General features: G+C 52.4%; 50 protein-coding genes and 14 pseudogenes (1 of these 64 only partly in view). 32 read left to right on the top strand and 32 right to left on the bottom strand.

Annotated features, from left to right (window positions below; all coding sequences use genetic code 11):
- From LJU29_RS28335 to LJU29_RS28350, 4 genes are all read left to right on the top strand, one after another.
- The gene (locus LJU29_RS28335; protein WP_257113077.1) at positions 1–1,314 is read left to right on the top strand and encodes a replication initiation protein; all 1,314 of its coding nucleotides are present in this window, start codon (positions 1–3) and stop codon (positions 1,312–1,314) included.
- Positions 1,315–1,452: 138 nt separating this feature from the next.
- Positions 1,453–1,878 carry a LexA family protein gene (locus LJU29_RS28340; protein ID WP_057411958.1) on the top strand — a complete coding sequence of 142 codons (426 nt, stop codon included), beginning with the start codon at positions 1,453–1,455 and terminating at the stop codon, positions 1,876–1,878.
- Complete coding sequence (locus LJU29_RS28345; protein ID WP_183147118.1) at positions 1,856–3,151, top strand: Y-family DNA polymerase; 1,296 nt, start codon at positions 1,856–1,858, stop codon at positions 3,149–3,151. The genes LJU29_RS28340 and LJU29_RS28345 overlap by 23 nt, the downstream gene beginning before the upstream one ends.
- Before the next feature lie 165 nt (positions 3,152–3,316).
- A complete protein-coding gene (locus LJU29_RS28350) occupies positions 3,317–3,640 on the top strand; it encodes a GrlR family regulatory protein (protein WP_183147080.1) in 324 nt (107 codons plus the stop codon).
- A gap of 218 nt (positions 3,641–3,858) precedes the next feature.
- Here the strand turns inward: LJU29_RS28350 and LJU29_RS28355 are convergent, their stop codons facing one another.
- From LJU29_RS28355 to LJU29_RS28365, 3 genes are all read right to left on the bottom strand, one after another.
- Positions 3,859–4,740 (bottom strand): FitA-like ribbon-helix-helix domain-containing protein, encoded by an 882-nt coding sequence (locus LJU29_RS28355; RefSeq protein WP_054070433.1) that lies wholly within the window; start codon positions 4,738–4,740, stop codon positions 3,859–3,861.
- Between the two features lie 431 nt (positions 4,741–5,171).
- Positions 5,172–5,744, bottom strand: a complete 573-nt coding sequence (locus tag LJU29_RS28360; protein ID WP_054070432.1) for a hypothetical protein — start codon at positions 5,742–5,744, stop codon at positions 5,172–5,174.
- 367 nt (positions 5,745–6,111) lie between these two features.
- On the bottom strand, positions 6,112–7,146 hold the full coding sequence (locus tag LJU29_RS28365) for an IS110-like element ISPsy16 family transposase (RefSeq protein WP_057432805.1): 1,035 nt from the start codon (positions 7,144–7,146) through the stop codon (positions 6,112–6,114).
- Between the two features lie 306 nt (positions 7,147–7,452).
- On the opposite strand from LJU29_RS28365, the pseudogene LJU29_RS28370 reads away from it, so the two are divergent.
- Positions 7,453–7,908, top strand: a pseudogene (locus LJU29_RS28370) (DUF4113 domain-containing protein); the annotation flags it as partial.
- Between the two features lie 442 nt (positions 7,909–8,350).
- Here LJU29_RS28370 and LJU29_RS28375 read toward each other — a convergent pair.
- Together LJU29_RS28375 and LJU29_RS28380 are read right to left on the bottom strand one after the other, a co-directional pair.
- The gene (locus LJU29_RS28375; RefSeq protein ID WP_053486304.1) at positions 8,351–8,602 is read right to left on the bottom strand and encodes a ribbon-helix-helix protein, CopG family; all 252 of its coding nucleotides are present in this window, start codon (positions 8,600–8,602) and stop codon (positions 8,351–8,353) included.
- Between the two features lie 85 nt (positions 8,603–8,687).
- Positions 8,688–9,344, bottom strand: a complete 657-nt coding sequence (locus tag LJU29_RS28380) for an AAA family ATPase (RefSeq protein ID WP_038819590.1) — start codon at positions 9,342–9,344, stop codon at positions 8,688–8,690.
- Between the two features lie 778 nt (positions 9,345–10,122).
- Between LJU29_RS28380 and LJU29_RS28385 the strand changes: the two genes are divergently transcribed.
- A complete protein-coding gene (locus tag LJU29_RS28385) occupies positions 10,123–10,944 on the top strand; it encodes a C58 family peptidase (protein ID WP_005760351.1) in 822 nt (273 codons plus the stop codon).
- Positions 10,945–11,168: 224 nt separating this feature from the next.
- On the opposite strand, the gene LJU29_RS28390 is transcribed toward LJU29_RS28385, so the two are convergent.
- A complete protein-coding gene (locus tag LJU29_RS28390) occupies positions 11,169–12,401 on the bottom strand; it encodes an IS91 family transposase (RefSeq protein ID WP_257113105.1) in 1,233 nt (410 codons plus the stop codon).
- A gap of 342 nt (positions 12,402–12,743) precedes the next feature.
- Between LJU29_RS28390 and xopAF (LJU29_RS28395) the strand changes: the two genes are divergently transcribed.
- Entirely contained in the window at positions 12,744–13,586 is an 843-nt protein-coding gene (gene xopAF, locus LJU29_RS28395; RefSeq protein WP_080562937.1) for a XopAF/AvrXv3 family type III secretion system effector, read from the top strand.
- A 377-nt stretch (positions 13,587–13,963) separates the two neighbouring features.
- On the opposite strand, the gene LJU29_RS28400 is transcribed toward xopAF (LJU29_RS28395), so the two are convergent.
- The 5 genes and pseudogenes from LJU29_RS28400 to LJU29_RS28420 form a co-directional block, all read right to left on the bottom strand.
- The gene (locus LJU29_RS28400) at positions 13,964–14,257 is read right to left on the bottom strand and encodes a hypothetical protein (RefSeq protein ID WP_147479678.1); all 294 of its coding nucleotides are present in this window, start codon (positions 14,255–14,257) and stop codon (positions 13,964–13,966) included.
- 186 nt (positions 14,258–14,443) lie between these two features.
- Positions 14,444–15,388 carry a FitA-like ribbon-helix-helix domain-containing protein gene (locus tag LJU29_RS28405; protein ID WP_019332192.1) on the bottom strand — a complete coding sequence of 315 codons (945 nt, stop codon included), beginning with the start codon at positions 15,386–15,388 and terminating at the stop codon, positions 14,444–14,446.
- Between the two features lie 230 nt (positions 15,389–15,618).
- Positions 15,619–16,188, bottom strand: coding sequence for a recombinase family protein (locus tag LJU29_RS28410; protein WP_371321930.1), 570 nt, complete (start codon positions 16,186–16,188; stop codon positions 15,619–15,621).
- A 40-nt stretch (positions 16,189–16,228) separates the two neighbouring features.
- Positions 16,229–17,071: a DUF3800 domain-containing protein gene (locus LJU29_RS28415; protein ID WP_122322538.1), complete on the bottom strand. Its 843-nt coding sequence runs from the start codon at positions 17,069–17,071 to the stop codon at positions 16,229–16,231.
- Positions 17,072–17,418: 347 nt separating this feature from the next.
- Positions 17,419–17,670, bottom strand: a pseudogene (locus tag LJU29_RS28420) (transposase); the annotation flags it as partial.
- A 172-nt stretch (positions 17,671–17,842) separates the two neighbouring features.
- Here LJU29_RS28420 and LJU29_RS29445 point away from each other — a divergent pair.
- Complete coding sequence (locus LJU29_RS29445; protein WP_306459411.1) at positions 17,843–18,139, top strand: hypothetical protein; 297 nt, start codon at positions 17,843–17,845, stop codon at positions 18,137–18,139.
- Positions 18,140–18,163: 24 nt separating this feature from the next.
- Here the strand turns inward: LJU29_RS29445 and LJU29_RS28425 are convergent.
- The 4 genes and pseudogenes from LJU29_RS28425 to LJU29_RS28440 form a co-directional block, all read right to left on the bottom strand.
- Positions 18,164–18,277, bottom strand: a pseudogene (locus LJU29_RS28425) (recombinase family protein); the annotation flags it as partial.
- 19 nt (positions 18,278–18,296) lie between these two features.
- Entirely contained in the window at positions 18,297–18,584 is a 288-nt protein-coding gene (locus tag LJU29_RS28430) for a hypothetical protein (protein ID WP_122322189.1), read from the bottom strand.
- Positions 18,581–19,105 carry a DUF2778 domain-containing protein gene (locus LJU29_RS28435; protein WP_080719055.1) on the bottom strand — a complete coding sequence of 175 codons (525 nt, stop codon included), beginning with the start codon at positions 19,103–19,105 and terminating at the stop codon, positions 18,581–18,583. Before LJU29_RS28435 ends, LJU29_RS28430 begins: the two co-directional genes overlap by 4 nt.
- Before the next feature lie 23 nt (positions 19,106–19,128).
- The gene (locus LJU29_RS28440; RefSeq protein ID WP_257113086.1) at positions 19,129–19,629 is read right to left on the bottom strand and encodes an Hcp family type VI secretion system effector; all 501 of its coding nucleotides are present in this window, start codon (positions 19,627–19,629) and stop codon (positions 19,129–19,131) included.
- A gap of 423 nt (positions 19,630–20,052) precedes the next feature.
- On the opposite strand from LJU29_RS28440, the pseudogene LJU29_RS29450 reads away from it, so the two are divergent.
- Positions 20,053–20,289: pseudogene (locus LJU29_RS29450) on the top strand (hypothetical protein); the annotation flags it as partial.
- On the opposite strand, the pseudogene LJU29_RS28445 reads toward LJU29_RS29450, so the two are convergent.
- A pseudogene (locus LJU29_RS28445) lies at positions 20,287–20,418 on the bottom strand (recombinase family protein); the annotation flags it as partial. The pseudogenes LJU29_RS29450 and LJU29_RS28445 sit on opposite strands and share 3 nt — an antisense overlap.
- Positions 20,419–20,736: 318 nt before the next feature.
- Between LJU29_RS28445 and LJU29_RS28450 the strand changes: the two are divergent.
- Positions 20,737–21,003, top strand: a pseudogene (locus tag LJU29_RS28450) (transposase); the annotation flags it as partial.
- Between the two features lie 180 nt (positions 21,004–21,183).
- Here the strand turns inward: LJU29_RS28450 and LJU29_RS28455 are convergent.
- Positions 21,184–21,761, bottom strand: a pseudogene (locus LJU29_RS28455) (transposase); the annotation flags it as partial.
- 352 nt (positions 21,762–22,113) lie between these two features.
- Between LJU29_RS28455 and LJU29_RS28460 the strand changes: the two are divergent.
- Complete coding sequence (locus LJU29_RS28460) at positions 22,114–22,587, top strand: hypothetical protein (RefSeq protein ID WP_257113087.1); 474 nt, start codon at positions 22,114–22,116, stop codon at positions 22,585–22,587.
- A 616-nt stretch (positions 22,588–23,203) separates the two neighbouring features.
- On the opposite strand, the gene LJU29_RS28465 is transcribed toward LJU29_RS28460, so the two are convergent.
- Complete coding sequence (locus tag LJU29_RS28465) at positions 23,204–24,412, bottom strand: IS91 family transposase (protein ID WP_257113025.1); 1,209 nt, start codon at positions 24,410–24,412, stop codon at positions 23,204–23,206.
- A gap of 374 nt (positions 24,413–24,786) precedes the next feature.
- Here LJU29_RS28465 and LJU29_RS28470 point away from each other — a divergent pair.
- Positions 24,787–25,170, top strand: a pseudogene (locus LJU29_RS28470) (methyl-accepting chemotaxis protein); the annotation flags it as partial.
- Between the two features lie 280 nt (positions 25,171–25,450).
- On the opposite strand, the pseudogene LJU29_RS28475 reads toward LJU29_RS28470, so the two are convergent.
- Positions 25,451–25,924, bottom strand: a pseudogene (locus LJU29_RS28475) (IS3 family transposase); the annotation flags it as partial.
- A 333-nt stretch (positions 25,925–26,257) separates the two neighbouring features.
- Here LJU29_RS28475 and LJU29_RS28480 point away from each other — a divergent pair.
- Positions 26,258–26,896, top strand: coding sequence for an N-acyl amino acid synthase FeeM domain-containing protein (locus LJU29_RS28480; protein ID WP_257113088.1), 639 nt, complete (start codon positions 26,258–26,260; stop codon positions 26,894–26,896).
- Positions 26,897–27,051: 155 nt separating this feature from the next.
- Here the strand turns inward: LJU29_RS28480 and LJU29_RS28485 are convergent.
- The 3 genes and pseudogenes from LJU29_RS28485 to LJU29_RS28495 all read right to left on the bottom strand — a co-directional run.
- Positions 27,052–27,768 (bottom strand): annotated as a pseudogene (locus tag LJU29_RS28485) (IS630 family transposase); the annotation flags it as partial.
- Between the two features lie 320 nt (positions 27,769–28,088).
- Positions 28,089–28,352 (bottom strand): bacteriocin immunity protein, encoded by a 264-nt coding sequence (locus tag LJU29_RS28490; protein ID WP_005759799.1) that lies wholly within the window; start codon positions 28,350–28,352, stop codon positions 28,089–28,091.
- Positions 28,352–30,352, bottom strand: coding sequence for a pyocin-S2/colicin E7-DNase domain-containing protein (locus LJU29_RS28495; protein WP_257113090.1), 2,001 nt, complete (start codon positions 30,350–30,352; stop codon positions 28,352–28,354). The genes LJU29_RS28490 and LJU29_RS28495 overlap by 1 nt, the downstream gene beginning before the upstream one ends.
- A gap of 215 nt (positions 30,353–30,567) precedes the next feature.
- On the opposite strand from LJU29_RS28495, the pseudogene LJU29_RS29975 reads away from it, so the two are divergent.
- The 4 genes and pseudogenes from LJU29_RS29975 to LJU29_RS28510 all read left to right on the top strand — a co-directional run.
- Positions 30,568–30,678, top strand: a pseudogene (locus tag LJU29_RS29975) (TrfB-related DNA-binding protein); the annotation flags it as partial.
- 459 nt (positions 30,679–31,137) lie between these two features.
- Positions 31,138–31,515 carry a hypothetical protein gene (locus LJU29_RS28500; protein ID WP_007247501.1) on the top strand — a complete coding sequence of 126 codons (378 nt, stop codon included), beginning with the start codon at positions 31,138–31,140 and terminating at the stop codon, positions 31,513–31,515.
- 46 nt (positions 31,516–31,561) lie between these two features.
- On the top strand, positions 31,562–32,398 hold the full coding sequence (locus tag LJU29_RS28505; protein WP_257113092.1) for a DUF932 domain-containing protein: 837 nt from the start codon (positions 31,562–31,564) through the stop codon (positions 32,396–32,398).
- A gap of 57 nt (positions 32,399–32,455) precedes the next feature.
- On the top strand, positions 32,456–32,644 hold the full coding sequence (locus LJU29_RS28510) for a hypothetical protein (RefSeq protein ID WP_007247499.1): 189 nt from the start codon (positions 32,456–32,458) through the stop codon (positions 32,642–32,644).
- 73 nt (positions 32,645–32,717) lie between these two features.
- Here the strand turns inward: LJU29_RS28510 and LJU29_RS28515 are convergent, their stop codons facing one another.
- A complete protein-coding gene (locus LJU29_RS28515; RefSeq protein WP_122320676.1) occupies positions 32,718–32,996 on the bottom strand; it encodes a mobilization protein in 279 nt (92 codons plus the stop codon).
- Between the two features lie 452 nt (positions 32,997–33,448).
- Here LJU29_RS28515 and mobA point away from each other — a divergent pair, with 452 nt between their 5' ends.
- On the top strand, positions 33,449–33,778 hold the full coding sequence (mobA, locus tag LJU29_RS28520) for a plasmid mobilization protein MobA (RefSeq protein WP_003344297.1): 330 nt from the start codon (positions 33,449–33,451) through the stop codon (positions 33,776–33,778).
- A gap of 10 nt (positions 33,779–33,788) precedes the next feature.
- On the top strand, positions 33,789–35,744 hold the full coding sequence (gene traI / locus LJU29_RS28525) for a TraI/MobA(P) family conjugative relaxase (RefSeq protein WP_257113096.1): 1,956 nt from the start codon (positions 33,789–33,791) through the stop codon (positions 35,742–35,744).
- 571 nt (positions 35,745–36,315) lie between these two features.
- On the opposite strand, the gene LJU29_RS28530 is transcribed toward traI, so the two are convergent.
- Positions 36,316–36,558: a hypothetical protein gene (locus tag LJU29_RS28530; protein ID WP_005748331.1), complete on the bottom strand. Its 243-nt coding sequence runs from the start codon at positions 36,556–36,558 to the stop codon at positions 36,316–36,318.
- A gap of 480 nt (positions 36,559–37,038) precedes the next feature.
- Here LJU29_RS28530 and xopAF (LJU29_RS28535) point away from each other — a divergent pair, with 480 nt between their 5' ends.
- Together xopAF (LJU29_RS28535) and LJU29_RS28540 are read left to right on the top strand one after the other, a co-directional pair.
- Positions 37,039–37,590 carry a XopAF/AvrXv3 family type III secretion system effector gene (gene xopAF, locus LJU29_RS28535; RefSeq protein WP_306459412.1) on the top strand — a complete coding sequence of 184 codons (552 nt, stop codon included), beginning with the start codon at positions 37,039–37,041 and terminating at the stop codon, positions 37,588–37,590.
- Positions 37,591–38,460: 870 nt separating this feature from the next.
- A protein-coding gene (locus tag LJU29_RS28540) for an IS3 family transposase (RefSeq protein ID WP_122320854.1) occupies positions 38,461–39,623 on the top strand; the annotation gives its coding sequence in 2 pieces (ribosomal slippage) (positions 38,461–38,716 and positions 38,716–39,623; 1,164 coding nt in all).
- A gap of 8 nt (positions 39,624–39,631) precedes the next feature.
- Here LJU29_RS28540 and LJU29_RS28545 read toward each other — a convergent pair.
- A pseudogene (locus LJU29_RS28545) lies at positions 39,632–40,288 on the bottom strand (CBASS cGAMP-activated phospholipase); the annotation flags it as partial.
- Positions 40,289–40,436: 148 nt separating this feature from the next.
- Between LJU29_RS28545 and LJU29_RS28550 the strand changes: the two are divergent.
- Positions 40,437–40,610 (top strand): annotated as a pseudogene (locus LJU29_RS28550) (tyrosine-type recombinase/integrase); the annotation flags it as partial.
- A gap of 220 nt (positions 40,611–40,830) precedes the next feature.
- On the opposite strand, the gene LJU29_RS28555 reads toward LJU29_RS28550, so the two are convergent.
- The 6 genes from LJU29_RS28555 to LJU29_RS28580 all read right to left on the bottom strand — a co-directional run bounded on the left by LJU29_RS28555 (position 40,831) and on the right by LJU29_RS28580 (position 48,649).
- Entirely contained in the window at positions 40,831–41,454 is a 624-nt protein-coding gene (locus tag LJU29_RS28555; protein WP_257113098.1) for a glycoside hydrolase family 25 protein, read from the bottom strand.
- 800 nt (positions 41,455–42,254) lie between these two features.
- Complete coding sequence (locus tag LJU29_RS28560) at positions 42,255–43,436, bottom strand: glycoside hydrolase family 10-like protein (protein WP_257113100.1); 1,182 nt, start codon at positions 43,434–43,436, stop codon at positions 42,255–42,257.
- 79 nt (positions 43,437–43,515) lie between these two features.
- The gene (locus tag LJU29_RS28565; RefSeq protein WP_257113102.1) at positions 43,516–44,811 is read right to left on the bottom strand and encodes a glycoside hydrolase family 68 protein; all 1,296 of its coding nucleotides are present in this window, start codon (positions 44,809–44,811) and stop codon (positions 43,516–43,518) included.
- Positions 44,812–44,822: 11 nt separating this feature from the next.
- Entirely contained in the window at positions 44,823–45,008 is a 186-nt protein-coding gene (locus LJU29_RS28570) for a Com family DNA-binding transcriptional regulator (protein ID WP_053486578.1), read from the bottom strand.
- Between the two features lie 643 nt (positions 45,009–45,651).
- Positions 45,652–46,569, bottom strand: coding sequence for an IS5 family transposase (locus LJU29_RS28575; protein ID WP_257113103.1), 918 nt, complete (start codon positions 46,567–46,569; stop codon positions 45,652–45,654).
- 130 nt (positions 46,570–46,699) lie between these two features.
- Entirely contained in the window at positions 46,700–48,649 is a 1,950-nt protein-coding gene (locus LJU29_RS28580; protein ID WP_122320628.1) for a putative bifunctional diguanylate cyclase/phosphodiesterase, read from the bottom strand.
- A 616-nt stretch (positions 48,650–49,265) separates the two neighbouring features.
- On the opposite strand from LJU29_RS28580, the gene LJU29_RS28585 reads away from it, so the two are divergent.
- From LJU29_RS28585 to LJU29_RS28600, 4 genes are all read left to right on the top strand, one after another.
- A complete protein-coding gene (locus LJU29_RS28585; RefSeq protein ID WP_122320626.1) occupies positions 49,266–49,967 on the top strand; it encodes a FadR/GntR family transcriptional regulator in 702 nt (233 codons plus the stop codon).
- Between the two features lie 67 nt (positions 49,968–50,034).
- Complete coding sequence (gene lhgD / locus LJU29_RS28590; RefSeq protein ID WP_122320630.1) at positions 50,035–51,231, top strand: L-2-hydroxyglutarate dehydrogenase; 1,197 nt, start codon at positions 50,035–50,037, stop codon at positions 51,229–51,231.
- Positions 51,232–51,271: 40 nt separating this feature from the next.
- A complete protein-coding gene (locus LJU29_RS28595; protein ID WP_257113047.1) occupies positions 51,272–52,618 on the top strand; it encodes an MFS transporter in 1,347 nt (448 codons plus the stop codon).
- A 57-nt stretch (positions 52,619–52,675) separates the two neighbouring features.
- A complete protein-coding gene (locus LJU29_RS28600) occupies positions 52,676–53,083 on the top strand; it encodes a hypothetical protein (RefSeq protein ID WP_005759111.1) in 408 nt (135 codons plus the stop codon).
- Positions 53,084–53,085: 2 nt separating this feature from the next.
- On the opposite strand, the gene LJU29_RS28605 is transcribed toward LJU29_RS28600, so the two are convergent.
- Positions 53,086–53,415: a helix-turn-helix domain-containing protein gene (locus LJU29_RS28605; RefSeq protein ID WP_005759113.1), complete on the bottom strand. Its 330-nt coding sequence runs from the start codon at positions 53,413–53,415 to the stop codon at positions 53,086–53,088.
- 253 nt (positions 53,416–53,668) lie between these two features.
- On the opposite strand from LJU29_RS28605, the gene LJU29_RS28610 reads away from it, so the two are divergent.
- The 6 genes and pseudogenes from LJU29_RS28610 to traJ all read left to right on the top strand — a co-directional run.
- Positions 53,669–54,181 carry a transcription termination/antitermination NusG family protein gene (locus tag LJU29_RS28610; RefSeq protein ID WP_005759115.1) on the top strand — a complete coding sequence of 171 codons (513 nt, stop codon included), beginning with the start codon at positions 53,669–53,671 and terminating at the stop codon, positions 54,179–54,181.
- A gap of 88 nt (positions 54,182–54,269) precedes the next feature.
- On the top strand, positions 54,270–54,479 hold the full coding sequence (locus LJU29_RS28615) for a hypothetical protein (RefSeq protein ID WP_005759117.1): 210 nt from the start codon (positions 54,270–54,272) through the stop codon (positions 54,477–54,479).
- A gap of 292 nt (positions 54,480–54,771) precedes the next feature.
- Entirely contained in the window at positions 54,772–55,263 is a 492-nt protein-coding gene (locus LJU29_RS28620; RefSeq protein WP_005759121.1) for a lytic transglycosylase domain-containing protein, read from the top strand.
- A 36-nt stretch (positions 55,264–55,299) separates the two neighbouring features.
- Positions 55,300–55,773, top strand: coding sequence for a DotD/TraH family lipoprotein (locus LJU29_RS28625; RefSeq protein ID WP_005759124.1), 474 nt, complete (start codon positions 55,300–55,302; stop codon positions 55,771–55,773).
- Entirely contained in the window at positions 55,770–56,570 is an 801-nt protein-coding gene (locus LJU29_RS28630; protein ID WP_054071642.1) for a type IV secretion system DotC family protein, read from the top strand. The genes LJU29_RS28625 and LJU29_RS28630 overlap by 4 nt, the downstream gene beginning before the upstream one ends.
- Positions 56,567–56,577 (top strand): annotated as a pseudogene (gene traJ / locus LJU29_RS28635) (plasmid transfer ATPase TraJ); its annotated part runs 958 nt beyond the window's last position; the annotation flags it as partial. The gene LJU29_RS28630 and the pseudogene traJ, both read left to right, overlap by 4 nt.

A 56,577-nucleotide genomic window follows, 5' to 3' on the forward strand; every position in this document is an offset into this window, starting at 1 on the left:
ATGAGCCACGACACCGCGATCAGTCTTGCCCTCGCGACCTCATCCACGGCCAACACCGATCCGCTGGCCAGCAGCACCCACCTGCCGCCTGCCCGTTTCTTCGAAGACGGCACTGCGCTCAACCGGTTATTGCTGGAAGCGCCGTACATGGCGCGGTGCAGTGACGACAAAACCGCGACTCGCGTCCGTCCTCGTGAATACGCCCTGCGTTATCCCTATATGCAGGTCAATCGCCCCGGCATGGTGTCGTGGCTGGTGTTCGACCTGGACCATGCCAACGCCTTGGCCTGGGACGATGCCGGGTTGCCTGCGCCGAACCTGATGGTGCGCAACCGCAAGAGCGGCCATTCCCAGTTGTTCTATGCCGTCCCGTCCGTGTGCACCACCGAGAACGCACGGGCCAAGCCGATTCAGTACATGAAGGCGGTCTATGCCGCGTTTGCCGCTCGTCTCGACGCGGACGTGGACTACCACGGTGGCCCCGTGGCCAAAACACCCGGCCACCCCTGGTGGGAGACCACCGAATTCCACAGCCACGTATACGAACTGGGCGAACTGGCGAGCGCGGTGGAGTTGACGGTCAAACCGTGGGCCACCGGCCCCAAGTTTGACCAGGTCAGCCATTCGCGCCACTGCATCCTGTTTGAGCAGTTGCGTTATTTTGCGTACAGCATCGTCAATCGCGAGCGCGAGCTGGGTTCGTTCGAGTCGTTCATGCGCTCGCTCGATGCGTATGCCTACAACCACAACAGCTTTCTAAAGCAGGGGTTTTCGGAAAACCTGCCGCTGTCGTCGATACGCGCCACGGTCAAATCCGTAGGCCGCTGGACGTGGGATCGGTACACCGGTGATCGCCGTTGCCACCGAGGGGCCATGCAGCTCGATGGCAGCTTGTCGCTCACCGAACGGCAGAGCCTGGCTGCCAAGCGCACAAATGAGCTGCGGCACAAAGCCACAGAATCGAAGATCCGTGCTGCGTGCAGGCAGCTTCAAGACCAGGGCAAGGCACTGGTACGTTCTGCCATTGCAACACTTGCCGGCGTTTCGGTGAGAACGGTGGCCAGCTACACGCACATTCTCACTGAAGTCTCTCAACCATCCACTGTGAGTGTTCTCAGGGCCACCCGCCAGCCTGCCAAGGCTGCGACTGGGGCACGTGGCCAAGTCGATTCAACTACCCCACAACCCGCTCCGGGCCAGACTGCAAATCGTCGCGCTCCAGGTGTGCAATCCGGTGTACATCAGATATCTGCGGTGCCGAAGGGGCCGCCAGCTGGAGAGCCGTTAAAAAAGGAACATGACGATTGTTCATGATGGGGAGTGCGCGAATGATTTAAGTGCGGCCAGACAGTGATCTATGTGCTGTTGGTCGGCTTGAGTTGACGGGTCACTGCGCCGCGCCGTTAACTGTACGCCCATACAGTTAACTCTGTTCTCAGTCAGGTTTGCGTCATGAACGTAAAAATACTCGGTCGGTTGTGCAGCTCCGGAAAGGTCATCCCGCTCTACACTTTCAAAATCCCTGCCGGTTTTCCTAATCCTGCTGCGGACCACATCGAACAGGACTTTTCATTCGACCGACTGATGGATTTGCGTGCGCCTCACATCTACGTGGCCAAGATCGATGGCGACAGCATGGAGGGCGCAAAGATTTTTCATGACAGCCTGGTGGTCGTAGATCGTTCGCGAAAGCCGTCCAGTGGCAGCATCGTGATCGCGGCACTGAATAATGAGCCGCTGTGCAAAATCCTCATCCTGCAGGGCGACCATGTGGTGCTGAAGTCAGCCAACCCTGCCTATCCGCCTCGGCATATCCTGGAAGGTGAAGAGTTGTCGATATGGGGCGTTGTGCGACATGGCGTCACAAGCTTTGAGTAACAAGCCAACGCCGGTGTTTGGACTGGCAGATGGGAACGCGTTCTACGCGAGCTGTGAGCGAGTGTTCCGACCCGACCTGGCCAAGGTGCCTATCGTGGTTTTGAGCTCAAATGACGGCTGTGTCATTGCACGCAGCTACGATGCAAAACCCTACGTGAAGATGGGCGCGCCTTATTTTCAGATAAAGGACGTGCTGCGACAGTACGGAATTCAGGCGTTCAGCAGTAATTTTGCGTTGTATGGCGACTTAAGCCTTCGGATGATGACCATCATAGAATCCATGGTCCCTGCCGTTGAGGTTTACATTGACGAAGCGTTTTTAGACCTGACCGGGATGCCTGGCAATATGACCGAACTGGGCAGATCGATACGATCCAAAGTCCATCGCTGCACCGGCATTCCCGTGGGTGTGGGGATTGCACCGACCAAGACACTGGCCAAGCTTGCCAACTACACGGCAAAGCGTCTCCAGGCGCACACCGGCGGTGTTGTGGACATCTGCGACCCTGTCAAACGCGATTGGGTGCTGCGCAATACCTCTGTCGGAGAGGTCTGGGGCATCGGTCGAAAAATGAAAGCGCATCTGGAGGGCATGCGGATCCTGTCGGCCAAGGACCTCGCTATGGCGGATCCCTGGATGCTGCGCAAAACGTTTAGCGTTGTGGTCGAGAAAACTGCACGGGAGCTTGCTGGCACAGTTTGCTTGGAGCTAGACGAAGTCGAACCGCCACGGCAGGAGATTTGTTGCAGCAGAATGTTTGGCAAGCGACTGACCGAGCTGGGGCCGATCAAGGAGGCGGTGGCCACCTACATGATGCGTGCGTCTGAAAAATTACGTGCCCAGGGCTCCGTGTGTAAAAAGATCAGGGTGAGTATCCGCACTGGCATGTTCAATCCTGACGAGGCCAAGTATGCGAATGGCGCACTGGTCCAGCTGCCCTACCCCACCAACGATGTGAGGGTGATGACCCAATACGCGACGGAGGCGGTTTCGCGGATATTTCGCCCAGGCTTTAGGTACAGCAAAGCAGAAGTGCTGCTGATGGATATCTGCCAACCAGGTGAATTTACCGATGACCTTTTCATGACCAATCAGCCGGTGAGTTCAGATCGACTGATGGCCGCTTTGGATTCAATCAACGGCAAGTGGGGACGTGGAACGCTGCGTACAGGCTCAGTACCAGTCACACCTGATTGGGGTATGCGGCGCGAACAGATGAGCCAGAGCTACACGACGCGGCTTGATCAGCTGTGGGTTGTAAAGGCCAAGTGACCTTTGGTCGTCTAAAACTCTATATAAAATAAAGGCTTGCAGTTTTTCCGCTCTGCCTATTTAGCCCTCTCTGTCTCCATAATCAAAACTTTAGGTTTTGTATTGCTACCTGCCATGTATATCCGACATAATGGCCAGTCATCTGATGCCAAAAATGGAGCTTTTATGAAAAACGGTCTTTACGCTGTTAATTTCAAATCATCCAGCCAGGCCTATGGAAGTGGTGTTATCAGCGTTATAAATGGAAGCGTGAATGGTGGCGATGATGGCTACTTTTATCAAGGGCACATAGCTGTAAACGACTCAGAATTGAGCGGTACTATTCAGATCAAGCAGTGGAACCCAGACGTTCCTTCAGTGTTTGGTCCGATTCCTCAATTTGACCTTTCTTTGGCAGGTCAGTTTGAGGGGGATAACTTTGAGCTTCAGGGCTCGGTCGTCGGGCAAAATATCAGAATTGTTGGACTTTACCTTGCAGGGCTAATTTGAGTTATCTCTTGGGGGGACAGATTTAATTTCTGTGGCCCGTGCGACCTCAATTTGGCAAATCGCACGCTAGCGTGCGATTTTTCTACAGTCTCCTTAGCACATCTACCATCTACTCCAACGTCCTGCATGTCGGCGCCGATTGAAAACTGCCCCAGGGCAGATTGCCGATTGGTCATCAGCAATTGTGGATTCTAGTCTGACGGGGGGCCAATGAGCGATCAGACGACGGGTTGAGGTATATAGCCGTACCCCTTCTTCCACTCGATACTGCCTGGGGACCTACCAGCCTGAAGGGGGTACAACCAACTTGCCGCGCTGCAGCGTGTCAGATCCAGATAGAAATTTGGGTGATGATCACCCAATTCAACAGCACCAGTAGGCACGTCAGTGTTGTATTCAGCAAAGTTGACGATCTCAACGCCATTGAGAAACTTTACAAATTGCTTCAGGTTCTCATCACCGCTACCGCCCATTTGATCATTGAGATAAAACCGGCCGCAGTATCCCGCGCTGATATTTTTGCTATCGCCCTTGCACCTAAACATCAGCAAGGTTCCGTCATGCCTTGGGTGGTTGCCTTCGTTATCGTCGGTTGCACATAGGCGCACAAGCTTGATTGTGGACCCGGAATCTTTGAGAGCGTCGTTGAAAAAATCGTGGTAGCTGTTGCCGATTTCAGGGTACGGAAATATGGTACCTGTACCACTGATTAGCCACTCCAAACTGCACCCGTAGAGATCAACGATCCGTATGGCCAAGTCGAAGGAAAGCGGTTCAACACCCTCGACGCAATTGAGTAGTGCTGCCGGTGACGTTTCGCCCAGGGTCAGAGCCAGATGGGGCAGGTCACTGCGTTCATTCCATTTAAACACCTTGTCCTCTCGTAAGCGCTCGAACAATTGGAGCAGACGTTGCCCGGCGGCACGCTGCCATGTTTGGCACCTGGACAGAGGTTCTGGCTTGGAATCTCGCAGAGACTCCAGATACCTCGCCAAGCCATACCGGGTTTCACCCTCAAGCGAGCGTTCGTTTCGATGTGCTGCTTGTAGCAACAACTGGTGCAGATCGTCAGGAAAATCGCGAACACTTAGCCTAGCCATACAATTCTCGCTGTCATTATGTAGTCATTTTGCCTTTTTTATAGATTGGCATATAGCCTTCATAATGTCAGCAACGCAAACAGCAAAATTTGGGGTCCGGGGAGCAATGGAGCAGCCAACCGACTTAAGGTGGTGGCGATCCGTTTTTCTCAGAATTTGCACCGTTATTGCCTGTCCGAAAGAGGTCCCTTCAACGCAATAAATTTAGTACCAGCTAAATGAGACGCCTAATACAGCGTATTTACGGGTCTTGACCGATCGATTGCTTAGCGTCCGTTGAGAGATCCTCTTTCGGACAGACGCTTAGGTTCGGCTCATGGAGAAAGAAGGCCAATAGCTACTATCCTTAAGTCGGTTTGCTGCTCCATTGCTCCCCGGACCCCAATTTTGGCAGAAAAAAGCCGCCCTTGGGCGGCTGCACTGGAGCAATTTCAAAACCGGCTTTTACCGTCGAGCTGATCCACGAGATTCTGAAGGTCACCATGTGCTGCCTGACTATAGGGCTCACCATGATAGGAGAGAACCGCCAGTAGCTGGTTTTCAGAATCTTTCGGCAGGCGCACTAAGCTGCCCTGATCCTTTAGGAAAAAGGTACGCTCAGCCAAGCCACTATGACGTAACGGAAGCAACAGCGTTTTGATCAGCTCGTAGGCTCTTAGCTCTTTGTAACCAGTCCAAATGGCCCGGATTTCGAGTGTTCCTTCCACAAATATCAGTGTGCAGACCAAATTGTTACCTTCGGAGATGTCCTGCCGCAGGCCCAGGCGGGCATAACCAATTTGCTCGTATAGCAGGTGCTGCAACAGGGTTGCAAAGTCGGGCGCCGAGGTACCGTTAGTAAGCGCTACGTGACCATGAACGCTTAGCAGCCGACGCAGCTGTGCTGTGAAGTGGTCACGGCCAACCAGCTGCGCTAGTTGCACTACGGTGTTGAGTGAAAGAATGGCTTCGCTTGTACGGGAGGATATTTCAACCTGTCCAAAAAAATGATCATTCGAGGTCATCGCTGTGTGGTCCTTGATGGATCGGTAGAGAAAACGGAAAAAATCGTACTACAAGGGCTTCCCCATTGAGCACAAGCCCAATAGTTTCTGTTTGACTCCGCTGCATGTGCCGGATCGACTGAAAGAAGGTGAAAAACTGCGGTACTACAAACGGTCATCTTGAGCTGATCGCTCGGACCCTGATGAAAGACGCACGTGAGGGCCTCGTTCGCTAATCGGGACTGAATTTCCCATACGATTTTTCAGGTATCCCTCACGCAGGTCCAACCCGCTTCACATCAACGACGGCAGTGCACATTGATCCTTTTATCCGCTCATGATCCTCGCCCTAACGCCTTACAAGGTGATCAGTCATGACCTCTGGTGTTTACGCGCCCGTTGGTTCTGCCTGTTCAGGCTTGAACGTGTCGCCGTAATGCAGGACGGCCCAGGCCATCCTCGCATTCTTGGCGGCAATCGCCACGGCCGCACGCCAGTAACCCCGTCGCTCCATGAGGTTGCGGATCCAGCGACTGAGAGGATCTTGCTTATTGCCCAGGTTGGCCATGACAGATCGAGCTCCAAGCACCAGTAGACTGCGTAAATAGGCATCCCCGGCTTTGGTGATACTTCCCAGGCGCTGCTTGCCGCCGCTACTGTACTGGCTTGGCGTCAGACCGAGCCAGGCAGCCACTTGGCGACCGTTTCTGAAGTCGTGCCCATCTCCAATACTGGCCACTAAAGCACTTGCTGTGGTCGAGCCAACCCCACGCAATTGCAGCAGCCTACGGCTGCGGTCGTCTTCGCGAGCGATCTGATTGATGGCTCGATCAAGTTCCACCAGCCGATCCTCGATATGGCTGGTGTGCTCCAACAGTTCACTCATGCACCGTCTTGCCCAGCCAGGCAAGGTGTCCAGACAGGGACCAATCTCTTTTCTCAATCGCTCTGGGCTTTGTGGCAGGACCACGCCGAATTCAGAAAGTAATCCGCGCAGTCGGTTGTACGTAGAGGTGCGTTCTTCGATGAATCCCTGGCGGGTTCTATGAAGGCAAAGAGTGGCCTGCTGATGCTCGTCTTTAACAGGGACAAACCGCATGCTGGGTCGGGTCACTGCCTCACAGATCGCGGCCGCATCTGCGGCATCGTTCTTGCCGCGCTTACCCGACATTCTATAAGGCGAAACGAGTTTAGGAGCCATCAACTTGACCGTATGGCCGTGCTCGGCGAACACCCTCGCCCAATGATGAGCGCCTGAGCAAGCCTCCATACCAATCAAGCAAGGGGGCAGCTGGGCGATCAATGGCACCAGTTGATCCCGCGCAACCTTGGGCTTCACCAAGGTTGCATTACCAGCCTCATCAACGCCGTGAACGGCGAATACGGCCTTGGCTAGATCGATTCCCACGGTAATGATTGGCATGGACTTCCCCTCCTGTGGTTTTGATGCAGGTTTGACACTTCATCATGGCACTTAGAGGGGAGCCCGCAGAATTCGGGAAAAATCGTACGTTAAGAACTGCCGACAGGAGGCATGCCTTCGCGCAACCTGGACTGTGTCCGATTGAAGCACACCTCAACCCGGCGTCAGGCTACTCACTGGCACCGCGTCAGACTAGGGCCGTTTTCTGCATTTTCTGACGCCGAGGCGTCTATCTTTATGGTTTCAACTGACAGGTAGAATGCTTAGCGTACGATTTTGTCCGTTTTCTCTATTCCCCCCATGATGCGTGCCTCTGAGAAATTACGCGCCCAGGGATCGGTGTGCAAAAAGATCCGGGTGAGCATTCGCACCGGCATGTTCAATCCTGACGAGGCCAAGTATGCGAACGGTGCGCTGGTCCAGCTGCCCTACCCCACCAACGATGTCAGGCTGATGACCCAGTACGCGACGGAGGCGGTTTCACGGATTTTTCGACCAGGTTTCAGGTACAGCAAAGCAGAGGTGCTGCTGATGGATATTTGCCAGCCAGACGAATTTACCGATGACCTGTTCGCGGTCAATCAGCCGGTGAGTTCAGATAGACTGATGGCTGCTTTGGATTCAATCAACGGCAAATGGGGACGTGGAACGCTGCGTACAGGATCAGTACCGGTTACTCCGGATTGGGGGATGCGGCGCGAACAGATGAGCCAGAGCTACACGACACGGCTTGATCAGCTGTGGGTTGTAAAAGCGAAATAAAGAATGTTGCAGGCCGTACTAAAAAGGTACTTAATGGATATCCTTAAAGTATCCCTGTAGACTCTTTAGAGTATTGCATGAGTGTCCTTATAGCTACAGGGACACTCGCAGAGTTTGGCGCAAAATGTGGTGATCATCTCCCGCTGGCTTTGTCTCCACGACCTTGGCGGTGCTCGCCTTGTTTTAGACTGAGGTGCCTTGCCTGGCTCGAACCTGCTACACATGTTGCTCGGCGCGTCACTGCCACCCTCTAAAGTCGCAGTCAGTCTAGGACCGAATCAATACAGTGAAGGGATATCCTTTGGATATTCTATAAGTATCCAAAGGATGTTTTAAGGGCGTCTTTCTCAAAAGGTTCTACGTCTTGAATTTGATCATTCGAGGGCATCGTATGGAATCAAATCGATGCCCTCCCGGGTGAAAGCGCTTGCAGGGGAGATATCTATACCCCTGCGTCCAATAAGCGACGCACAGCGATTTTGATTAGCGCTGGCCTGGATAACCCAAGCTTGTTACGAGCTGCATCAAACTCAGCAAGCAGATCTGGCTCGAACCCAACAGAAAACATCTCTCGATTACCACGCATGTTTTTCTTCGCTTTGCTGTCTGGAGCTGTTGCTGCCACCTTTGTGGCAGCGGTCGTCGCTGCAGGATCCGCACTTGCTGGTTTTGGAGCTCGTTCTATGACTGCCATGTGATCACCACCTAAAAAGGTACTCTTGGGATATCCTTAAGATACCATAAATGTATCCATAGAAGACTATTTGAATGCCCTTTTGTCAGTCGAACAAGGCTTTGATCAACCCATCAATTTCTTTGCACGCTTTAATGTCCTTCGGCTTCATTTCCGATACGGCCATACCGAGAGTTGAGGCCGCTGCGATAGATTTTCGACGCGTGATCGTAAGGTCAACCAACTGCAGTTCGGGAAAAGCCGCAATCGACTTACGCGTACTGATGTTGTCACTGGAATATTTCTTGGGCTCGGCCATGTTGAGGAAGGCATAGATCGGCAGCGGATTATCTGCGCGGGAGGCTTGTATTTCACGAATTAATGGCACTAGCTCGTCCTCCAGGGCGTCGAGCTCAAAGTTACCTGGTGCTATTGGTACAAGCATCACATCTGCAATCATCATGGCGTGACGAAATGCAGAGCTATCCCGACCACCAGCATCAATGATGATATCGTCGTACTTGTCGAGCTGCCTGAGGACTTGAGTCCGCAGCTGCTCTCCTTCAGGGTAAGCGACCAACGTGAGGCTGGGCGTCAGTCCGGCTGCATCCCTACGATCAATTGCTTTTGACGACGAAGATTGGCGGTCACTGTTGACGACAAGCACATCCTTGCCTTGAAGCGCGCGCCCCATTCCTATTTGAACGGTGAGGGTCGACTTCCCTACACCACCTTTACTATTTCCAACCACAAAAATTGCCATGAGCATGCCCTGCTGTGTTTTAGATACCAAAAGGATATCCTTTTGGTACTAGTTGTCAATCCTTTTGATGTCATAAGGGCACCCTTATGGTGTATTGGGTAGTTGGGTGTGTAGAGGGTGCCTGAATTATCGGGATCTGGAAAACGAGCTAGCTATGGAGGTGCTTCGTATGGATGACCGTAGAAACCACTTTGCAGAAATGGTCGCTTTCGCCGCGGGGATAGCGTTGGTCGGCTGTGCACTTGCGAAGGCGTTCTCTGACCAGATTGGGCTGGATGTTTCAGCGGGAGGACGTCTGCTGTTGAGCAGCGTGCTTTGTGTGGGGCTCATAGGCTACGCAGCGTGGAATGAGTTGACGGATGGATTCCTTGGCATGGGAGCCCTATTGCCCCTCGCGCTATTGACGGTTTGGAGTGGTATGTGGGGTTGTAAGCCGGAATCCCAGAAATTTCCGTCACCCTGTTCCAAGTCCAGCTACGAGTACATCCGGGTGGCGGTCTCGATGCATAGGAATTTCAAAATGCCTATGCATTGCATCAAGGTGGAACTTTTTCTTGCCCGCTACCACCCATTCTTATTTTGCAGGTTCAGTTTCCTGCAAGCCCGTAAGCGGAGAAAATCAGCACATATGGTGGGTATCAACAGAGCAGGGTCATCTGGCGCTTATTTTGGTGGGTACACAGAGTCTGAGCGAGCGAGCGCTCGCGACTCGATCAGCGCGAGACCCTCGAACAGTCCGCAGGTACCGCCTCCTTCGACGGATTCAGCCGGGCGTGAGATGCTTTTGCTACGGTCCGCGGAGTTGTCGCGCCGAACCAGAGAGCGGCTCGAGCAGAGCTTTCCGACAGCGGAGGAAGACAAGCAGCAGGCTGATAGCATCGTTCAACGTGGCAGAACGAGGGTCAGGTCAGGGGCTGGTCTTCATCGGTTAGAAATACTTACTCACCAATCTGTGGAACGCGGCTGTTCATCGTCGAAGGCCTTGAGTAGTTCAGATGACGACGTGTCCTCTGCTGAGTCCTCTGAGGCGGATATCGACGCAGTATTCAACTATAGAATTGCAGCGTTGAATAATGCGAACGCTAGTCAATCTTGTATGGGCTTGGCAATCCAATGGCTGCGATTGCGTGATGAGGGGGAGGCGAGTTACAGAATGGAGGCGCTGGATCTTGACCATGCTTCGGACATCCAGAACCAATACGAAAATGCAGCAGGTTCAGTGAGCGGGTCGCGGGAGCAGCGAGAAGCAGGTCGAATATCGGCGCGCAAAACCCTTTTGCGAAGTCAAGATTTGCAGCCTGTAGGTGAACCCTCGGTATTCCATGCGGATCGGCAATCGACCGCATTGCAAAAAATTGCGCGAGATGGTAGCGCCCATTTGATCAGCTTGTGCTTTGAAAACAATGGAAAGCGTGTAAGGCATGCCATCACTGCTTCCAGCTCCGAAGGCAGTGTGAACCTCTTTGATCCAAACTATGGCGAGTTCTCTACCACTTTACCGGAGTTGCCTTCGATGTTCCAGAATCTGATGACCAGATACGGCAGTCGACTGAATGGGCACCTGCAATTGGAGAGCATGGTTATTCAGCGTGTGGAGTGACACTGCTCGGTGTATAGGAATTTCAAATTTTCGTTACCCAGTTCATGCATAGGAATTTCAAAATGCCTATGCATCAGGCTGACGCTATGACGGAGGCGTCATGCCTTCAAAGCGATGGGTAGGAAGACGCTGATGCGTTACTTATGCAGTGAAAATCCCTATCAACAAGCATTAATGCAGGTTATTTCACCGCGAAGCCTAGGTGCGGACGCACCTACCCCCTGTCAGGGCTTCACGTACCTCATCTGCGCAATCGCCTGAGCGTTGAGGTTCAGTCCCTGCACCGTCAGCCCGCTGATTGCCGCCGTGTATACCATCCGCGCGCCACACAGCACGCAGCGGAACGGATCGACGTTTAGAAAGGCTTTGGCCATCTGCACAAAATACAGCTTCGGTGTCGGTCCTGGCGTCGCCATCTTCAGTGCTTCATAGACCTTTGGCAGGTACTGCCCGCAGACCCGATTGGCCAGAAAACCAAAATACCGGATCATCCGGAAATGCTTTTCCGGGATGTGCTGCACCACCCGGAAAAGCATGTCGGCCTGGCTCAGCGTTTCCTGCTGATAGGTCTGTGTGCGGTGATCCAGGTAGGTGAAGCTCAACGTGGCCCCGTTGGTGTAATGCGCCAGACGACTGCCCGAGATGGGCGGTTTTTTCAGGTAGCGGCCCAGGTAATTGACGGTCTTTCGGCCGTTTTTCGTCTTCTTCGACAAGTGGATGTGCCAGTGCTGGCCGCCAGCGGTCAGTATCAGACGGTGCCAGTCGCTTTCACAGTGGATGTGGGCCAGCTGCGGCGGCATCGTCAATTGCGAAAGCGGCTGTCCCAGCAGGTAATCGCGCACCAGCCACATCCAGCGCCGCCGCAGGGCCTCTTTGTGGAACGACAGATTTTTCCAGACGCCCTGCTCATCCAGGCCGCCCGCGGTCACCGACAGGTGGACGTGGGGATGCCAGTTGAGCCGCCGGCCATAGGTGTGCAGCGCCCCGAAAATCCCGACGCGCAAACCGCGCCGCCTGGCGGCGTAGATCAGGTTATCGGCCGCCAGCCGAAACAGCGCATCGAGCAGCCAGCGGTTGTAGAAGAACAAGGGCCATAGCGTGTCGGGCAGCGTGAACACCAGATGCTGCCAGGGGCAGTCGGGCAGACGGTTGTTTTGCACGGCGATCCACTGGTCGGTGGCCTTTTTGCCGCAGGAGGGACAGGCCCGGCAATGGCAGGTGTTGCACAGGTATTTGACGTGCGGGCAGCTGTGGTTGCCGCAGGTGTAGTGTTTGACGCCCAGTATCGAGGTGCCGCAGGCGAGCATTTTGGTGACGGACTCGACTTCGATGTCGCGTAAGCCGCCCTCCTCGAGGAGGTGTGCCCAGCACTGGTTAGCGGTGAAGAGGTTTTTGAGCGGTCGAGGTGTGTAGGCAGGACTCATCTGAAGCAGCAGCGGTGGGTAAGCAGGCTTCATGATGGTCAATAACGGGCCTCATGGCAAAGCTCAAATCGATGTTTCTGCTGCTACGCGATCGTAAGAACGGGCGATTTGCAGCCGCAGGCTGCCCTGTTCAAGTCCGCCACGAATGCATCTAGTGCACTGGTTGCGAAATAAGTTACCAATGCGCGACAGAGCAAACCATTGATAAATTTTGATTTTTTCAAGGATTACCAACTGATTTTTTTCGAAAACAGTACACTAGGCGGCGGTCTAGGCGAGAGCGAAGACTTGGCGAAGCAATTATTTTTGCATCGAAATTCACTATGAGCTACAGATGATCTAAGAGTTTAACCCTATTCTAAAGAGGTAATCGTTATGGGACTATGTATTTCAAGACCGTCTAGTAGTAGCTATCGTGAAAACTTGGAAACTTCTGCAAGCTCTCCGAACACCAGGCCTACTTTTGGTCATCAACCCGCGTCTACGAGCTACAGAGCATCAGACGAGGTGAATGAACGTCCTGCAAAGTTCTCTCATTTTCAACTTGCACGACGTGGTGGAAATTATACCCTTAAAATGGTTTCTTTAGACGCTTATCAAGCAGAAAGACGGCACAGTGGCAATGCAATAAAGGATCGCAGTGAATCTACATTCCCGTGGGTCCGTGTCTATCACTCTAAAACAGGTTTGGATTACAGCTTTCAGATCGACAGAACCACTACTGTCAAAGTGGCGGGGTTCAACGGCCTTACGCCCAACGACGAAGGGACTCGGCATCTATACAGTGCTGGCACGAGTCAAATAAACATGCCTGTCGTCACAGATAACATGACTGCTTGTATTGCTGTTGCTTGTGCTGCAGAAAACGTGGATGCTGACACGGGTGAACGTATGCGTGGCGCGCAGGTCCGCGTATTCCATCTGCTCCCTTTTTGTCACGAAGACCTTGTGCCAGAAGAGGTTTTAGCGTCTATACGCGATTATCTGCAAAATGCCAGAGCACAGGGTCTGACAATGCGTGTCGCCATGCATGGTGGGGATAGAGAGGGTGATTTTTCAGTTAGCACGGCGGATGCATTGAAACAGTTATTTGCAGATGAAGGGATTCCTCTAGAGTTCGACGAGACCTGCGCAAACAGAACTTCTGACACTCTGCTGGGCGCTGTTATTTTAGATGACAACTCGACTCACTTCATAAAACATTTGGTGACTGGATAGCTGAACCAACGCTACGTGTAACCTCAAACGAAAAAGTCCCAACCTGCAACCAGCGCGGTTTTGACCAGGATTAATTGCGACTGACCAGACGGGTCAACCAGCATTAACTGCGAATGAACCTGTATTGAACCGCGCTGAAGCGGTAAACCCAACGATCGTATCACTGGCCACCATCTGGCTGTCGTAAAACAGTTGTTTTCCGGCAGCGACGCCGCCAAGCAGAAAAGGCTTGATTGATCGGCCAAATATGTACGGAAAACCGTAATGGATAGCAAAAGCAGCCGGGAACCACTCTGGTGATGTTTACCGCCGGAATTTTCGGGGATTCCGGCGTACAGCCCCCCTACATTGATAGCTTTGGATTGTTCTGGGTATTATTATAGCAACCAAATCATTGAAGCATAGGCTGAACTTAATGCCGCAACTGCAATGGTACCCCATATTTTTGTGCTTTTCAGGTAGCCGGAATAGTAGGATCTTTCAATCATTCCAATCTCACTTGGGTTAAGATTGCCGTCCCGGGCAGCATGCGCTGCTATATGTATCCATTGTTTTTCTTTAACAGGATCGTTTTTAGCAGAATAGAAACGGGAGAAATTCCATGCAGCAAGGGCCAACGCAATCAGGCTAATAATGAGTAATCCAATAACAAAGTATGGGGCTATTTCCATCGGAAAATACCTCGACAAAAATGTAATAGGAAAGTAGCGATCTATTTTCCTACTTGTGTTTTACCTGAGATGATTTATTTAAGGAAGGTCTGAAAAAGCCTCTTCAAAAATAGAAGCCTGTAAATACAGGCGCTCCAGCCCGGTTTCTCTCCTAAAAAAGGGCTTTTTCAGAGGGGTCTTAAATATTCACTCATTCATAGATATTGAGTTACTTTGTTCTTTCAAGCTAGAACGACGCTCAATCACATTGTGAATTCGCTCAGTCACGGAAGACCAGCCTGGCCAGTAATTTGCTTTTTTAAATTGACTGATATCCCAAAAGTCTTCCCACCAAGTACTTTTGTCAACTGTATTGATAACGTTTAGTGGGTGAGTATCCCCTGCCAGTAATTTGGAAAAAACATCTGGCTCAACGAGATAGCCAGAAATCCAGTTATTTTGTGCATTCCCGCCGGTCCAAGCTTTATACAATGCTTTCAAAACAAGACTAAGAGCCGCCAAGCTGGATTCCCCGCCAGCTCCTATAACCTCACTGATATGGTAAGGCGTCGAAAATGTTTGTACGTTCCAGTCTGAATACTGTTTTATGAAAAGAAATTGTCCAGTTTCGCTCATGCTGCGGACAAGATGGAGAGTAGGTATTTTGCCGTCATCAGTAGGCGCGAGGAGAAATTTTGCGCCCGCATTCGCTTCTTCAGGGATGCGAGAGTAGACAGCAGCGTACGGTTTACCCTCTCCGTGCACAAGCCAGTCTCTTTGGCACCCGAATAACAGGGACAGTTGAGTAAGCTCGTCAATTGATGGTTCGTTTTTCCCTAGAAACCAACCTTCCACTGGCTCTGCATAAGACCAGCCCAACGCCTCAGCGATCCGCGACGGCGAAACTTGTCGTGTTGGATAGAGCTTTTCAAGTTCCCTTTTAAGGAGGCTAAGACGCAGCACTAGCTCCGCTAATCGCGAAGACTGCTCTATCTTCTCAGTGATAGGCTTTACCCAAGCTTTTAGGGCCTGCCGGGCCTCTGCTTCAAGAGACCGATCATGCTGTTCTGCAAGGCCGTTGAGCGCTATAAGAACCTCTGGCGGCAGGCTACGGACGGTAATCTTACCGCTGGGACTTTCATTCGAGAACATAGGCTAGCTCCATTGTTTTATGGCCAGCCAACATGCTAAACGGAATGACCTCAAAATGCATCATTCTGTTTTTCTGTACATATAAACAGCTATTTCGGCTGTATCTCACCCTCGTACTGCTCCAGCCAGACCAGCTGTCTTACGCCTGATTTTCTTGCACAGACGGGCCTGGTTCTCAGTCCGGAGGGTGCTGTTGAGGAACAAGCACCTAAAATACGCAGCCTAACCGACTAACGTTGCGCCAGCTCGTCGCGGACCTTCATGACGGTCGTAGTTGAACACGCAGCGTGCCTCGCTACTGCGCGGATCCCGAAACCTGCAGCCAGCAGCTCACGCACTCGGTTACGCAGCTCTGCGTCTACAGGTCTGCCTTTGTAGACGCCTGAAGCTTTTGCCTTCTCAATCCCTTGTGCCTGGCGCAGTCTTCTTTGTTGATAGTCCTTCCTGGCGATGGCGGCCATCATATCGATCATCATGTAGTTGATGGCCGCCAGCATGCGGTCGGTGAACTCGTCCCCCGACTGGGCCGTCATGCCTTGATGACTGGTAGGCAGATCCACAGAGACGATCCGTATGCCTCGGTTATCGATTGCTGTTTTGAGGGATCGCCAAGCCTGGTCATCCATCCGCGACAGCCGATCGATGCTTTCCACCAGCAGCACGTCACCTCGGCGAGCATCTTTGAGTAATCGAATTAATTCCGGGCGGTCGGCATGGCTGCCACTGGCATTTTCCATGTAGCACGATGCGATGGCCTTGCCGTAGCCGGAGACGGGGAGCCTAGAGAATTCGGACAAAATCGTACGCTAAGGTTTAACAACCTGCCGTAGCGGCCTGAATTTAATGATCGCCCGCAAGGGCACCGTCTGCATCTGGCATGGCCTCTCCGGCCAGTTCGGCGGGTATCTCAGCGGTCTTTTGGTGTTCCAAGCCACTGCCAGGCATGGTGACCTTGGCGATACGAGCCGAGAAATACTTATCGAAAGGCTCCAACTCCGAAAATTCATCAGGCGCAAGGAACAAAGCTGTCAGACGGCCTATAAGGCCGCAGATCCAGTCGGCACACTGGATGGTTTGGAACAGGTGACTTTCAGCCTGGATTGGCGGTTCGATGAGTGTCCTGCACTTCTCTGAAGCATCCTCGAACATAGCCAATGTGCAGACCTCCACGTTGGTCTCTCGCCATTCGTTACCAGCGCGTTGTTCATCGAGCATTAGCATGAAGGTTGACCCGCTCTGCGCGCAGAATCGGTCGATTTTGCGCACAGATTGCAAGAGCTGCCGCTTGAACGTCTCGGTGGAGTTGTGGGCGTCAGGGTCCGTGGTCTTATGCTCGCCCGTGTAGAACACGTGGCCGCCGATTTTTTCGATGTGGTTCAAGAGGCGGAACGTTGAGCGACGGAGCTGCTCATATTTGGTGACGTTCCGGAGCGCATAGAGCTGAGAGCCCTTTTTTTCCCACTGGTAGGCAGGCAGGTTTTTAGGGTTCTCGTTTGCGAGATCCCAAGCCAAGAGCTGGCATTTCAGCTTGTAGAAATAGATCGCGAATTCGCGGATTTCGGAAGCCGGCAGCATCAGGCCGGCAAACCCGAAAGCGGGATGGGTTTTGTACTTTGGGTGGTTGCGTGAGACGTATTGGCCGACGTGCCCGAATTCGTCAAGGTACGCGACGTAGTGCGTCATAGCTACCGGATTCCTTGCCCCAAAAACACGAAAACCCGCAGCTTTCGCTAGGCGGGTCTCGGAAGGTAGGCACGAAAGCAAGCTCTCATGCGTTAAGTACAATCATACGCAAGGTGACGCTTGTGTCAACCTGTTTTGTTGACACACCGTGAGCCTCAGTGAGGCAGCATCAGGATGAGTTGTCAGGTTAGAGTGTACCTCAACCCGGCGTCAGGCCGCTCACGGGCACACCGTCAGATTAGGGCGGTTTTCTGTATTTCCTGACGGATCACCGTCAACGTTTATGACCTCAACCTGACAGGATTCACGTTAGCGTACGATTTTTTCCGTTTTCTCTATTCGCCCCAATGAGCCTCTTCGCACAACCGACGTTCGGAGCGAATACCGTAGCAGTAGCCCACCACCAACAGGCGAATCATCAGTTCGGGATCAATCGATGGACGCCCGATTGGGCTATAGAAATCGGCGAGATAATGGCGCAGATCGCTGAGATCGAGGCATCGATCAATGCTGCGCAGGAGGTGATTGGCTGGGATGTGATCTTCAATGTTGAACGAGTAAAACAGCCGCTCCTGCCCACTCGATAACTGTCCCATCATGCTGCGTATTCTCCCGCTGGCCGATGGAGTGATTTTGCCCCAAGCCAAACAGGAGAGCTACTTTTTCAACAGAATCGGTCGATAGCGGACCCCCAGGACTGAAACAGAGCCTGATAATAGACTTGGCAAGATTGCTGAGCCGCTGCACAGCCAAAGCACTAAGGGACATTCCATGAACGCAATTGCTACCCCTGTCATGGGGTTCATAACCTGTACTGAGCCGCTTCAGGCCAAAGGCAATGGGTATGACTATCCCATCCTGGTTCGGATCGAATTCGAGCGACAGTCAGATGATTCAGTCCAATTGATTTCCCGTGGAGGGAACACAGGAACACTGATCACAAATGCTCGAAGGGTGAATATCTCAAGCAACGAATGGGACAACCGCCCGTATGACCCCCTTGATAGCCTCGTCCTGACCCGGTGGGCTTTTTCAAAAGCGGGCTGGGTGCTTCGTGACGATGAGTAGGTCAGTGCCATTGGCCATGACCGACTAACGTTGCGCCAGCTCGTCGCGGACCTTCATGACGGTCGTAGTTGAACATGCAGCGTGCCTCGCTACTGAGCGGATTCCGAGACCTGCAGCCAGCAGCTCACGCACTCGGTTAGCTGGACCTGCGGCCAGCTTAGTGTACGCTCTTGCTCTTCATTCTAGTCCAGAGCTTTGACAACAACCAACCTGATAAAGTGACCGAGAGTGAAGACAGAATAAATACTACGCTCATGATTAGCGTTTCTCCTTCTTCGGCACCAGCCACGTTAAAAAAGTGACGAAGCGCTATGTATAGGGCTTCGCCATTTGAAGTATCGAGCCCTGCTTGAACTATTCCGCTAGTAAAAGCAGTTCGTGTTACAAGAAGTGCAACAAAGAATAGTGCAAGAATTTTTATGATTGCTTTAATAGCGCGCATCATTTCTTCCTTGGATCGATCACGTCTAGGATTCCATAGTATTTTTGTCCAGAGCCTGGAATACGTCCGCCATCCATGTTGCGTAGATAAATACTTAGCTGCTCAAATGCAATTTTAGATGGCATTGTAACACATCCCTCGCTCAAGCCTGCCACCCCAACGGGGTGTAACCTAAAGTTTACTCGAGTAACATTATCAATAGTTGTTTCGTCATCAACGTGTCCATCGTCGCGATAAAGTGAAAACCAATCGCTCCGATCAGTGCGTGCAATAAAATCTTTTATAGGATCTCTCAGCCAGCCTAGTCTTCCACCGCTTTCCCTATCAAGAATATAATAACGCCCTGGCGGCAACGGACCTTTATCACTGTTACTGACTGCGGAAGGATCATTGGCGAAATTAGTAGATCCAGAAAATGCATCGTAGCTTTCATTATTGCTACACTTCAGCTGGCTGGTAGCATGACCAGTCAGCTCAAATGTGCAATAGGCAACCTTATTAGTGTCAATGGTTGGGGAGGCCATGGGGAAACTCTCCTTATGTCGCTTTAGGCATATACTTTGTTAGCGATACCGTCCCAACCACCCACGACCTGACCACCGCTCTGACCATCTGCACGCTTTTGTTGTATGTATGTCATTTGCATACGTCCATAATTCAGACGCACCGTCTCTGTTGGAAAGCCACCTTCAACGTTACCGTTTCCGTTGAGCGACACGGAAGAAATAATTACTTCTTCTAGTTTTATTTCCAAGTACTTGAATTTGTCTGTCCCAGCACGATTGACTGCGATAGTTACCTCTTTGAAGTGTTTCCCACTGCAACACGCTTCGTGAAGTTTCGGCGTTGACTTGTCTACGGTTTTACGAAAGAACAGATCGCTCATACGGGCACGCCCACCCGTGGCTCCGCCAGCGCTGGTGGCAGTGGCTGACGCAGATTGGCTTGCGCCCACGTCGAAATCTTCCATTTCGATCCAGTCCTTGAACTGGGCGTCAAGTGCTTCGCCGGGAATGCCTTCTATTTTTAAGTATGCATCAAAAGCCATATTTGATTCCTTCCATGTTAGTGAAAAACCACTGTAGATTTGACCACGGCCCGATTGCTTCAGGTATCGCAAAACGCGAAGCAGATGGCTAAAGTATACCCTTTATTCCCTGGGCCTGTACTTAGTGTGCTGTCTCAAAATTAAATTCTCTCATGTCTGAGAGGTCATCGCTTCACGGGCTCGCTATATCTTGAGGCATAGGAATTTCAAAATGCCTATGCATCAAGCTGACGCTATGAAGGAAGCTGATGCTACGTGGTTGATCGAAAGCGCTTATATCCAATGGGCCGCTGCAGAGCCAAAGGGCTAAGGAGACGCTGATTTATTCTAAAGCACAGCTGTTGCCTCCTGATAAATCCAGGCCTCCAGAGCGTTGCCGGGACGAAAAATCGAATAAATCAGCGGCTCCCTAAGGGACATTCTATGAACGCGATTGCTACCCCCGCCATGGGGTTTATAACCTGTACTGAGCCGCTTCAGGCCAAAGGCAATGGGTATGACTATCCCATCCTGGTTCGGATCGAATTCGAGCGACAGTCAGATGATTCAGTCCAATTGATTTCCCGGGGAGGGCACACAGGAAAACTGATCAAAAATGCTAGAAGGGTGAATATCTCAAGCCACGACTGGGACAACCGCCCGTATGACCCCCTTGATACCACTGGCATTTTCCATGTAGCACGATGCGATGGCCTTGCCGTAGCCGGAGACAAACGTTTCCAAATAATCGCGCGCTCGACTTGCGTCCTGGTCATCGGTCGATGCTCGAAGGTATGCACGAATGAACATCAGTAGATCCGTCTCATTTTGGGTGTAGTCTAATAATTGTATCAAATTGGGTGTGCTTTAAGTCCGCAAAGCTGAAATCTGGTCGTGCTGATTTTCGTGCCACTTGGGGTATACCCAAAAGTGACGATATAGAAAGGTTACATGTGGTGACATTTTTTGTTCAGCGCTAGCGTGCTATTTTGGATACACCATAAGTTGACATGTGTATCGGTGGCTAGAAGCGACGCACTCGTCGCTGCAGTCTTTTGGAGCGTTAGGGAATCTCCGAACAAGTCTCAAATATGCGAAAATCGCCTGACCACCTGATCTGAGCCGCCCATGAGCCAAATGAGCTTTTCCGACGTTGAGTACGCTGGCAAACGCAAGCAAACCCGCCGCGAGCGTTTCCTTGCCGAAATGGATCAGGTTGTACCCTGGAAAGGTCTGCTGGGACTGATCGAGCCGTTCTACCCCAAGGCCGGTGGCGGTCGAAAACCCTACCCGCTGGAAACTATGTTGCGCATTCACCTGTTGCAAAACTGGTTCTCCCTGAGCGATCCAGCCATGGAAGAAGCGCTCTACGAAATCACGCCCATGCGCCAGTTCATGCATAGGAATTTCAAAATGCCTATGCATCAGGCTGACGCTATGACGGAGGCGTCATGCCTTCATAGCGATGCGTAGTAAGACGCTGAGGCGTTACATATGCAGTGAAAATCCCTATCAGAAAGCGTTAATGCAGGTTATTTCACCGCGAAGCCTAGGTGCGGACGCACCTTCCCCCTGTCAGGGCTTCACGTACCTCATCTGCGCGATCGCCTGAGCGTTGAGGACCAGTCCCTGCACCGTCAGCCCGCTGATTGCCGCCGTGTATACCATCCGCGCGCCACACAGCACGCAACGGAACGGATCGACGTTTAGAAAGGCTTTGGCCATCTGCACAAAATACAGCTTCGGTGTCGGTCTGGCGTCGCCATCTTCAATGCTTCATACACCTTCGGCAGGTATTTCCCACACACCCGATTGGCCAGAAAACCAAAATACCGGATCATCCGGAAATGCTTCTCCGGGATGTGCTGCACCACCCGGCGCAGCATGTCGGCCTGGCTCAGCGTTTCCTGCTGATAGGTCTGCGTGCGGTGATCCAGGTAGGTAAAGCTCAACGTGGCTCCGGAGGTGTAATGCGCCAGACGACTGCCCGAGATGGGCGGTTTTTTCAGGTAGCGGCCCAGGTAATTGACGGTCTTTCGCCCGTTTTCCGTCTTCTTCGACAAGTGGATGTGCCAGTGCTGGCCGCCAGCGGTCAGTATCAGACGGTGCCAGTCGCTTTCACAGAGGATGTGGGCCAGCGGCGGCGGCATCGTCAATTGCGGGGTGATAGAGAAAACGGACAAAATCGTACGTTAAGCATTCGAGCTATCAGGTTGAGAGCATATAGATAGACGCCTCGGCGTCAAAAAATGCAGAAAACGGCCCTAGTCTGACGCGGTGCTAGTGAGCAGCCTGACGCCGGGTTGAGGTGTACTTCAACGGACACGCTTAAAAACCATAAGTCGTTGAAAAGTTTTGTGATCTTGCTAAAAACCTGACCGCAAACGATGGCCTAACGTACGATTTTTTCCGAATTCTGCGGGCTCCCCGTTCCGGCTTCCCCCCTGACCGGAACGACTTTGCAAAAAGCGGGTAAAATGCCGGAACATTGACAGGGGAGGTCGCGTGACCGGAATTCTCAAACTTAAGCCGAACCAGGTGATTGAGCACCCCAACGGCGGGGTTATATTCGGCGTGATTCCGGCCATTGACCGTCTAGACGCTATTGAAGCCTTGATATACCTGAAGGCCGGTATGCATCGCGTGATGGCTGGACGTCCGGCAGCAGGCTATGGAGTGAAACATATTTGGGAAGGTAAGAAAAAGGAGCTGCGGAACCGGGGCTGTACGAAAGTGGATGACGTACCACGTTTCGTTTCGGATCTGATCGTCTTGGGAACTGAGATCTATCACGATGAGGCTCATCCCCGTGCAGATATGAAGCGCATCACGCTGTTGAGAACTCAAGACGGTACGCTGTTGCTGGAGCCGCTGGCGGAAGACCGCTATTTAGGCTTTCACTATTCGGTAGTGACTTGGACGCCGCGAACACAACCTAAGGGCATCCAGGTGGGTACAATCGAGAAAAAATGGGCATAAAAAAACGGCCCATGGGCCGCTTTTATTTTGATTTATGAGGCATAGTCGCAGCAATTCTTTAGCTTTGAGACTCGTTTCCGTGTCTCTTGGGTCAGAATTCAACCGAGTCAAACAGCCATACGAAGGTGGCCTATCGATTGTCCCTACGTCAGTGAGTACCAGTTTCACTGCTGCCGAAAGTTCGGGGGGCCATTACTGGAAAGCCAGTCCCAAAAATGCGCGTTTGCAGTCCTCAGTGATCATTTTTGAGCAAGATGACACGCGTGTCAACTCATATCCTATGTCATTCCTTGTATCGCATCTGCTAAACGCGAGCCTGGGGGTTTTCAATTACAAGCCGCTACGCCTATTCCCGACTCTCACACCTACTCAGGTGTGTCAGCCAGCCCCCCAAAAAAACTGCAACAATCTGTGATGGCTTTGATGCTGGCGCTTGATGCATAGGAATTTCAAAATGCCTATGCATCAGGCTGACGCTATGACGGAGGCGTCATGCCTTCATAGCGATGCGTAGTAAGACGCTGAGGCGTTACATATGCAGTGAAAATCCCTATCAGAAAGCGTTAATGCAGGTTATTTCACCGCGAAGCCTAGGTGCGGACGCACCTTCCCCCTGTCAGGGCTTCACGTACCTCATCTGCGCGATCGCCTGAGCGTTGAGGACCAGTCCCTGCACCGTCAGCCCGCTGATTGCCGCCGTGTATACCATCCGCGCGCCACACAGCACGCAACGGAACGGATCGACGTTTAGAAAGGCTTTGGCCATCTGCACAAAATACAGCTTCGGTGTCGGTCCTGGCGTCGCCATCTTCAATGCTTCATACACCTTCGGCAGGTATTTCCCACACACCCGATTGGCCAGAAAACCAAAATACCGGATCATCCGGAAATGCTTTTCCGGGATGTGCTGCACCACCCGGCGCAGCATGTCGGCCTGGCTCAGCGTTTCCTGCTGATAGGTCTGCGTGCGGTGATCCAGGTAGGTAAAGCTCAACGTGGCTCCGGAGGTGTAATGCGCCAGACGACTGCCCGAGATGGGCGGTTTTTTCAGGTAGCGGCCCAGGTAATTGACGGTCTTTCGCCCGTTTTCCGTCTTCTTCGACAAGTGGATGTGCCAGTGCTGGCCGCCAGCGGTCAGTATCAGACGGTGCCAGTCGCTTTCACAGAGGATGTGGGCCAGCGGCGGCGGCATCGTCAATTGCGAAAGCGGCTGTCCCAGCAGGTAATCGCGCACCAGCCACATCCAGCGCCGCCGCAGGGCCTCTTTGTGGAACGACAGATTTTTCCAGACGCCCTGCTCATCCAGGCCGCCCGCGGTCACCGACAGGTGGACGTGGGGATGCCAGTTGAGCCGCCGGCCATAGGTGTGCAGCGCACCGAAAATCCCGACGCGCAAACCGCGCCGCCTGGCGGTGTAGATCAGGTTATCGGCCGCCAGACGAAACAGCGCATCGAGCAGCCAGCGGTTGTAGAAGAACAGGGACCACAGCGTGTCGGGCAGCGTGAACACCAGATGCTGCCAGGGGCAGTCGGGCAGACGGTTGTTTTGCACGGCGATCCACTGGTCGGTGGCCTTTTTGCCGCAGGAAGGACAGGCCCGGCAATGGCAGGTGTTGCACAGGTATTTGACGTGTGGGCAATGCTCATTGGCGCAGGTGTAGTGTTTGACGCCCAGTATCGAGGTGCCGCAGGCGAGCATTTTGCTGATCGACTCCACTTCGATTTGGCGCAGACCGCCGGCCTCCAGCAAATCTGCCCAGCAGCCGTTGGCCGTGAAGAGGTTTTTGAGCGGTCGAGGTTTGTAAGCAGGCGGTGCAGAGGCCACGTCAGCAGGGCGGCTCCTCATCGTGGTGAATGACGGCGGTGATGGCGAATCCGCCTGGCCCTTCTCTCATCGAAACGCTTACGCAAGAAGCGTCGGGAAACATGTCGTTCAGATACGTTGTCTGGCAGCAACTACAAAGATCGACATCACCCAAAGGATCGATATCGAAGAAAAAGTCGGTATCGGGAACGAAGGTGGTATGCCCGGCGCGTTGGAGACGGGTCTGCTTTGCCTTGGCTTTTGCCCGGCTCGCCCGTTTACGTTTTTTGGTCTCTGACGCCATGTGTAAGCCTGTGCTGAGGAGGGATCGACTCGATTTCGGCTATGATAACCGATTTCAAAATCCCACAATTTGCAGCCGCAGGCTGCCCAGTTCACTTGCTCAGCGTACGCAAGACTCCACCAAGGAAATCGAAACGCTGATCCTTGCTTTGCAGCAAGGTACGCAAGCCGCCGCCACCCTGATGGTATCCAGCCGCGAACGCACATTGGGCACTGTTGAACTGGCGCAAAAGGCCGAGCAGGCAATCACCCAAATCAACCACTCTATCGGCACGATTCAGGAAATGAGCCTGCAAATATCAACTGCCGCAGAGCAACAAAGTGCCGTAGCTGAAGAAATCAATCGCAGCATTCTCAGTGTTCGTGATGTGGCCGATCAGTCCGCGTTAGCGAGCGAGCAAAGCGCAACGGCGACGATTGAGCTGGCGTCCCTGGGGCAAGATTTGCAAAAAATGACTTCACACTTCAAGACGTAAAACGCAAGCGTGCTTAGCGCAGTTGCCTGGCGAGCAAGCGGGAAGAAGGACTTTCCCGCAACCGGCAACTGCCCTTAAGCACTCATACTCGATCTGCTCGGGATAAAGGCCTTTGCGGCGGCAATACTCGCCCAGGTCGATCTCGGGCAGATCCGCTCACACGACACAGAGACAAAGGCTTTGCCTGCCCCGGGAAGGCTGGAAGAAAGCAAAAAGATTCCCAGACGAGCAAACCTTAAGGAATGTCTAGTCCTGAAATAGGTTTACACCTGTTTCACGCTCAAAATGCCCGATGCACCGCATCGGGCGTTTTGTATTTCAGGGATGAGTGTGGCCGCTCCCCATTGTAGATCTGCGCTGATTCATCAACCATTTTCACTGCATCTGCCAAGTCTTTAGGCCGATGGAGTAGAAACTCAGTCTTCAAAATCCCGTTTACTCGCTCGGCCATAGCGTTCTGATAGCAGTCATAGCCATCCGTCATCGAGCACCGGATTCCATGCCTGGTATGCAGCTGCTGATAGAGATCGGAACAGTACTGGGCGCCGCGATCTGAATGATGAATCAGCATCTGATCGGTTTTTCGCTCTCCTACCGCTTTTTCCAGTGCCTTTATCACCGATTGGGTATGCAGGCTTTCATGCACGTAATGGCCAACGATCTTGCGTGAGTACGCATCTGTCACAAGGCTCACGTGGGCCACGCTTTCCTGCGTAGGCAGGTAGGTTATGTCTGCAACCCAGACCTGTTCTGGGTCCATGGTTCCGGCCCTGCTTTGGGCAGGTTTTTGAGCGGTCGAGGTGTGTACTGCACGCTGCTCCATCAAGATGGAACTTTTTCTTGCCCAGTTGCCACTAGTTGTCCTGCAGGCCAGTATACGTTAGTTGGGTATCAACAGAGCGGGTTCACATGGGGCTTATTCTGGTGGGCACACAGAGTCTGAACCAGCGCGAGCCACCCTAGCAACGTGAGCCCTAGTTGGTTTTGCTGTTTTTTAAACGAACCCTTGCCAACCCTCAAGATGGGGTGACGGAAATATCTGGGGTTCCGGCGTACAACGTCAATAACGAATGATTAATCGCAATTTATGAAAAACATATTTTCTGGCATAACCGTCCGGCTCTCTGAATCACTTCAAGACAAGAAAGTTGTGCATGAGTTGAGAATCAATGCATACGCAAAATATGAGTTGAGCAACAATGGTAAACGCATGGGATTCGATGCTACGGACGAATATCCTTGGGTAGATTCGCTCATTGCATTCCAAAAGAATGAGCCGATTGGCACAATGCGGATCATTCGAGCCAACAGAGACACGATTGATAGGCTGCTGGGCTATGAGCTCTGGAAAGATCATATAGATCAATGCATCTCGAATTCCAGCCCGAACATTCTGGAGTTCAGTAGGTTCGCCATCACGGGTGGGGGGAATTTCCCAATTGCTGCTTGTGCACTTCTTAAAGCAACAATGGCGATACAAACCATTGAGAATATTGATTTTGTCACCGGTGAGGTGCGTGCTAATCATGCTGGTTTCTATAAAAAATTCATAGGTATGGTTGTTTCTGAAGAAGTTAGGACTGACCCCAACCTTCAAGTTGACTACAGTCTTCTAACTGGCTATTCGAAATCAGTAATTGGAAAGCTTCAACAACGAAAACCGTGGATGGTGCCGACTCGAGCTGATATCGACTCTTGGAAGCAAGTCGCCTCAATTTCTTGGTGAACTCAATATATCTTGCGGTTGCCGAAGCCAATACAGGGCTGAAAAATGGATTACTCGGGTGTTAAGGTGTGGCTGCCGAACATAGCAACGTTCCTGCTTTTGGGCAGTATCGGCTGCACCATCCCTTTGTTATCAAGATCCTTGGAAGATTCAGGCTTGAGAAAGGCCAACCACTCTTGATGCCGGTGCTGACGCTCGATGCTGCTGATCAATTTTCCTTGGAGGTAATCCAGTGCGGCGAATAACGTGACCGTGCCATGACGGGTGTAATCATGGGATTTAGTCTGGATATGACCGATGCCCAAAGGCAAACCCGGCTGTGTTCGCTCCAACGCCTGAACCTGGCTTTTCTCATCACAGCACAACACTAAAGCCTTATCCGGTGGGGCCAGATAAAGCCCGATCACATCCCAGAATTTCTCCTCAAACTGCGGATCGTTGGACAACTTGAATGTGCGCGTCAGGTGGGGCTTTAAATCATTGGCAGCCCACAGCTTATGGACGGTGGTCGAGGAAATACCCGCCGCCTTTGCCATGCTCCGACAGCTCCAGCGTGGTTCTCCGATGCGAGGACGGGTGACCTGTTCCAGGACACGGCGAACTGTCTCGGCAGGCAAAGATGACTTGCGTCCACGCCCAGGTTCGTCGACCAGTCCGTCCAGTCGACGAGCCTGGAAACGCTGGCACCAGAGCGTGATCGTTGGGCAGGAAAAGCCCGTCAAACGTGCAATGTTGTCTCGGGTTTCGCCTTCGGCAGCCAGCAGGATTATGCGTGCTCGACGACCCTCTCGCTGAGGTATGGTGGCAGAGCGAACGCGTCGTTTGAGTTCGATCGTTTCTTCAAGGCTAAGCGTGATGTCCAGAGCGCTCACGATAAGCTCTCCACGGCTGGGATGACATCTGAAGTGTAGCCGAAAATAACGAAAAGATATTTCGCGAACAGCACACTAGGGAGCCGCTGATTTATTCGATTTTTCGTCCCTGCAACGCTCTGGAGGCCTTGATTTATCAGGGGGCAACAGCTGTGCTTTAGAATAAATCAGCGTCTCCCTAACAAAAAACCAGTCACCGAAGTTTACTCGGTAACTGGGTTCAATTGACTTAAGGAACCGCGGATTTATTCCGTTTTCACTCCGTCAAGCCTCACGCCTTGATTTATAGGGAGCAATAAATAAATCAGCACTTACTTAAGCTAAGCTGTTTTGAAGCCTGGCTTACCGTTGGCGGATCGCCACTCTTTTACCTTATTAATAATTTTCTCAGGCGTGCTATCTGCATCTGAAGAAGCATAATAAATAAGGTCAGTGCCTTCAGGATGCTCGGTAATTTTTTCGAAATGCGCCAAGAGTATGTCTAGTTGGTCATCTGTCTTGGCGACGTTCTCTTTAAATATTTCCTTCATGAACTCCAAAAACTCAGACTCTGTGTATTCTGCAATACTATTTTTAAGGTCCATTATTTTACTCCTTTATGGATTTCTATATGACGCTTAGGCGTCAATACTCGCATATTGTCAACATTATAAACATCTCCATTTTTTGCCACCTCATCAATGTGATGAATCTCAAAAGATGAACGTTTACCCACTGTATCAGTTTTTCTAGACTTAGCAGCTTTACCAGTGATCATGCGATCTCTATTTGGGGTAATAAATTGCTTGGCAAGCTCTGGATCATTGACTACAGTTTTCCAGAAGTTCTCCCGAAAGTCTCTGAAGTTCTTGAACTCCTTGCCGCGAAGCTGATCAGCAATCTGCGATGGAATGGGAGCCCCTTCACCTAGCGATGCAGCCCCTAGCCAGATCCCCGATACAGGTTGACCGACACCTGTTGCAACGCCCGGATCTTCTCGCCGATCCCGGAACATCGTATAGATGGGTGGTAAACCAGAGTCTGCCGGAAAAACCGTAATGAAATCATCAAAACTGGCTTCTGAAACAGCCGGGAATGCATCTATCCTCCCTTCAACGGGCGTTACTGCAGCCCCCGTATACACGGGTGGAGCTGGCTGTTCAGCAGGCGATGTTGTTGAGCTATTCCCAGGACTGACAATCGGTGTCCAAGTCAATATCCTGGGTGGTACATCTCCCGTCGTCACGCTATAGGTGTTCTGCTCTACATCAAGAACAGCTGATACCACTCTTACTTTCGACGATGCTGTCAAAGCATCGGTCTTGACAACAAAAACTTCAGACTGCCCATCTGCTGCTGTTTTAGAGCTAAGTCGAAATGGCAAATCAACAGTACCACCAGATGCCGCAATCGCTGGCAAGTCTTTACCCAGCTCAGGCGTCAGATCCGACAATGGTGTGTTGAAAGCATAACGCTCAGGTAACTCTCCGTTAGCCAGTTTGGGTGAATAGACCAAAGCTGACACGCCGACCAAAAGCCCCGAAGCCGTACCAGCGGCTAAATTAGTTAGCGCGGCAACAGCGGAGCGGATAGCTGCTTGCAAGGTAACTGTCGCCGCTTCGATAACGGCAATCGTTCCCGCAGCCGTCATGATAACGGGAGCGGTAGCCGAAAGCGGGCCAGGCGCACGGAATGTATTAGCTGTCCGAACAGCCTCTGCAGCAATACGAGCCTGCTCTTCGGCAATGCGTTTGGCTTCCGCAGCTGCTGCTTCATCAGCTAAGCGTTTGGCTTCCGCAGCTGCTGCTTCATCAGCTAAGCGTTTGGCTTCCGCAGCCGCTGCTTCATCAGCCAAGCGTTTGGCTTCTGCAGCCGCTGCTTCATCAGCCAAGCGTTTGGCCTCTGCAGCCGCTGCCTCATCAGCCAAGCGTTTAGCTTCTGCCTCTGCAGCAATGCGAGCATCCTCTTCAGCCTGCGCCGTAGCCACGGTCTGTAAAAGTGCAGCTGACTTTTCCGTGAGTATTCGGATCTTCTCCTCAATAATTTTCGCAGCATAGGCGGCGGTAGCTGACGCTTCCCAACTTTTGAAAACCTCGAGCGGGGTGCCACGATCTTGTCTTGATTGAAAGATATTTACAAAATCTACTGCGCTTTTTTTAATTTCTACTGCCAACACATTTCTGCCAAAAAAAGCGCTGGCTGCTGCGTTGGCATTTGCCAGTTCTGCAGTGTTCTGCGTGATCAGGTTATCCACCACACTTTTTTCAGTTTTGGCCTTTTCAAGTGCGGATAAAGGATTGGGCCCGACTGCAGCAGCAATTTCTGCGTCAATGTCTGCCGGTAATTGCGGCAAATAGGCCGTAAAGGCTTGCTCAATGTTTCGTTGAGTAGTGGCTACCGTTGCCACCACAGAAATCGTGTACTGCTCACCTTTAATTCCTTGCTGACTAAAGAACTTATCAATTTCAGCGTCTGCAGGCACTTTACCGTCCCATGGCAGCGGCTTGGCAATCACACCACCTCCTGGAATAGGACCTGGAGGCTGAGGCAGTGGTGGATCAGGCGTAACGATGATAGGGGGCAGTGTAATCTCGTTCTGTGACATGTCTTTCTCCTTAATTTGTGCGTCACCTTGCAAAATCTCACTCTCAGAACTGATGGTATCGAGGCATGAGATAGCTGTATATATATACAGTAAAAATGACGATCGTCAACTCAGAGATCTATAGGCTTCGCATATCTGAAGACGGCGCAGGCAAAAAAGTGAAGTGGCGTAAACGGAGTTTGATCGTCAATACGTTGGGCCTGCTCGTGCTGCTACTAGAGGGTGTCCCGGCTGATTGGGTCAATGTCGAAGCCTGGCTGCCCCCTGCAGTTGCAGGTGATGTTCTGGCATTAGCTCAATCACTCAGATCTGCTCAATCGCAATAGGAGAGGAGTGCCCTGGCTGTTTGGGCCTCGGTGCAGCTCGATCGTTGACAACCTCTGACGTGCGTTCCCTTCGCTGCGCTCAGGGCCGGGCTTTCGTGCTGCGCATCGAGCCAGGCCATGAAGCCGGCCCGTCTCGCCCCTTCGGGCTTCAATCCTCGCCGGCAAGCCGGCTCTAACGCCTCCGGCCTCTCGGCCTGCGCGCTCCGCTTGCCGTCGCTGCCTGTACTTCCCGTATCACCTGCAGGCTTTGCTGCGCACCTTTCGCCGTGCGCTTGACGGTAGATCGAGCGCGGCACCTGACAAGGGTTCGGCTGCGCCCGCGACACTCCCCCGTTCAGACTCGCTTCGCTCCCTTAGCTGCGGCCTCGCATCGCGCCCTTGTCACGCACCTATGCGCCCGATCGACCTAAGCGCATCGGCGAAAGGCACTCAGCTAAGCCAGCACAGAGGTGAGACGAAATGAACAGGCAAGCAAAGCAACAGCTGATGAAGCGCTTCACAAGCGGTCAGGTCGAGATCTGCAAAAAGCTGCTGAAACTGAGTCGCCAGGTACACAAGTTCAATGCCCGCGTCGAGTTCCTGGTGCTGACGTTCAAGCATGACCTGGTAGACGCCGTAGTCCGGTATGAACTTTGGGACAACGGTTTCGAAGGCCTGGGCGAACGCCAGTTCGACAACTGCTTTGAAATGGGTGACTCGGCCGAGGTGATCGCCGAGCTAATCACCACAGCGCGTCGTGAAGGTTTCGTGGAAAAAATTCAGACCTGGTGCGGCAATGAATCGTTTGCCCGCTGGTGCAGCTACGCCGACCGCCAGGGCGACCTTTTCGCCGCTTAACCCCGCTTGCGCCCGTCAGGCCGGGCGCTACACCAGGAGAAAAAATATGCGTATGTCCAGCAACTTCCGTAACCCATGCATGATCCGCAGTGACGTCCCACTGAGCAACGATCAGATCGCCCACTATGTGCCTTCCATCTTCGCCGAAGAAGCGCACGACAGCAGGTCGGCACGTTATCTGTATATCCCGACCGTGCAGGTACTTGATGCGCTACGCGCCGAAGGATTTGAACCATTCATGGCCTGTCAGACACGCGTGCGTGACCAGGGCAAACGTGAGCACACCAAGCACATGCTGCGCCTGCGCCATGCGAGCCAGATCCTGGACCAGGAAGCCAACGAAATCATCCTTCTCAACAGCCACGATGGCAGCAGCAGCTATCAGATGATTGGAGGCAAATTCCGTTTCGTGTGTGCAAATGGACTGGTACTGGGAGACGTTGCCGCTGACCAGAAAGTGCGCCATAGCGGCCGTGGTGATGTGGTAAATGGCGTGATCGAAGGCGCCTTCGAAGTGTTGAAGCATTTCGAACAGATCGACCACATAACCGCTGACATGAAGCATCAACAATTAGACCAGGACGAGCAAGAGGCCTTTGCATTGGCTGCCCTGGCTTATCGCTACGATCCGGCAGAAGGACCTGCGCCTGTTACCCCGTCCCAGTTGCTCATGCCACGCCGTCGGGAGGACCGTAGCGGCGACCTTTGGACCACCTTCAATCGAGTTCAGGAAAACACCATAAAAGGCGGTTTGACCGGGCGCAACAAGCAAGGCCGACGCACGACAACGAGGGCAGTTAATGGCATTGATCAGGATGTGAAATTGAATCGCGCACTGTGGGTGCTCGCACAGGCTCTGCAAAGCCGTCAGCTCGCCGCCTAATCTCAAGCCCGGACATGATCTGTCCGGGCACACCACACCCTAACGGAGGAGAACACCATGGGCCCGTATATCGTAACCTGGACCATGTACAGCGAAAACCCCGGCGACCACAAGGCAGCCGCCCAGGAAGTAGCGGAGCGATATTTTCAAGAACGCATTGCAGCAGGAGAGCCCGATACGGCTTGTACGTTCGTTGTAACAAACAGCAAAGGCGAATCGAAACAAATCGACCTAGCAGCGCATTAACTGACGAAAATTGCAGAAAAGAAGCCCCACGATGTGGGGTTTTTTTTTGCTCATTTTTTAACGTAAGCGGACGTTAAGCCGTCTGCGCTTTAACGCGAGGGACAGCGCGTTTGCGAGAAGACGTCAATTCAGTAATTTCCTTGGCAGTCACATTCAAGCCCACGTCAGCAAGCGCTTGCTTGACCTCGATGACTGTGTAGCCTTTCGCTGCGCATAGCTTAACTATTTCCGCTTTCAGTGATTGAAGCACTTCCGCCTGGCTCAGCTTGTCCTGGCTCAGGTCTGGAAGCTCAGCGAGTTTCTGGCGTGCGGCTTCCAACTCTTTTTGGGTAAACGTCTTTTGCTTCGCCATTGCGCGATTCCGAATGATATTGATCGATACCCAGCACCCGATCATAGGGCAGGGCGCCCGTTAGTCGTCGAGGATATCAGGAAGCGGTCAATCGATGACAGTGTGGTTTTGCATGCTCAGGCAGATTGTGGTGGGGCAATTAGACGAGCCAACCCTCTAAGGGCCGTTTCCTGCCGGTCAAAGCATGGCCGCCCGTATGAGCTGTGAGGATCGCCTGAACGCATCGAAAACCCCAACCAGCCACCACCGCAGCCGCTTCTCTGCTTTGGCCCTAGGCGGTCTTGAGCCAAAATGGTAGTCTACAGGCTGAATCCAGATCATAAGATATGACTGGAAATGTTTTGTACGGACGGCCCGCACGCGGTCCATCCGACAAAACCCGGATCAGGGCTCCGCCCCGACACCCCGACACCCCGACAGCGTCATTCAGTTAGTTAAGGTTGAGTCAGAGCATGTCGAAAAGCACAGCGCGTCAAGCAACGGTGAGGATCGAAATTCGTTGCACTGAAGAGGATGCAGCCTTGATTCGCGAAAAAGCGCTGGCTGCCGAGATATCTGTTTCAGATCTGATGCGTCGTGCTGCGCTGAATCGCAAAATCAAGACACCGACTGACAAGAAGCTAATGGCCGCGTTGCTACAGCTCGGAGGCTTGCAAAAGCATCTGTTCAACCAGATGCAGGACAGCATGACAACTGATCTGAGCAAGCAATTCTCTGACGTGTTGGTCGCCATCCGAAATGCCGTCAATGCCATCGATCTGTCCCAGACTCGCATCAAGTAGCCCATCAGCCATGAACGTCATCATCCCCCCGAAACGCGGCGATAAGGGCTCCAGCTTCAACCGGCTGGTGAGCTACATCAGCGACCGTGGGGACAAGCCCAAAGATGATGATCTAGTCAGCGCTGCGCCTCGCCAGAATGCTTCGCGCACCAAGAAAGCGATGTTCGATCGGCTTGTCGATTATGCGGATCGAAATGATGGTGACAACCGTGCTGTCGTAATCACCGACGTGTTCCCCGATGGCCGTCAGCGCTTGATCAGTGGAGGCATTTCTTGCGAGACAAACTGCTTCTCCTGGGAGACATCGGCGGCGGAAATGAACATGGTTGCCGCCCAGAGTCGTCGCTGCCAAGACCCGGTCTATCACTTCATCTTGTCGTGGCGTGAAAACGAACTGCCTACTGATGCGCAGATATTCGAATGCGCCGAACACTGCATTCGTCAGCTGGGCATGGAAGGGCATCAGTACGTCACCGCTATTCACCAGGACACCGACAATACGCACTGTCATGTAGCCGTGAACCGAGTCAATCCTATTACCTACAAAGCCGCCGCCTTGTGGAATGATGCTGACACGTTGCAGAAAAGCTGCCGAGTCCTCGAACGCAAATACGGATTCATTCAGGACAATGGGAGTTGGCAGTGGGGTGTCAACGACCAATTGGTCCGTGCGCCTTTTCGGTATGGCAGTGCTCCGCAAGGGACTGTGCCATTGCAGGTCTATTCCAACACCGAGAGTCTCTATCATTACGCTGTGCGTGAGGTGCGCGAAAAAATATCTGAGCTTATCGAATCGCGAGAGATTACCTGGCGTCAAATCCATCTGGCCCTGCATGAGCGTGGCTTGGGATTGAGGGAGCAAGGCGAAGGTTTGGTGATCTATGATTTCTTGCGCCCCGAGGGTCCTGTGGTCAAGGCTTCTTCGGTTCATCCAACGCTGACCAAGTTTCGATTGGAGGCCCACATAGGCCCGTTTGAAGGACCACCCACCTTCGAACATGAAGAATGGAGCTATGGTATTTCTTCCTATTACCAGCCTGCATTTGAACTCCGAGATAAAGACGTGCGTTTCGATCGCCGGCAGGCGAGAGCTGAGGCTCGGCTGGACTTAAAAATGCGCTACAAACGCTATCGTGAAGGATGGGAAAAACCTGATCTTCATGTCAAGGATCGATACCAGCAAGTGGCTGCTCGGTACCAGGCAATGAAGGCGGACGTCAAACGCTCTCAGCACGATCCTTTGCTTCGCAAGTTGCTGTATCGAGTTGCCGAGTTCGACCGGATGAAAGCCATGGCTGAGTTGCGCATCGAGCTTCGTGATGAGCGGCAAGCGCTTGCCGAAAAGGGCTTGCTTCGTCCGCTTGCATACCGTCCCTGGGTCGAGCAGCAAGCTCTCAGAGGAGACGTTGCGGCTGTCAGTCAACTGCGTGGATTTGTGTATCGAGAAAAGCGGAAGGAGCGCACTCCGGACGGTGGGTTTGATCGTCTGATCCAATGCGGCCAGGCAGATGATTCTGCTGTCTATCACCTGCGCTCTTACACGTCACATTTGCATCGTGACGGCACTGTCGAATATCTGCGCGATGGCAGGGCGGGTGTGATCGACCGTGGCGATTTCGTCCACGTAAAACCGGGGTTCAATGACGACGATGAGTTGGACAATTATCGGCTGGCCGCCAACCTGGTATCCACGAAAAGCGGTGACGCTGTGAGGATCATTGGTGATGACCAGTTCGTAGACCAGGTGCTTGATGCGGGATGTGGCGTCAACCATCGCGGAAGTCAGTATGTGTTCCAAGTGACCGATCCAGAACAGTTGGTGCGCTACGACGTGATCGAGAGGGATCACCGTCAGTATTACGGCTACGACGAGCCGGAGGTGAGTACACACTCCCCAGCTCGGCATGACCCGATGGATGACGTCCCCGATGATGATTACCAGCCTCCAAGGCCGTTCGTTGGTTGAGGCGAGCCATCAGAAATGGCCAGGACTTACATTCGAAATGTACGACCGTGTCTTGAGAAGGAGGGCTTTTAATGGTCAGGCGCTGGTCACGAGGTTATCGCCATAGGGGAATACCGATAAAGTAATAGTTTAGAAGCCAGGGTAGGCCCACGATATCCACCATCTGGATCAGTAGGTGTAACGGCCTGCAATCGAAATGGCCTCGACCTGCAATCATCGCGTTTTTCGACCGGGATTGATTGCGTCTATCCGGCACCGCGAACCAGCATTGACTGCAAACGAACCTGCGTCCAGCCACTTCGACCTGCAATCGAGCGCAACCGACCAGGATTAAATGCGACTGAAAAACCGATGATTTAGCGTTCATCAAACAGTGGTCTTCAGGAGCTGGGCTAAGTGCACATTCTGTTTCGTTACTCCCAAACCCTGAGTTCCAGAGCACCATTGCTCAGATAAATCCGCTTCAGCCATCACCCGACCCGTCATCAAGAAGCAGGCCAGTAACAAATACTTTAATTTCATTTTCGATCCCTCTAGTGATATCGGCGCATGCAGTCAGTCAGAATTTCCGTTAACTAGTTGGGTCACTCATGTTGCATTCAGTGACGTGGTAGATCCGCTCCCCGGTCGGCAGGGCCTTGTCATCGAGGACTTCTGCAATCCGCCACTCACGGCAGTCAGAATCACCGCATTCGGACATGCAGCCGTCCGGTTGCGCCCCGTCCGCTGTTGGGATCAGCTTCACCAGATACGGGGGCTCGCCTTCATCGTCCTGCACCTGAACAACGTCCCCGAACGCTCTGCGTTTGCTCATGCTCATTACCTTTGTATGGAACCGAATCCATCTCGAGGGCCACTCAAGTACCGCAATCTAGCAGTTGCAAAAAGCGCGAGCCGAGCAACCTGCAATTTGAGCTGGTCGCAAATATCGTAAGCTGTGATGCAGTTAATCTGAGCCAACTGCACCGGATACACGCAAATAATCTGAGCCGAAAAAGGCGCTGATTGCGAGCAGGCGTGTTTTCAAACGCGAGCCGCTACAACTACTTTGCCGCTAGCGAGACAATAGTCAAAGGGTTTTGTTAGCCGTTCTTGGTTCGGATTCTTGCAGATAAATTCGCGGCCCTCTGGGCAGGTGCAGCGGTCGCTGCGTATACTTTTCACGGACATCAAAAAGGTGAGCGTCATGGCAAATAATATAACTCGCTATTCATATAACCCGACTAATTTCCCCCAGCTGGAACAAATGTCTGCCCGTGAGAATCAATCCGAGCGCAGCCACTCAAGCACACCTATGAAAGATCGCAGTCATGAGGAAGCCTTCCCGGCACGTCTAGCTTCAGCTCGGATCAGACGGCCCTCTGGAACAAGTGAGGAATTTTTGTTGAATCGAAACAAGCCAATCAAGGGCGTTGGCTACTCAACCTCCTCCACCGCAACAGCGTCCACCGGAACCTCGAAGCCAGGCGTCCTGTGTATGACTGACGGTCTGGATCTTTGCGTAGGGGTTGCGGTAGGCGGGGAAAATCCTTCGCAAAACAAGGGAAAAGCGCGCATTTTCCACGTCATGCCGGAAAATCGCAGAGCGCAGTGGCAAATCAAAAGCTATATCGATGAGCTCCGCTCACAAGGATATTCGCCCAAGGCAGCAATTCACGGGGGCGACAGCAGTTCACGCGCCAGCGTTTCAAAAGTTGACGCTATTCAGGCAACTCTTGGGGCAATGGATGTTCCGGTCGAATTCAGTCGCACTGGGGCGGGTGCAAGCAACGGCAATGGTCCGCTGGGAGCAGTTGTGGAAGAAAATGGGACCGTAAGGTTTGTGACAGCTCTTGTTAAGGGCTAATAACAAAACCCAGGAAGAAGTCGTAAGCAGATGATGGTGTCATTCTCAGAATGACGACTGCACGGAATGTCAGGAGTCGGCTGCACTAGTTGTAACGACCTGCAATCGAAATGGCACCGACCTGCAATATTGCGTCTATCCGAGCCAGCAGACCGAGATTATTTGCGAATGAACCTGCATTCATCTGATCCGACCTGCAATCGACCGTCATGAACCGGAATTGACTGCGAGTGAGCGCACGCTGTTTCTGTCTCATTCGAGTACACCCTTGCGGGACGCGTGTCTGAGGCGTTTTTGATGTCTCAATAGGGTTGATTTTCATTTTTGATATAGTTCGGTCAAAAAATCTAGAGCCTAAAGAGACAAAAACGCTAGCCTGAAGACCACTGTTTGATGGACGCCAAAATGATCGGTTTTTCAGTCGCATTTAATCCTGGTCGGTTGCGCTCGATTGCAGGTCGAAGTGGCTGGACGCAGGTTCGTTTGCAGTCAATGCTGGTTCGCGGTGCCAGATAGACGCAATCAATCCCGGTCGAAAAACGCGATGATTGCAGGTCGAGGCCATCTCAATTGCAGGTCGTTACAAGTAGGGCGCGGTGGGCCGTTTGTGGAAGTCGAGTGAACCGAAGTTGTATCCGTACGGCAAAAAACCGGTGAGCAAGGCCCTTACGGAACGCTCGGCGCGTGCATGGGTTGTCGATATTAGCGAACCACTCGACCGCCGCCGGCATCAAGGGCAGGTGCTGGAACTCTGCGGCCTGTTACCGCTGATGCAGAATTGACCCATGTGCCGACTTGGCGTTGCCCTGTAGTGGTCTAATGGTTCCGGACACTCATTTAGGCGAGAATATCGCCAGATAGAGGTGTCTGATGACCAAACAACGCCGTACCTTTTCCGTTGAATTCAAACGCGAGGCCGCAGGCCTCGTGCTCGATCAAGGCTATAGCCATATCGAAGCCTCCCGCTCGCTTGGGGTGGTCGAATCTGCGCTGCGTCGCTGGGTCAACCAGCTTCAACAAGAGCGCAACGGTGTCACTCCACAGAGCAAAGCCCTCACGCCCGAGCAGCAAAAAATCCAGGAGCTCGAAGCCCGGATCGCCCGTCTTGAGCGGGAGAAATCCATTTTAAAAAAGGCCACCGCGCTCTTGATGTCGGAAGAGCACGAGCGCATGCGCTGATTGATCAGCTCAGTGTCCATGAGCCAATCGAATTGCTGTGCGAAGTGTTCGAGGTACCTCGCTCGTGCTACTACAACCATTGCCTGCGGCGTCGGTCTCCAGACGCCGAGCGGGTTCGTTTACTTAGCCGAGTCAATGAGCTGTTCGGGCAAAGTCGAGGCGCTGCCGGCAGCCGCAGTATCGTGTCGATGATGCAGGCGGATGGCGAGCAAATCGGTCGGTTCAAGGTGCGTAGCTTGATGCGGGAGCTGGGATTAATCAGCAAGCAACCAGGCTCGCATGCTTATAAAAAAGCAACAGTGGAGCGGCCTGACATTCCGAACATTTTGAATCGGGAGTTCGATGTACCCGCGCCCAATCAGGTCTGGTGTGGCGACATCACCTACATCTGGGCGCAAGGAAAATGGCATTACCTGGCGGTGGTTATGGATCTTTACGCGCGTCGGGTGGTGGGCTGGGCGTTTTCGAACAAACCGGATACGGACTTGGTGATCAAGGCGCTGGACATGGCTTATGAGCAACGCGGCAAGCCTCAGGGCCTGCTGTTTCATTCCGACCAGGGCGTCCAATACGGGAGCCGACAGTTTCGCCAGCGGCTTTGGCGATACCGCATACGCCAGAGCATGAGCCGCCGGGGTAATTGCTACGACAACTCGCCGATGGAGCGTGTGTTCCGCAGCTTGAAAACTGAGTGGATACCGACCGTGGGCTACATGACGGTCCAAGAGGCTCAGCGGGATATCAGTCATTACCTGATGCATCGTTACAACTGGATTCGGCCACACCAGTTCAATGATGGAATGGCGCCCGCTCAGTACGAGAAAAACCTTAACGTCGTGTCCGGGATCAGTTGACCACTACATACCGTCATAGTGCCGATAGCAAGGACACGGACCCGAGCATTTCGATCAGGAGCAAGGAAGGTGCGGATCTCATGAAGACCGAAGAGGCCTGGAGCATTGCCAACAAGCCCGCCATCGACGAAGACGCCCCTATCATTCCGAACTGAGGGGAAGTAAACGGGAGCGGCGGATGTCGCGAGTGCCACATCCACTAATGTCATCTGGTAGTCACGCTCAAACGTCGGATGATGGGGGGTTTTGAAAAACTGACCTTTGCCTGTGGTGTAGTTTACCGAAGGGATCAGCACGCGGTGCTTCAACTCGCCGATGGTCGTGGTACCGAAGCGCCGCTCAAGCACTGCCCTAAGACCAGCGTTGGAATGCTTAGCTTTTTTCCAGAATCCAAGCCCTTTGCGCTTAAAATCCCGACTGGCAAAAATCTCCTTCCCTTGCTTTTCGAACAAGACCTTCAATTCGCTGGCGGGAATTTCGCTCGCCAGCCCAAGCGCCAGAAGCCCTCCCGCAGATGTGCCGCATATTAGGTCGAAGTGCGAGGCAATGGGCTTGCCTAGCACCTCTTCAAACTCCTTCAGGATCGTTGCGGTGTATAGAGCCCTGTACCCCCCGCCGGAAAGCGCCAGGACGTGATAAATCGGTACATCAAGCTGATCATCCATAGTGCTCACTTTCGGCAGATTCGTGTTCAGGCGATGAAAAGGCATACAAAGCGCCATCACCATCATGTAGTACTATCATACAAATAAAGACACAATATATAGTAAATAAGACCATTGGATCCACTTCTTATGAAGAGAGGTGGATGTGCTCAAGCATCGAGGCGGTGGCAGGTGTCAAGAACGCAAATTGGTAGCGCTGGCCAGCCTCTTTGATCACCTCCAAGAAAACAACGCGGTCACCGGCGGCAATCTGGTGCATGGGCTAAAGCGACCACGTATTGAAACCAGTAAAGGTAAAACGCCACTCGGTGATCACCAGGCCTGTTACCGCTGATGCAGAATTGACCCACGTGCCGACTTGGCGTCGCCCCATAAGTATTCAGCCCAAAGTCAGACCTGCTAACGCTTTACGGAGTAGAAGCTTGGGTCAGCGAAATTTCGGCAGCTGGGTTAATTCTGCATCAGCGGCAACATATTCGGCTTTATCGTCCAAAAAACCCTACTTTTTTGAATGATAAACATGCTTTCGCAAAGTCACTGGATCAAGTACGAACCCAATTAAGATCTACATCAACCTCAATGCCCGCGATGCGACCTTTGTTACTGTGCTGCCAAATTGACCAGCTTTTACCTGCTACCTCCCATGAAGCTGGAACTTTAGGTTCACTGACATCCCAATTAGCGATCCACAGAGGGTATTCACTAAATGCATATTTTTCTCCTAAAATATGATTCATCCAGAAGTTGTTATCGCAATATATAAATGGTTTTTTGCTCTTTAGGATTTTTTCGTTATACAATAAAGTTAGCAGTTTATGAAGGTTGTCAGCCATTTCGTCCGGGGTAGCTTTTTCGTTACCTTCGAGCTCCGCATCGATTGCAAAAAACTCAGTAGATGCATCGAAGCCGGCAGCAGTAAGTGTACTAACTATGTTATCTCGTTGTGCTTCCGGCGAGCTGCTGAGCGCACGAAAGTAATGATATGCCCCCGTTTTAATTCCGACGGCTCTAGCGTCAGTACGATACGTAGTGTATTTATTGTCCTGTACGGTAGCGCCTTCTGTTGACTTGATAAAGGCATACTCAATGCCAGCCTCAAAAACTTTTTTAAAATCAATATCACCTTGAAAATGCGATAGATCAATACCTTTCTTAATTGTGCTCATGAATCTCTCCTATTTCTCGTGTCTGAGAATTTTAGAACTATTTATAATTGGCGGGCTAGGCGGAATATATGTGTTTTTGTCAAAGCTTAGGAAGGCTTTATTTATTAAAAACCCAGTTGCTGCCCCTTTGTAAACCAATGCTCCCAAAGCATTGCTGGGACGAAAACCGAATAAAACAGCAGTTCCTTAAACGGCAGCCCAAGCTATGAGTGACTGCTTTTCTACTGTTGGTTCAACGTTATCTACTGCGCGTCGGAATTTTCGGTGCGGCAAGTGCAGCACAGGTCTTCTTCGGATTTTTCCATTGGGAATCTCATGCAAGGTGCGTACGGGCAAAACTCGCCGCCAGCGGCTCGGCTCTAGCAGCCTGCGTGGCGGTGCTTTAAAAGGCGAACGTTCATCGTCATTTTCCTTTAGATAGCGTGAAGACTGCCGCCAGGCGGCGGCAGGCCAACGGCAGGGGCTGGTAGGATGTAGGCTTGCTCGGCGTGACTCCATTCGAGGTAGCTTTCAACCCTCCAAAAACGGGGGGGTAGGGAGCAATGGAACTGAAAACCAACGTAAGGCATGGTTAGAATTTGCTAATCCCCTCAGATTGCGAGGATTAGCGAACTTTGATTTTCTGAACGAGTTTATGGCACCGCTTTTCAGGGTGATATCACCTACCGTGGCGCTCGCTGAAGCGGTATCATAAAACGTGGTTTTATCGTATTGGCCAGGCTGCATTAGGGGGTACGGACAGGCACTGGGCTTAAGTGCACTTTCTGTTACGTTGTTCCCCAAGCCCCGACAATACAATATTAGACGTCAGCCCAGCGAAGCTTCAGGTAGTCGACCACCTGCTGAGTCTGTGAGGCCCGCAGAAACATATGTCGAAATAACATGCACCCGGAAACTTCAGTCAGAGAATCATTCAGGTCAAGCTGACGGGTAATTTCAGGCACGCCCCCCTCGACAGTCCAGTCGGGCTCGGTTTCTGATGCCGTTCCCACTTTATACAGAGCCATACCAATATATAACGCTGTGCCAGTTCCGCTGACGGTATCCGCCCACCACTGTGTGATGACATCATAACGCGCAACCTCACGAGCAAACGGCCAGTATACCTGCGGGGCGATATAATCAATGATGCCGTCAATGACCCATTTTCGTGTGTCTGCATACGCGAAATCGTAATTAGACGCACCGGCCTGCGTATCAGACCCCAGCGGGTCGTCAGATTTATTCCGCCAGACGCCTGCCGGGCTGACGCCAAACAAGACATCCGCTTTTACGGCGGCTATTTTTTTATGGCATGTATCAACCAGCGAATAAGTGTTATTCCTCCGCCAGTCGGCCTTCGTGGTAAAGTTCGTATTGTATTTCTGATAGGTGGCATCATCCTGCAGCAGCGAGCCGGCAGTTTCATAATAAAAATAATCATCGAATTGAATGGCATCAACATCGTATTTAGTGACAATTTCTTCAACAATACTACTAACCCACGTCTGAACTTCAGGTATCCCGGGGTTGAGAACAAAGCGGTTCGCTGCGGTTCCCGTCCATTCAGGATGCGTTTTAAACACACTGGCCGGTGAGTCAGATGATGAGTTGTTCAGCTCTTCGATTGTGGCATCGCTGGCGTTCATTGATACGCGGTACGGGTTCACCCATGCGTGCAGCTCAATATTGCGAGCATGTGCCTGCTCGATAGCATAAGCCAGTGGGTCGAAGCCGGGATTCTTCCCGAGCGTACCCGTCAGGTACTTCGACCACGGAAGCAGGTCTGATGCGTAGAATGCATCTGCGCAGGGAACAACCTGGAATATGACGGCATTCATTTTCATTGCCACAATCTCATCAAGAATGCCGGTCAATTCTTCTTTCTGTTTACTGACACGTGCAGCCTCATCAGTAATGGCCACAGATGAGACTGACGGCCAGTCAAGATTCGTAACTGTCGCGACCCAAGTCGCCTTGAGGTTTTTGTTCGCAGTTGCCATTGCGGTTTCTCCTTTAGGGTTCTGAGTGAACGAAGAACGCCTGCTCTCACAGACGTTCTTCAGGTATGGGAACGGCGTGTCAGCTCAGTTGCACGTCTTTCATCGCAGGAATATAACCGTAGTCATATTCTTCCTGCACGAACGAGCGATCCCCTTTCAAGAGGATTCTCACCGTCGGCGCTTCGGTCCCGCCGATACGATAATCCTCGCCTTCGGTGGGCACGCTGTCGATGAAAGAAGTTACCAGACCGTTTGGCATGACGCAGTGCGAATACGTCTGGAAAGGCTGCTCGGGCGGATTGCCAAGCACCAGGCCAGAAGCGTTCATTGGCCGGTACGGACCGAACAAATGTTCGCCGACAAAACCGTACACCCCGTCTGGCCCTGTAACACCATCGGCATATGTGAACTTGTGGCTGATGGTGAACAAGTAATACTTGCCGTCTTGAAACACGTAATGCGGACGTTCGGTCTGATCGTTAACGCCGACGGCTGTTACCAACGGCGGAAGTAGTTCCCACTCTTCACCACTGAGATCCTTTGCGACCGCCAGACCGATACAGCCCACCTGGAATCTGGCACCCCCCACGTCTTCATAACCCGGTGGTACAGGGCCAAGTTCGGCAACCCCTACTGTATGCGAACCGCGTTCACCGGCGACATTGCCTTCAAACACCATATACAACTTGCCATCATTAGGATCAATGAACGGACTGGGGTCGCGAAAGTTCCAGCTTGAGTTCTGCGCTTCGGTTTGATAATAGGTGCCGTCGGCCTCGAACAGTTTTTTGACCTGGGTAAAGTCTTTCAACTCCACGCCCTGATCGGACGTCACAATACGGCCACGTACTTTGGCGATCGCTGCGCCGGGCGTGACGCAGGTGTAATAGAGATCAATATCGCCTTTGTCATTCAACAGTATGGGTGTGCCCGCCCACTCTCGAGTGGTGGGCGATACCCCCTCGGCCATTACACGACCACCAAAAATCCAGTCCTTGCCGGTACGCGAGTACCAGTAGCACATGCGTGCGCGGCCATGTCGATCTTCCCAGTCACGCTTGATGTCATAGCGACCGTCGGGCCCCAGGTACTGAGGGTCGTCAGGATGGCGGTCCGCCGTCAGGGTGATGATCACTGACCAGCCGTTGACCGAAACCACCGTGCCGTCGAGCTCTCGCAGCGGCATGGTGTCCCAGATGAATACCGTATCACTCATGACCGGAAAGTCCGCACTGACCAGTGGCTGCGTCGTGGTCGGGTCATTTTCATTGACCTTCAGCGCATCGGCGCGGGACCAGACAGTAGGTGGGTATTTGATGTTATCTACGAGAGGACTATTTTGGAGCTGGCTTACAGCAGAGTTGCTATTGTACATAATTGATACCTTTAAATAGTTGTGGGAGGCAGCAGCGACGCTGCTGTACCTCTGTCGCTCAAAGGCGATAACTCAAGGCTCACGGCCTTCACATGATTCAACGTCCCGCAGCGGGAGCACTTGATCTGGAGTTCGGTGTAGTAACCGATGCGGGCCAGCAGCTTCTTGCACTGCCCGCATCGATAGTCTTTCAACATTTGCAATGGTCTCCTTGTGCTTCGCCCAATGAAAAACCCCGCCGAGGCGGGGTTTGGGTAATCGCAATTTACCGGTCGGTGCTGTTGAAAAGCCCGTATCCGGCGGCTGCCCTGAGGCGCAAATCGCATATCGTGGTGCCTTTTTACCTCCCTCCGGAAAGGCTGGAAAGGGGCAGATTCGGGGTGGGTCGAGTTTGGCCGGAGTTCAACACCAGTTCGACCACAGCTGCGCCATTGGCCCGGATAAACGGTACGTGTAGCGGCTTGCAATCGAAAACCGCTGGCTCACATTAATTGCGACTATCAGTAGCCTCTGGCTCGGATTATGTGCCACTCAGCTCATGGTATTTGCGACCAGTGTCGGTTTCTGAAATAAACGCGACATCTGATTGGCGAAGGCCTCAATCGGCTGTTTTAAATTTTCGAAATAGCTGCGACGGCTGAGGGCAATTAATGCGACTGTTTAGGGAAGACAGACGTTGAGCGAGTCCGGCTAAGGAAGGTCTGAAGTAGCCGGATGTTTTCCGGCTACCGAGTCCTCAGCACTTTTCAAAAAACGATGCATGTCGAAATTTGCTCAATTATCTTCGCTTTTTAGCTCTTTCGGCCGCTGCAAAGCCTTTTGCGGTAACCATTTCCTGCATTACACGCGCACCTCTCCTGCGCTCGCCAACAAATGTCGGCGGGCCATCCACAGGTTTGACAGGGCGAACAACGTCACCATCTGCGCGGTGTTCTTGGCCAAGCCCCGAAAGCGCACTTTTTCATAGCCAAACTGGCGTTTGATGACCCGAAACGGATGCTCGACCTTGGCGCGAATCTGGGCCTTGGCCTTCTCGATTTTTCGGATCGCCTTGTACAAAATACTGCGTTTTCCGTGCTTTTTGTAAGTGCTGCGGCGGGCGGCAATCTGCCAAATGACCTTGCGCCCAGCGTGTTCTTCGCGCTTCTCGACCCCGGTGTAACCTGCGTCGGCGCAGACTACGTTTTCCTCGCCGTGCAGCAGTTTGGCAACCTGCGTGACGTCTGCCACATTGGCCGCTGTTACTACCACGCTGTGCACCAGGCCTGACTCGTCGTCGGCGCCGATGTGAGCCTTGGCGCCGAAATAGTACTGGTTACCTTTCTTGGTTTGATGCATCTCAGGATCGCGTTTGCCATCCTTGTTCTTGGTCGAACTGGGCGCGTGAATCAGCGTGGCATCGACGATGGTGCCTTGACGCAACGACAAGCCACGGTCGCCCAGATAACCATTAATTACGCCGAGAATCCCGGTCGCCAACTCGTGCTTTTCCAGCAGACGACGGAAGTTGAGAATGGTGGTTTCGTCTGGAATTCGCTCCAGGCTCAGGCCTGAAAACTGACGCAGGATGGTCGTCTCATACAGCGCTTCTTCCATCGCCGGATCGCTGTAGCCGAACCAGTTCTGCATCAGATGAACACGCAGCATCGCCATCAGTGGGTAGGCGGGCCGGCCACCTTCTCCTTTTGGATAATAGGGCTCAATCAGGGCAATCAAACCTTTCCAGGGCACCACCTGATCCATCTCGATCAGGAACAATTCCTTACGGGTCTGCTTGCGCTTGCCGGCATACTAGGCGTCGGCGAAGGTCATCTGTTTCATCATCGAAAAGCTCGGCGACTGGTGTCCGGAGATTTTGCCAAATTAGGAAGTCTTTTTCAGAGTTTCCCTAACCGAACGTGCGCTCGTCATCCGGCGCCTCAATCCACACGAGTGTTTCGGCGAACGTTATCGGCGGGCTGTAGAAGTAGCCTTGGACCATCGTGCAGCCCAGACTCGTCAGCGCGTTCAGCTCGTCCTGCGTCTCGACACCCTCGATCACGCATCCTAATGACATGTCCAGGCTTAGGGCCACCAGCGACTTGACGATCTTGTAGCTGGCCGGATTGTCATGCACGCACCTCACAAAACTGCGATCAATCTTCAGTTTGGTCAGCGGCAAGGCGTGCAACTGGCTGAGACTAGTGTAACCGGTGCCAAAGTCGTCAAGGGAAATCCCGCAACCCAACTGACGGAACCGGACAATAGCCTGTTGAACCTGGTCAATGTCCTGCATGACAGCCGTTTCGGTGATTTCCAGATCAAGTCGTGAGGCGTCAAAACCACTGTTTTCGATTATCTCGACAATTCTCTTGACGCTTTCCCAGGTCGCGCAGTCATGGGCCGACAAATTGAACGACAGCCTGATCGGCGACGGCCAGGACATTGCTCGCTGTAGCGCCTGCGTTAACAAAGGGGCGGTCAGCTCGTTGATCATGCCGATCCGCTCGGCAATCGGAATGAAATGTGCAGGCGATACCGCGCCGAGTACTGGACTGTCCCAGCGTGCCAGCGCCTCGAAAGCCACTGTTTCGCGTGTACAGCTTTCAATGATCGGCTGAAACAAAACGTGAAACTCCGTCTTCAGATTCGCCCGCCGCAATGCCTGCTCGGTTACGCCATCGGCACTAAGTTGTTCACGGTGACTGGCCGAAAACAGGCAAGTGGACCCGGGGTTGTGATTCTTGCCTTGGTAAAGGGCGTAATCGGCATATTCAAACAATTGGGTAGCATTGTCGGCGGTAGCTGGATACGTTGCGAAACCCAGAGTCGCGCCGATCTGGATCGGTATTTCCGAGAGTTCGAAACTTTCATGCATCAACGTGCAAAGGTGCTTGCCGAACATCAGTAACGCCTCGTTACTGATGTCGCCCTTGATGACCAGCGCGAATTCGTCACCGCCCAGCCTAGACACGTGGACGGTATCGCTCGCAGCAGTGGTCAGCCGTTCGGCGACCAGCATCAACAGCCTGTCGCCAACACTATGGCCATAAAGATCGTTGACCGGCTTGAACCCGTCCAGATCCAGCACACCCACCGCTAGCCCGCTGCGCTGTAGCAGTGCCTCGTTCATCGCCGTATCCAGTGTCTGGAAAAAATGCCGACGGTTAGGCAGGCCGGTCAGGCTGTCCCGATTGGCCAACATCAGGTTCGCGTTGCTCAGTTGTTCAGTCTTGAACTGGGCGTTCACCAGGCTGGTGAAGTCGCGGTACTGATAGCGAAGAATGATCAGCATGCCGATCGATACCAGCACAATATTTGCCGCCGTGGCGATAAACGTGATGTTGTGTGTTGAGGCGAAGAAAATAACGAACGCTGTGTTGACGATCACTGCGGTAATCAAGGCTGCAGACTGCAAATGCATCATGCAGAAAATGCACACAATCACGGTGATGCCCATGAAAAACGCCACTTGCGCCTGGGTATAGGCATCGCCATAGGGGTACATTGATAAAGACCATGCCGCAAATGCGGTGGAGATGATACCCACCAGCCTATTGGTGCCGCGAAGCGTCTCGAGAATAGTGCTTGAAGCTGGCGGCGGCTTGTTTACCGTAAGCAGCCACTTGCGCGCGCGAATGCCGCACCCGATGGTGAGGACTGTCGGCACCAGCAACGTCAGCCAAATCGGGGCAGTCGCCCAATGGGTAAAGGCAAGCGCCCAGGTATTGACCAACAGCACGAAGTACATCAGCGGCAGTTGTCGGGACAAAGCGACGTATTGGGCTTGCAAAAGCCGGGGATTATCGGAAGGCACGGACATCAGGGTGCGCAAGGCCCCCATCATTTTTTTCAGCATCGCAAGGCTTCTCTGTCAGTACATTCAAAGCGCAAGCGGCTTGCTGCTCATAATGCGAGCCAGGTTGTAACCTGCTCACCTGTAATGCTCTCGGCAGCGATAATTAATTCTTTACGGTAAAACAGGACTGAGCATTGGCGCGCTATGACGTGATCGAGAAGGATCACCGTCAGTATTACGGATACGACGAGCCGGAGGTGAGTACCCATTCCCCAGCTCGGCATGACCAGGTGGATGACGCCCCGATGATGGTTACCAGCCTCCAAGGCCGTTCGTTAGTTGAGGCGAGCCATCAGAAATGGTCAGGACCTACATTCAAAATGTACGACCGTGTCCTGAGAAGGGGGACTTTCAGCTGAATTGAACCCCGCCGCTTATGGGGGGCTCCAGCTGCCTCCTGCCTATATGGATTTCTCTGACAAAGATTTGCCAATCCATTCCTCGGATGCCGGCTACCTGATTGGCGAGAAAACCGTATCGTAGGAGCTAGTGGAATCCGTTCTGTCACGGCAGTTCGATACCAAGCATGCTAACTACAACAGCCATTCGTCGGCAAAAATCGCAACTGGATCCAAAGTTAATTAGCATAATTGTCTGACAATAGGACATAAACTTTATGCTTAGCTTTCCACGTCCTCACTCCCTCGTCGAAGGTGTCGTCTCTGCGATCCGCAGAGAGATTGTGAGCGGACGGCTCCCAGCAGAGTCGAAGATGCCGACAGAGCATGAGTTAGCTGATCAATTCAGTGTAAGCCGGTCCGTGGTACGTGAGGCCATTTCGCAGCTGAAAGCTGATGGCGTGCTAGTGATTCGTCGCGGCAGTGGCTCCTTTGTTTCTCAAACTCCCGGTGGAACGGTCTTCCGGCTGCCAAGCAACGAGGACCATTCGGCTGGCTTAGCTAAATTGTTTGAATTGCGCTCATGGATTGAAATACAAGTAGCGTCTGTTGCTGCGCAGCGGCACACAGATGCAGATTTGAAGCGGCTGTCTGATGCCATGTTGCTGATGGAGAGTAACGCGGGAAATTTCGAAATCTCCTCCAAGGCAGATTGTGAATTTCATTGCGCCATCGTAGCTGCGTGCAAAAACGAATATCTGACTGCCTTCCATGACTTCTTAGGCAGCCAGTTAATCCAGGCTCGTTTCATGGCTTGGGAAAACTCCTCAAAACTTGAAATAGGTCCAAGTGGTGCCATCCGTGAACACCGTGAAATCTACGACGCAATAGCAAAACGAAATCCCTCTGAAGCCGCTCACTGTGCCCGCATGCATCTCAAGGCTGCCGCGCTACGGCTCAATATCGATCTGGCGGATTAGTGAGCATCCATGAGTATAAATATCGCTCATCATGTTGTCAGACAACCTGACATTTAAAAGGATTTCTATGATCTACGATTTCTGTGTGATTGGGGGTGGGATAGTAGGGCTGGCCACAGCCATGCAACTGCTTAGGGCGCATCCAGGCGCTTCGTTGGTACTCGTGGAAAAAGAGGCAGCGATAGCTAAGCACCAAACTGGCCATAACAGCGGGGTCATCCATGCTGGGGTCTACTACGATCCTGGCAGTTTGAAGGCCGTACTGTGCAAGCGTGGGGCAGAGCTGACAAAAGCCTTCTGTACAGAACACAAGATCCCGTTTGAGATTTGCGGGAAAATGCTTGTGGCATCTAATCCTCGACAGCTTGCCTCGCTCAGCAACCTTGAAGCGCGAGCCAGACAGAATGGGCTCAACGTTGAACGACTTGAAGCTAAGGCGCTAAGGCAACGCGAACCCAATATCACAGGTCTGGGCGCACTGTTTGTAGACAGCACCGGTATTGTGGATTATCGCCTCGTATCAGATGTGATGGCTGGCGTGATAGCCAAAGCCGGTGGGGAAATAGCATTAGGTCAAACTATAGTCGCAATTCAGGAGCATGAGAGCCATGTATCGGTGTCATCAGAAGCGCTATCCTGGAAGGCTAATAAATTAGTGGTTTGCGCGGGTTTACAGTCTGATCGTTTAGCTGGAATGGCCGGACTGGATGTCGATTTTCAGATTATACCTTTTCGTGGTGAATATTTTCGGTTACCGTCAGAAAAAAACAACAGTATAAATCACCTGATCTACCCAGTGCCAGAAGCTGGGCTTCCATTTCTCGGCATTCATCTAACTCGTATGATTGACGGAGGGGTTACGGTTGGACCCAATGCTGTGCTTGGTTTTTCTCGCGAGGGTTACAAAAAACATGCGTTCAATGCTCGCGATGTTTTGGAATACAGCATGTATCCAGGCTTTTGGAAGCTTCTCGGTAAAAATTTACGCTCCGGAGTTAGCGAGATTAAAAATTCGGCCTGTAAGAAAAGCTACTTAGAACAATGCCGTCAATATTACCCCTCTCTCAGACTTGAAGACTTACAGCCATCGGACGCAGGAATACGCGCGCAGGCGGTCACAAAAAACGGAGGGTTTGTACATGACTTTCTGTTTGTCCAAACCTCTAGAATGCTACATGTCTGTAATGCGCCATCACCTGCAGCTACTTCGGCTATTCCAATAGCCGAAATGATAGTGGCAAAACTAGAAGGCTCTGTAGTTTAATCAGAGCTACTCGTATAAATATAATAGTATGGGTACGGCCATGAGTAAAAAAACTAGATTAATGCCAGACGAATCTACAGCCGAGCGCAAAAATCGTTTGCGGAAGGTTGCCGCTGCAACCATCATTGGATCAATGCTGGAGTGGTATGATTTTTATCTGTATGCATTAATGGCTGCCACAGTTTTTTCTAAAGTTTTCTTTAATCCTTCTGATGCGCAAAATGCAACTTTACTGTCTTTCTCGACTTTCGCCATCGGATTCATAGCTAGACCGTTTGGAGGTGTTCTTTTCGGACACCTCGGAGATAAGTTTGGCCGCAATCGTATGTTGATGGTGACCTTTTGCCTAATGGGAGTTTGCACAACAATTATTGGACTCATCCCTGGTTATGCCACGTTGGGCATTTGGGCACCAGTAACGTTGGTGTTGATTCGAATCTTGCAAGGTCTAGGCGCTGGTGCGGAACTCGCTGCAGCCGCTGTCACAGCGTATGAGCATGCTGACGAGAACAAGCGCGGCAGCCAGGGCGCATGGCCCGCTCTAGGGTTGAACCTGGGTCTGCTTCTATCGTCGCTGACGGTCTATCTTCTGACGATACAGGGTGAAGCATTCTTGCTTGCCGGAGGGTGGAGAATCCCATTTGTTGCCAGTATCGTTCTTGTGATGGTGGGGTTGTGGGTGCGCAGAAGCATTCCAGAAACGATTGCCTTCCAGGAGATCAGTGACGACAACAAATCCCAGGTCACGTCGAACACTGGTATAGAAAAAGCGCCTTTGCTGACTTTGCTTAAGAAAGACTTCAAAGGTCTAGTTGTAGTTCTTCTTGTTGCAATTGGGTATAACGCCCTAAGCTATATATTCAAAACCTTTTCACTTGCATATCTCACGTTGTATAAAGGGGTATCTGCAAACACCACTTCACTTTCTGTAACCATTGCCAGTCTAATAGCAATTTTTGCGGTTCCCTGTTTTGGTGCTTTGTGTGATCGCTGGAGCAGCAAGAAAGTATTGATGGCTGGAGGAGCGTTATCAGCCATGTTTGCATACACCTTTATGCAGCTCTTGGAGACGGGACAGAGCTCGTGGATATTCATAGCTATAGGTTTTGCGACCGGTGTACTTGCGCCGATGATGTTCGCTCCACAAGGCTCTTTCTTGAGTCGCCAGTTTCCCACAAACACAAGATCATCAGGCGTTGGCACTGGTCGAGAGATTGGAACTGCTATCGCAGGTGGCCTAGCCCCACTTGGAGCGTTATCGCTGGTTTCAAATTCTCCAGAGCATTCAACACATGGAGTTGTACTGATCTTGATTTTATCAGCAGTTTTGTTGGTCGTGGCTTGCGCATTTGATCAAGGTGGTAAGAGTTCTAGTTTCAAGAACTGATGAATAGGTCTGTCTCTTTTTTCATAGATAGTGCGTGTACAGTGTATGGAGAAAATAATGGAAATTGAAAAAGATGAAGTGAGAATTGAGTTAAAGGAATTGGTTGATGTGATGCGTTTAGACGAAAGTTATACATCTTTCTTGTCTGGCGGTATCTTTTCAATAGACCAAGTTGCAAGTGATGTATACGCTTTATTAGACGCTACTCAGTCCTGTTGGGTTGGTGTGTGCTATTACTTGCAAAGGCGATCTTCTTCAAAAGAAGATCGCCTTGGTATGCAAGAAGAATTTAAGGAGCTTTTAGATCTTTTGGAGTTCGAGAAGCAATTTAGCGCCGTTCGTGCTCACACTAGATTGATTCCTTTAGATGCCTGTTCGATATTGATCCACTTTTATAGAGTGCTACGTATTGAAGAAATTTTACGTAAGTATAAGAATATTTTAAATCGGTATGAACATGTTTGATTTTACTTCTTTTTATCACGCAGGCTATCTGCAAGTTTTATTAGTTGTTCCAAGTCTTCAATAGTCTCTAGTTGAAGAGCTTTTTCAGTTAGGTTTTGTCGGAGCATATGGATACGTTGAGTTATAGAGTCTTGTGGTGGAAGTATCTCCATCGGAGATACCCCGAATAGGTCTGCCAACCTTAGCAGATCTTCGATGTTAGGCATAGTTTCAGCTCTTTCATACCGGCTAATGGTATTAGGCTCGCAGTCTATGAGTTCTGCCACTTCAGACTGCTTCAGCCCCTTACCTGTGCGTAGCAGCTTCAGGCGAGCGGCGACAAAATCGCGCATGATTTCTGATCCCTTTTTGGAGCCAGAGAGCATCAGCACTGACGCTCTAAAAAAAAACACCAGAAATAGATATTTTTATTCATTTCTGGTTGATTTTTTTTGTGTTTGCTCTATTTTGTTATCTACAAATCCATCACCTGACGGTCATCCCTGGCCCAGTCACAGATGGAGCTGGTTTCCATCAGCACACCACTCGCCCCTGCGCTCAGCGGTTTGGGAATTCGAAAGAGCGCCTGATCAAAAGGATCCGATTATGAAAAATTGGCGTGTTTTGATGCACAATTCTTCCGTTTATCAGTCACTTATCACGTCGATCGAGCGGTTGGATGTGGAAGTGTATTCCCCCGAAAGCATTACCTACCGCAAACGTCCTGATCGCCCTTCATCGACAGAGAAGGTGGTGCGTTTGTTTCCTGGCTATCTGCTGCTGCGCTTCGATCCCCAAGTGACGCACACCACCACCATCACAGCGTTGAACGGCGCCCGTGGGTTTGTTCAGTTCGGCGGTCAAGCGTGTGTCATGCAGGACAGCACAGTAGAGGGCTTGAAGGCAGCGGCTTTGGTTCGTTCCAACCGTGCGCTTGATTGCATCGAGTTTCGTAATTTGCCGACAGAGCTGGAAAAAACGCTGCGTCTGATCATCGACATGAAATCTGATGCTGCGCGTAGAGCGGCTTTCCTTGCGCTCCTGGCCCAGGACGCAGCGCTGGAGCGCCTTGTCAGGCGCCACGGAACCCTTTGCTATTCGAGGGTACGTGCCGCCTAGGCATTACCACTTCCCACGATTTCCCATTTCACCGCCTGGTCTAGCCAGGCGGTGTTTTTTTGCGTTCTCACAACCTTCAGGAGTTCCCATGGCGTCATCCAAAGATGAAGCAACCACCAAGACAGTAAGCGTTTATATCCGAGCGGTCAGGGTGGAGGCGCTGAACAAAGCCGCGACACGGGTGAGCTATGAAACCAACAGCAGCAGGCAGATTTCACCCTCGGAACTTGCTCGCTACCTGATCGATAACTTCCTGGAAGCGGCTATCCAAAAAATGGTTGATGACTCCAAAAGGTAGTCATTGAGGAGGTCGCAATGCAAAAGAGACTCCTTTTTTCCGTGCTGCTCATCTCTCTGTCAGGGTGCAGCCATCCGACGGCCCAGTTCGCACAGGAACCGGCGGGGGAACGGGTGGATGAGCTGATCCGACAGAGCGCTTCTTCGGTGAGCCAGGCGCAGAGCCGGTTGCACCAGACCAGCGCTGTTCCTTCCTTTGCTCCCGTGTCAGCACAGGTCAAACCGACCGCTAAAGCACAGGCTCCCGCAGTCAAAGCTCCCGTCAGGCCTGTGCCTGTTGCCGGGGGTTAGCCATGCGCTGCCTATGGCTGGTTTTGGCATTGTCGGCGCCGTTGCAGGCCTCTGCTTTCTGCTTCCAGGAGGCTGGCCAGCGCTATGGAGTTGATCCGGTGCTACTGCAAGCGATCGGCATACAGGAAAGTAAACTGCAGCCTGGTGCAGTGAACCTTAACCGAGATTCGTCTGGAAAAGTGCTCAGCACCGACTACGGCGTTATGCAGATCAGCACGCGCAACGCTAACCGACTGGTTAGGATGGGACTGATCACGCGAGCGGAGGACCTTCTCTCCAACGCCTGCTTTAACGTTCAGGCGGGGGCTTGGGTACTGGCTCAACATCTTCGTGTGTGCGGCAATACCTGGCGTTGCCTGGGTTCGTATAACGCAGGCTTTGACCCTTCGCAACGCCAGGAGCAACGGCGCCTGCATTACGCGCAGCAAGTGCGCAACGTCTACGACCGCCTCAAAGCATTGGGCGCTGCACCGGCCCACCTCGCTATCCGTTAATGACTGCGCCCGGTTTGGGGTGTCAGGAGACTATCGATGAAATACTCCCTTTGGGCTGCGCCGGCGGCGGCATTGCTGCTGTCTGGCTGCCAGAGTTTTTGTGAGAAACCGCCGGCTGCTCCTACGCCTTCTGCAACAGCTGCGCCGGTACTTGATCGGGTTGCGTTACAGCAAGAAACGCTGTGGATGGAAGGTGCGATCAATACCCGGTCAACCCTGCCGACCGATGCTATCCGTGCTCAGAGCGACCTAGTGGCGGTTGACTGGAGCGGTGACGCAATTGAGCTGCTGTCCCATCTGGCCCGCCAGCGCGGTCAGACGTTTGCCTGGACCGGCGTGCGCCTGCCCTTGCCAGTGAACCTCAAGGTCAATGGAATCTCCTATGCGAATCTGTTGCGCCTGATCGAGATGCAAACAGCCTGGCGTGCGACCCTGACCCAGCTTCCAGGGCAACTGACCCTGGCCTTTGCGCAGGCGGAGCCTGCCAAGAAGGCGGGAGGGCGTCAGTGAAAAAATCAATTTTGACGCTTGTCCTGTTGCAGGGCCTGCAAGGGTGTGGACATACGCCACCTTCCACACCCGCCGACACGCCGGCGCCACTGGAAAGCTATCTTGCCCCCGCTGACCCGCCGTCAGCAGACGTGACCGAATCGCGGCGACAACTGCTGGAGGAATCGGGACGCAACACAGGGTTTCGCGGCGGTAAGGCTGAGCGCGCGTGGGAATTACGCCAGGCATTGGAGGGGCAGATCGGGCGACTCAATACCCTGTATGACTTTCGGACCCTGATCAGCCGTGAAGGCTGGCTACCTCCCGTCATCGACGAGGCGGTGGACGTGGCTCATATCACGCCACGGCAGATACGCACTGCAAGCCATGTTTACGAAATCATCGTGCCCGAACGGTTCGTCAGTAACCCTCCGTCATGGCGTACCTGGTTGATGGCGGGCCTGTCATCGTCTGGCCCTGATGAAACCGTGGCAGTCACACCTGAAAACCGTTTGCAGAAGGCGCTTTGGCAAGCGGCGGTCCGCCAGGGCTGGGGTGAAGGGCGGCAAAGTGCCGATCAGACCCTTGAAGCCAATTTCAACCGCCTGACCCGAGATTACCGGGGCATGCTGATGTACTCGCAGTTACTACGTCAGGGGTTCATCACGGCGCCGGTCGTCACGGATCAACAGCAGACCGTGACGGGGGATCGTCAGAAGCTGACCACCGGCGATCGCGTACGAAGCCTCAAGGAGAACGCCGGCTTTGTTCCTGACAAAACCCAGTGGCATCCGGTGATACACAAGGTGCAGCCATGACCCAGAC

It is taken from the genome of Pseudomonas ficuserectae, from assembly GCF_024584585.1.
In the GTDB taxonomy this organism is placed as follows: Bacteria; Pseudomonadota; Gammaproteobacteria; order Pseudomonadales; family Pseudomonadaceae; genus Aquipseudomonas; species Aquipseudomonas amygdali.

Bases quoted from the DNA above. Each gene is read 5' to 3' on its own strand.
- LJU29_RS28490 (WP_005759799.1), bottom strand. From the start codon at position 28,352: ATGGACCTTAAAAATAGTATTGCAGAATACACAGAGTCTGAGTTTTTG.
- LJU29_RS28585 (WP_122320626.1), top strand. From the start codon at position 49,266: ATGCTTAGCTTTCCACGTCCTCACTCCCTCGTCGAAGGTGTCGTCTCT.
- LJU29_RS28555 (WP_257113098.1), bottom strand. From the start codon at position 41,454: ATGAGCACAATTAAGAAAGGTATTGATCTATCGCATTTTCAAGGTGAT.
- LJU29_RS28365 (WP_057432805.1), bottom strand. From the start codon at position 7,146: ATGCCAATCATTACCGTGGGAATCGATCTAGCCAAGGCCGTATTCGCC.
- LJU29_RS28605 (WP_005759113.1), bottom strand. From the start codon at position 53,415: ATGCGCGATTTTGTCGCCGCTCGCCTGAAGCTGCTACGCACAGGTAAG.
- mobA (WP_003344297.1), top strand. From the start codon at position 33,449: ATGTCGAAAAGCACAGCGCGTCAAGCAACGGTGAGGATCGAAATTCGT.
- LJU29_RS28355 (WP_054070433.1), bottom strand. From the start codon at position 4,740: ATGGCTAGGCTAAGTGTTCGCGATTTTCCTGACGATCTGCACCAGTTG.
- LJU29_RS28500 (WP_007247501.1), top strand. From the start codon at position 31,138: ATGAACAGGCAAGCAAAGCAACAGCTGATGAAGCGCTTCACAAGCGGT.
- LJU29_RS28600 (WP_005759111.1), top strand. From the start codon at position 52,676: ATGGAAATTGAAAAAGATGAAGTGAGAATTGAGTTAAAGGAATTGGTT.
- LJU29_RS28375 (WP_053486304.1), bottom strand. From the start codon at position 8,602: ATGGCAGTCATAGAACGAGCTCCAAAACCAGCAAGTGCGGATCCTGCA.
- LJU29_RS29445 (WP_306459411.1), top strand. From the start codon at position 17,843: ATGAACGCAATTGCTACCCCTGTCATGGGGTTCATAACCTGTACTGAG.
- traI (WP_257113096.1), top strand. From the start codon at position 33,789: ATGAACGTCATCATCCCCCCGAAACGCGGCGATAAGGGCTCCAGCTTC.
- LJU29_RS28340 (WP_057411958.1), top strand. From the start codon at position 1,453: ATGAACGTAAAAATACTCGGTCGGTTGTGCAGCTCCGGAAAGGTCATC.
- LJU29_RS28570 (WP_053486578.1), bottom strand. From the start codon at position 45,008: ATGTTGAAAGACTATCGATGCGGGCAGTGCAAGAAGCTGCTGGCCCGC.
- LJU29_RS28415 (WP_122322538.1), bottom strand. From the start codon at position 17,071: ATGACGCACTACGTCGCGTACCTTGACGAATTCGGGCACGTCGGCCAA.
- LJU29_RS28390 (WP_257113105.1), bottom strand. From the start codon at position 12,401: ATGAAGCCTGCTTACCCACCGCTGCTGCTTCAGATGAGTCCTGCCTAC.
- LJU29_RS28580 (WP_122320628.1), bottom strand. From the start codon at position 48,649: ATGCTGAAAAAAATGATGGGGGCCTTGCGCACCCTGATGTCCGTGCCT.
- LJU29_RS28505 (WP_257113092.1), top strand. From the start codon at position 31,562: ATGCGTATGTCCAGCAACTTCCGTAACCCATGCATGATCCGCAGTGAC.
- LJU29_RS28565 (WP_257113102.1), bottom strand. From the start codon at position 44,811: ATGTACAATAGCAACTCTGCTGTAAGCCAGCTCCAAAATAGTCCTCTC.
- LJU29_RS28360 (WP_054070432.1), bottom strand. From the start codon at position 5,744: ATGACCTCGAATGATCATTTTTTTGGACAGGTTGAAATATCCTCCCGT.
- LJU29_RS28335 (WP_257113077.1), top strand. From the start codon at position 1: ATGAGCCACGACACCGCGATCAGTCTTGCCCTCGCGACCTCATCCACG.
- LJU29_RS28405 (WP_019332192.1), bottom strand. From the start codon at position 15,388: ATGTTCTCGAATGAAAGTCCCAGCGGTAAGATTACCGTCCGTAGCCTG.
- lhgD (WP_122320630.1), top strand. From the start codon at position 50,035: ATGATCTACGATTTCTGTGTGATTGGGGGTGGGATAGTAGGGCTGGCC.
- LJU29_RS28430 (WP_122322189.1), bottom strand. From the start codon at position 18,584: ATGATGCGCGCTATTAAAGCAATCATAAAAATTCTTGCACTATTCTTT.
- xopAF (WP_080562937.1), top strand. From the start codon at position 12,744: ATGGGACTATGTATTTCAAGACCGTCTAGTAGTAGCTATCGTGAAAAC.
- LJU29_RS28435 (WP_080719055.1), bottom strand. From the start codon at position 19,105: ATGGCCTCCCCAACCATTGACACTAATAAGGTTGCCTATTGCACATTT.
- LJU29_RS28380 (WP_038819590.1), bottom strand. From the start codon at position 9,344: ATGGCAATTTTTGTGGTTGGAAATAGTAAAGGTGGTGTAGGGAAGTCG.
- LJU29_RS28480 (WP_257113088.1), top strand. From the start codon at position 26,258: ATGAAAAACATATTTTCTGGCATAACCGTCCGGCTCTCTGAATCACTT.
- LJU29_RS28345 (WP_183147118.1), top strand. From the start codon at position 1,856: ATGGCGTCACAAGCTTTGAGTAACAAGCCAACGCCGGTGTTTGGACTG.
- LJU29_RS28625 (WP_005759124.1), top strand. From the start codon at position 55,300: ATGAAATACTCCCTTTGGGCTGCGCCGGCGGCGGCATTGCTGCTGTCT.
- LJU29_RS28510 (WP_007247499.1), top strand. From the start codon at position 32,456: ATGGGCCCGTATATCGTAACCTGGACCATGTACAGCGAAAACCCCGGC.
- LJU29_RS28385 (WP_005760351.1), top strand. From the start codon at position 10,123: ATGCTTTTGCTACGGTCCGCGGAGTTGTCGCGCCGAACCAGAGAGCGG.
- LJU29_RS28620 (WP_005759121.1), top strand. From the start codon at position 54,772: ATGCGCTGCCTATGGCTGGTTTTGGCATTGTCGGCGCCGTTGCAGGCC.
- LJU29_RS28515 (WP_122320676.1), bottom strand. From the start codon at position 32,996: ATGGCGAAGCAAAAGACGTTTACCCAAAAAGAGTTGGAAGCCGCACGC.
- LJU29_RS28560 (WP_257113100.1), bottom strand. From the start codon at position 43,436: ATGGCAACTGCGAACAAAAACCTCAAGGCGACTTGGGTCGCGACAGTT.
- LJU29_RS28610 (WP_005759115.1), top strand. From the start codon at position 53,669: ATGAAAAATTGGCGTGTTTTGATGCACAATTCTTCCGTTTATCAGTCA.
- xopAF (WP_306459412.1), top strand. From the start codon at position 37,039: ATGAAAGATCGCAGTCATGAGGAAGCCTTCCCGGCACGTCTAGCTTCA.
- LJU29_RS28530 (WP_005748331.1), bottom strand. From the start codon at position 36,558: ATGAGCAAACGCAGAGCGTTCGGGGACGTTGTTCAGGTGCAGGACGAT.
- LJU29_RS28400 (WP_147479678.1), bottom strand. From the start codon at position 14,257: ATGGAAATAGCCCCATACTTTGTTATTGGATTACTCATTATTAGCCTG.
- LJU29_RS28440 (WP_257113086.1), bottom strand. From the start codon at position 19,629: ATGGCTTTTGATGCATACTTAAAAATAGAAGGCATTCCCGGCGAAGCA.
- LJU29_RS28615 (WP_005759117.1), top strand. From the start codon at position 54,270: ATGGCGTCATCCAAAGATGAAGCAACCACCAAGACAGTAAGCGTTTAT.
- LJU29_RS28595 (WP_257113047.1), top strand. From the start codon at position 51,272: ATGAGTAAAAAAACTAGATTAATGCCAGACGAATCTACAGCCGAGCGC.
- LJU29_RS28350 (WP_183147080.1), top strand. From the start codon at position 3,317: ATGAAAAACGGTCTTTACGCTGTTAATTTCAAATCATCCAGCCAGGCC.
- LJU29_RS28495 (WP_257113090.1), bottom strand. From the start codon at position 30,352: ATGTCACAGAACGAGATTACACTGCCCCCTATCATCGTTACGCCTGAT.